At 71.5% G+C, this 57,154-nt stretch carries 52 protein-coding genes, 2 tRNA genes and 1 pseudogene; 29 read left to right on the top strand and 26 right to left on the bottom strand.

The window, feature by feature from the left end; translation table 11 throughout:
* From ACH9D3_RS10155 to ACH9D3_RS10165, 3 genes are all read left to right on the top strand, one after another.
* Positions 1–645 (top strand): TetR/AcrR family transcriptional regulator C-terminal domain-containing protein (locus ACH9D3_RS10155; protein ID WP_396410814.1); only part of this gene is annotated, 645 nt, incomplete at its 5' end.
* Positions 642–980 (top strand): hypothetical protein, encoded by a 339-nt coding sequence (locus tag ACH9D3_RS10160; RefSeq protein WP_396410815.1) that lies wholly within the window; start codon positions 642–644, stop codon positions 978–980. The genes ACH9D3_RS10155 and ACH9D3_RS10160, both read left to right, overlap by 4 nt.
* 40 nt (positions 981–1,020) lie before the next feature.
* A complete protein-coding gene (locus ACH9D3_RS10165; RefSeq protein WP_396410816.1) occupies positions 1,021–1,956 on the top strand; it encodes a diacylglycerol kinase family protein in 936 nt (311 codons plus the stop codon).
* Between the two features lie 221 nt (positions 1,957–2,177).
* Here ACH9D3_RS10165 and ACH9D3_RS10170 read toward each other — a convergent pair whose 3' ends face one another.
* The 3 genes and pseudogenes from ACH9D3_RS10170 to ACH9D3_RS10180 form a co-directional block, all read right to left on the bottom strand.
* Positions 2,178–2,585: a DinB family protein gene (locus ACH9D3_RS10170; protein ID WP_396410817.1), complete on the bottom strand. Its 408-nt coding sequence runs from the start codon at positions 2,583–2,585 to the stop codon at positions 2,178–2,180.
* Positions 2,586–2,653: 68 nt separating this feature from the next.
* Positions 2,654–3,430: an HAD-IIA family hydrolase gene (locus tag ACH9D3_RS10175; protein WP_396410847.1), complete on the bottom strand. Its 777-nt coding sequence runs from the start codon at positions 3,428–3,430 to the stop codon at positions 2,654–2,656.
* 139 nt (positions 3,431–3,569) lie between these two features.
* Positions 3,570–4,139 (bottom strand): annotated as a pseudogene (locus ACH9D3_RS10180) (recombinase family protein); the annotation flags it as partial.
* Positions 4,140–4,188: 49 nt separating this feature from the next.
* Here ACH9D3_RS10180 and ACH9D3_RS10185 point away from each other — a divergent pair.
* Genes ACH9D3_RS10185 through ACH9D3_RS10195 form a run of 3 tightly spaced genes read left to right on the top strand, consistent with a single transcriptional unit; the run spans position 4,189 to position 5,572 of the window.
* The gene (locus ACH9D3_RS10185) at positions 4,189–4,404 is read left to right on the top strand and encodes an RNA polymerase subunit sigma-70 (protein ID WP_396399980.1); all 216 of its coding nucleotides are present in this window, start codon (positions 4,189–4,191) and stop codon (positions 4,402–4,404) included.
* Positions 4,404–4,868, top strand: a complete 465-nt coding sequence (locus ACH9D3_RS10190) for a Clp protease N-terminal domain-containing protein (protein WP_396410818.1) — start codon at positions 4,404–4,406, stop codon at positions 4,866–4,868. Before ACH9D3_RS10185 ends, ACH9D3_RS10190 begins: the two co-directional genes overlap by 1 nt.
* Positions 4,868–5,572, top strand: coding sequence for a DUF998 domain-containing protein (locus tag ACH9D3_RS10195; protein ID WP_396410819.1), 705 nt, complete (start codon positions 4,868–4,870; stop codon positions 5,570–5,572). Before ACH9D3_RS10190 ends, ACH9D3_RS10195 begins: the two co-directional genes overlap by 1 nt.
* Before the next feature lie 68 nt (positions 5,573–5,640).
* Here ACH9D3_RS10195 and ACH9D3_RS10200 read toward each other — a convergent pair whose 3' ends face one another.
* Positions 5,641–6,651, bottom strand: coding sequence for an MBL fold metallo-hydrolase (locus tag ACH9D3_RS10200; protein ID WP_396410820.1), 1,011 nt, complete (start codon positions 6,649–6,651; stop codon positions 5,641–5,643).
* Positions 6,652–6,803: 152 nt separating this feature from the next.
* Here ACH9D3_RS10200 and ACH9D3_RS10205 point away from each other — a divergent pair, with 152 nt between their 5' ends.
* On the top strand, positions 6,804–7,739 hold the full coding sequence (locus ACH9D3_RS10205) for an alcohol dehydrogenase catalytic domain-containing protein (RefSeq protein WP_396410821.1): 936 nt from the start codon (positions 6,804–6,806) through the stop codon (positions 7,737–7,739).
* Between the two features lie 230 nt (positions 7,740–7,969).
* Here ACH9D3_RS10205 and dnaB read toward each other — a convergent pair whose 3' ends face one another.
* Positions 7,970–9,775, bottom strand: coding sequence for a replicative DNA helicase (gene dnaB, locus ACH9D3_RS10210; protein ID WP_396399988.1), 1,806 nt, complete (start codon positions 9,773–9,775; stop codon positions 7,970–7,972).
* A gap of 142 nt (positions 9,776–9,917) precedes the next feature.
* Here dnaB and ACH9D3_RS10215 point away from each other — a divergent pair, with 142 nt between their 5' ends.
* Both ACH9D3_RS10215 and ACH9D3_RS10220 read left to right on the top strand, forming a co-directional pair.
* Entirely contained in the window at positions 9,918–11,348 is a 1,431-nt protein-coding gene (locus tag ACH9D3_RS10215) for an amidase family protein (protein WP_396410822.1), read from the top strand.
* Between the two features lie 165 nt (positions 11,349–11,513).
* Complete coding sequence (locus ACH9D3_RS10220; protein ID WP_396410823.1) at positions 11,514–12,491, top strand: ABC transporter substrate-binding protein; 978 nt, start codon at positions 11,514–11,516, stop codon at positions 12,489–12,491.
* On the opposite strand, the gene ACH9D3_RS10225 is transcribed toward ACH9D3_RS10220, so the two are convergent.
* Together ACH9D3_RS10225 and ACH9D3_RS10230 are read right to left on the bottom strand one after the other, a co-directional pair.
* Positions 12,488–13,549, bottom strand: coding sequence for a patatin-like phospholipase family protein (locus ACH9D3_RS10225; RefSeq protein WP_396410824.1), 1,062 nt, complete (start codon positions 13,547–13,549; stop codon positions 12,488–12,490). The genes ACH9D3_RS10220 and ACH9D3_RS10225 overlap by 4 nt on opposite strands.
* 396 nt (positions 13,550–13,945) lie before the next feature.
* On the bottom strand, positions 13,946–14,254 hold the full coding sequence (locus tag ACH9D3_RS10230) for a hypothetical protein (RefSeq protein WP_396399995.1): 309 nt from the start codon (positions 14,252–14,254) through the stop codon (positions 13,946–13,948).
* Between the two features lie 87 nt (positions 14,255–14,341).
* Between ACH9D3_RS10230 and ACH9D3_RS10235 the strand changes: the two genes are divergently transcribed.
* Entirely contained in the window at positions 14,342–14,959 is a 618-nt protein-coding gene (locus ACH9D3_RS10235) for a methyltransferase domain-containing protein (RefSeq protein WP_396410825.1), read from the top strand.
* A 127-nt stretch (positions 14,960–15,086) separates the two neighbouring features.
* Here the strand turns inward: ACH9D3_RS10235 and rplI are convergent, their stop codons facing one another.
* From rplI to ACH9D3_RS10260, 5 genes are all read right to left on the bottom strand, one after another.
* Complete coding sequence (gene rplI / locus ACH9D3_RS10240; protein WP_298587300.1) at positions 15,087–15,536, bottom strand: 50S ribosomal protein L9; 450 nt, start codon at positions 15,534–15,536, stop codon at positions 15,087–15,089.
* A gap of 19 nt (positions 15,537–15,555) precedes the next feature.
* Entirely contained in the window at positions 15,556–15,792 is a 237-nt protein-coding gene (gene rpsR, locus ACH9D3_RS10245) for a 30S ribosomal protein S18 (RefSeq protein WP_396399998.1), read from the bottom strand.
* Positions 15,793–15,870: 78 nt separating this feature from the next.
* The gene (locus tag ACH9D3_RS10250) at positions 15,871–16,512 is read right to left on the bottom strand and encodes a single-stranded DNA-binding protein (RefSeq protein ID WP_396400000.1); all 642 of its coding nucleotides are present in this window, start codon (positions 16,510–16,512) and stop codon (positions 15,871–15,873) included.
* A gap of 114 nt (positions 16,513–16,626) precedes the next feature.
* Positions 16,627–16,932 carry a 30S ribosomal protein S6 gene (gene rpsF, locus ACH9D3_RS10255; RefSeq protein ID WP_058873271.1) on the bottom strand — a complete coding sequence of 102 codons (306 nt, stop codon included), beginning with the start codon at positions 16,930–16,932 and terminating at the stop codon, positions 16,627–16,629.
* 167 nt (positions 16,933–17,099) lie between these two features.
* Complete coding sequence (locus ACH9D3_RS10260; protein ID WP_396410826.1) at positions 17,100–17,501, bottom strand: NINE protein; 402 nt, start codon at positions 17,499–17,501, stop codon at positions 17,100–17,102.
* A gap of 274 nt (positions 17,502–17,775) precedes the next feature.
* Between ACH9D3_RS10260 and ACH9D3_RS10265 the strand changes: the two genes are divergently transcribed.
* From ACH9D3_RS10265 to ACH9D3_RS10280, 4 genes are read left to right on the top strand one after another with little or no spacing between them, the layout of a single operon-like run.
* Positions 17,776–18,804 carry an extracellular solute-binding protein gene (locus tag ACH9D3_RS10265; protein ID WP_396400003.1) on the top strand — a complete coding sequence of 343 codons (1,029 nt, stop codon included), beginning with the start codon at positions 17,776–17,778 and terminating at the stop codon, positions 18,802–18,804.
* Positions 18,801–20,492 (top strand): ABC transporter permease, encoded by a 1,692-nt coding sequence (locus tag ACH9D3_RS10270; protein ID WP_396400004.1) that lies wholly within the window; start codon positions 18,801–18,803, stop codon positions 20,490–20,492. Before ACH9D3_RS10265 ends, ACH9D3_RS10270 begins: the two co-directional genes overlap by 4 nt.
* Entirely contained in the window at positions 20,489–21,673 is a 1,185-nt protein-coding gene (locus tag ACH9D3_RS10275) for an ATP-binding cassette domain-containing protein (RefSeq protein ID WP_396410827.1), read from the top strand. The genes ACH9D3_RS10270 and ACH9D3_RS10275 overlap by 4 nt, the downstream gene beginning before the upstream one ends.
* A gap of 23 nt (positions 21,674–21,696) precedes the next feature.
* On the top strand, positions 21,697–24,225 hold the full coding sequence (locus ACH9D3_RS10280) for an AMP-binding protein (protein ID WP_396410828.1): 2,529 nt from the start codon (positions 21,697–21,699) through the stop codon (positions 24,223–24,225).
* Here the strand turns inward: ACH9D3_RS10280 and ACH9D3_RS10285 are convergent.
* The 6 genes from ACH9D3_RS10285 to ACH9D3_RS10310 all read right to left on the bottom strand — a co-directional run bounded on the left by ACH9D3_RS10285 (position 24,206) and on the right by ACH9D3_RS10310 (position 31,487).
* Entirely contained in the window at positions 24,206–25,336 is a 1,131-nt protein-coding gene (locus ACH9D3_RS10285; RefSeq protein ID WP_396410829.1) for a hypothetical protein, read from the bottom strand. The two genes, ACH9D3_RS10280 and ACH9D3_RS10285, sit on opposite strands and share 20 nt — an antisense overlap.
* A gap of 121 nt (positions 25,337–25,457) precedes the next feature.
* Positions 25,458–26,474 (bottom strand): ABC transporter permease subunit, encoded by a 1,017-nt coding sequence (locus ACH9D3_RS10290; protein ID WP_396410830.1) that lies wholly within the window; start codon positions 26,472–26,474, stop codon positions 25,458–25,460.
* Positions 26,471–27,436 (bottom strand): ATP-binding cassette domain-containing protein, encoded by a 966-nt coding sequence (locus ACH9D3_RS10295; RefSeq protein ID WP_396410831.1) that lies wholly within the window; start codon positions 27,434–27,436, stop codon positions 26,471–26,473. Before ACH9D3_RS10295 ends, ACH9D3_RS10290 begins: the two co-directional genes overlap by 4 nt.
* 159 nt (positions 27,437–27,595) lie before the next feature.
* The gene (locus ACH9D3_RS10300) at positions 27,596–28,822 is read right to left on the bottom strand and encodes a glycosyltransferase 87 family protein (RefSeq protein ID WP_396410832.1); all 1,227 of its coding nucleotides are present in this window, start codon (positions 28,820–28,822) and stop codon (positions 27,596–27,598) included.
* On the bottom strand, positions 28,819–30,078 hold the full coding sequence (locus ACH9D3_RS10305) for a glycosyltransferase family 87 protein (RefSeq protein ID WP_396400015.1): 1,260 nt from the start codon (positions 30,076–30,078) through the stop codon (positions 28,819–28,821). The genes ACH9D3_RS10300 and ACH9D3_RS10305 overlap by 4 nt, the downstream gene beginning before the upstream one ends.
* Positions 30,075–31,487, bottom strand: a complete 1,413-nt coding sequence (locus ACH9D3_RS10310) for a CCA tRNA nucleotidyltransferase (RefSeq protein WP_396410833.1) — start codon at positions 31,485–31,487, stop codon at positions 30,075–30,077. Before ACH9D3_RS10310 ends, ACH9D3_RS10305 begins: the two co-directional genes overlap by 4 nt.
* A gap of 123 nt (positions 31,488–31,610) precedes the next feature.
* Between ACH9D3_RS10310 and ACH9D3_RS10315 the strand changes: the two genes are divergently transcribed.
* From ACH9D3_RS10315 to ACH9D3_RS10340, 6 genes are all read left to right on the top strand, one after another.
* The gene (locus ACH9D3_RS10315) at positions 31,611–32,111 is read left to right on the top strand and encodes an NUDIX domain-containing protein (RefSeq protein WP_251333693.1); all 501 of its coding nucleotides are present in this window, start codon (positions 31,611–31,613) and stop codon (positions 32,109–32,111) included.
* Positions 32,112–32,208: 97 nt separating this feature from the next.
* Positions 32,209–33,828, top strand: a complete 1,620-nt coding sequence (locus tag ACH9D3_RS10320; RefSeq protein ID WP_396410834.1) for a lipid II flippase MurJ — start codon at positions 32,209–32,211, stop codon at positions 33,826–33,828.
* Between the two features lie 236 nt (positions 33,829–34,064).
* The gene (locus tag ACH9D3_RS10325; RefSeq protein WP_396410835.1) at positions 34,065–35,495 is read left to right on the top strand and encodes a hypothetical protein; all 1,431 of its coding nucleotides are present in this window, start codon (positions 34,065–34,067) and stop codon (positions 35,493–35,495) included.
* A gap of 133 nt (positions 35,496–35,628) precedes the next feature.
* Entirely contained in the window at positions 35,629–36,660 is a 1,032-nt protein-coding gene (trxB, locus tag ACH9D3_RS10330) for a thioredoxin-disulfide reductase (RefSeq protein ID WP_396410836.1), read from the top strand.
* A 135-nt stretch (positions 36,661–36,795) separates the two neighbouring features.
* Positions 36,796–37,131, top strand: coding sequence for a thioredoxin (gene trxA, locus ACH9D3_RS10335; RefSeq protein WP_396400023.1), 336 nt, complete (start codon positions 36,796–36,798; stop codon positions 37,129–37,131).
* Between the two features lie 115 nt (positions 37,132–37,246).
* Positions 37,247–38,455: a peptidoglycan-binding protein gene (locus ACH9D3_RS10340; protein WP_396410837.1), complete on the top strand. Its 1,209-nt coding sequence runs from the start codon at positions 37,247–37,249 to the stop codon at positions 38,453–38,455.
* 86 nt (positions 38,456–38,541) lie between these two features.
* Here ACH9D3_RS10340 and ACH9D3_RS10345 read toward each other — a convergent pair whose 3' ends face one another.
* From ACH9D3_RS10345 to rpmH, 8 genes are all read right to left on the bottom strand, one after another.
* Complete coding sequence (locus tag ACH9D3_RS10345; protein WP_396410848.1) at positions 38,542–39,720, bottom strand: ParB/RepB/Spo0J family partition protein; 1,179 nt, start codon at positions 39,718–39,720, stop codon at positions 38,542–38,544.
* Between the two features lie 582 nt (positions 39,721–40,302).
* On the bottom strand, positions 40,303–41,199 hold the full coding sequence (locus ACH9D3_RS10350) for an AAA family ATPase (RefSeq protein ID WP_396410838.1): 897 nt from the start codon (positions 41,197–41,199) through the stop codon (positions 40,303–40,305).
* 322 nt (positions 41,200–41,521) lie between these two features.
* Positions 41,522–42,193 carry a 16S rRNA (guanine(527)-N(7))-methyltransferase RsmG gene (gene rsmG / locus ACH9D3_RS10355; protein WP_396400028.1) on the bottom strand — a complete coding sequence of 224 codons (672 nt, stop codon included), beginning with the start codon at positions 42,191–42,193 and terminating at the stop codon, positions 41,522–41,524.
* Positions 42,193–42,813, bottom strand: coding sequence for a R3H domain-containing nucleic acid-binding protein (locus ACH9D3_RS10360; protein ID WP_396410839.1), 621 nt, complete (start codon positions 42,811–42,813; stop codon positions 42,193–42,195). Before ACH9D3_RS10360 ends, rsmG begins: the two co-directional genes overlap by 1 nt.
* Positions 42,814–42,897: 84 nt before the next feature.
* Positions 42,898–43,884, bottom strand: a complete 987-nt coding sequence (gene yidC, locus ACH9D3_RS10365; RefSeq protein ID WP_396400030.1) for a membrane protein insertase YidC — start codon at positions 43,882–43,884, stop codon at positions 42,898–42,900.
* Complete coding sequence (yidD, locus tag ACH9D3_RS10370; protein WP_396400032.1) at positions 43,881–44,321, bottom strand: membrane protein insertion efficiency factor YidD; 441 nt, start codon at positions 44,319–44,321, stop codon at positions 43,881–43,883. The genes yidC and yidD overlap by 4 nt, the downstream gene beginning before the upstream one ends.
* Positions 44,318–44,716 (bottom strand): ribonuclease P protein component, encoded by a 399-nt coding sequence (gene rnpA / locus ACH9D3_RS10375; protein ID WP_396400033.1) that lies wholly within the window; start codon positions 44,714–44,716, stop codon positions 44,318–44,320. Before rnpA ends, yidD begins: the two co-directional genes overlap by 4 nt.
* Positions 44,717–44,818: 102 nt before the next feature.
* Complete coding sequence (rpmH, locus tag ACH9D3_RS10380; RefSeq protein WP_019181680.1) at positions 44,819–44,956, bottom strand: 50S ribosomal protein L34; 138 nt, start codon at positions 44,954–44,956, stop codon at positions 44,819–44,821.
* 647 nt (positions 44,957–45,603) lie between these two features.
* On the opposite strand from rpmH, the gene dnaA reads away from it, so the two are divergent.
* The 9 genes from dnaA (at position 45,604) to ACH9D3_RS10425 (ending at position 57,072) form a co-directional block, all read left to right on the top strand.
* Positions 45,604–47,187 carry a chromosomal replication initiator protein DnaA gene (gene dnaA, locus ACH9D3_RS10385; protein WP_396400145.1) on the top strand — a complete coding sequence of 528 codons (1,584 nt, stop codon included), beginning with the start codon at positions 45,604–45,606 and terminating at the stop codon, positions 47,185–47,187.
* Between the two features lie 629 nt (positions 47,188–47,816).
* On the top strand, positions 47,817–48,941 hold the full coding sequence (dnaN, locus tag ACH9D3_RS10390; RefSeq protein WP_396400035.1) for a DNA polymerase III subunit beta: 1,125 nt from the start codon (positions 47,817–47,819) through the stop codon (positions 48,939–48,941).
* A gap of 36 nt (positions 48,942–48,977) precedes the next feature.
* Complete coding sequence (gene recF / locus ACH9D3_RS10395) at positions 48,978–50,198, top strand: DNA replication/repair protein RecF (protein ID WP_396410840.1); 1,221 nt, start codon at positions 48,978–48,980, stop codon at positions 50,196–50,198.
* Positions 50,195–50,860 (top strand): DUF721 domain-containing protein, encoded by a 666-nt coding sequence (locus tag ACH9D3_RS10400; RefSeq protein ID WP_396400038.1) that lies wholly within the window; start codon positions 50,195–50,197, stop codon positions 50,858–50,860. Before recF ends, ACH9D3_RS10400 begins: the two co-directional genes overlap by 4 nt.
* Before the next feature lie 348 nt (positions 50,861–51,208).
* Positions 51,209–53,296 carry a DNA topoisomerase (ATP-hydrolyzing) subunit B gene (gene gyrB / locus ACH9D3_RS10405; protein WP_396410841.1) on the top strand — a complete coding sequence of 696 codons (2,088 nt, stop codon included), beginning with the start codon at positions 51,209–51,211 and terminating at the stop codon, positions 53,294–53,296.
* Between the two features lie 90 nt (positions 53,297–53,386).
* Positions 53,387–56,080 (top strand): DNA gyrase subunit A, encoded by a 2,694-nt coding sequence (gene gyrA, locus ACH9D3_RS10410; RefSeq protein ID WP_396410842.1) that lies wholly within the window; start codon positions 53,387–53,389, stop codon positions 56,078–56,080.
* Positions 56,077–56,658, top strand: coding sequence for a DUF3566 domain-containing protein (locus ACH9D3_RS10415; RefSeq protein ID WP_396400042.1), 582 nt, complete (start codon positions 56,077–56,079; stop codon positions 56,656–56,658). The genes gyrA and ACH9D3_RS10415 overlap by 4 nt, the downstream gene beginning before the upstream one ends.
* Positions 56,659–56,755: 97 nt before the next feature.
* Positions 56,756–56,829, top strand: a tRNA-Ile gene (locus ACH9D3_RS10420).
* A gap of 167 nt (positions 56,830–56,996) precedes the next feature.
* Positions 56,997–57,072: transfer RNA gene (locus tag ACH9D3_RS10425), tRNA-Ala, on the top strand.
* Positions 57,073–57,154 lie beyond the last annotated feature (82 nt).

Raw genomic sequence — 57,154 nt, forward strand, 5'->3', positions numbered from 1 at the left:
GGCCTGGAGGCCCTCTCCATGCGCCGGCTGGGCGCCGAACTGGACCGGGACCCCATGGCCCTGTACCGCTACGCGAAGAACCGGGCGGACCTCCTCGACGGGATCACGGAACGGGTGCTGGACCAGCTCGTCATCCCCACCGACGGCGACGACTGGCAGGACCAGCTGCGCGCCACCGCCCACGACGTCCGCGCCCTGGCCCTGGCCCACCCGCACGTGGTGCCGCTGCTGGTCACCCGGCCGCTGTCCACCCCGCTGGGACTGCGCCCGCTGGGCACCCTGCGCCCCCTGGAGAACATCCTGGCCCTGCTCATCGACGCCGGATTCGCCCCGGCCGATGCCCTGCACGTCTACCGGGCCTACTACGGGTTCCTCTACGGCCACATCCTCAACGAGCTCCAGGAGATCGTCGTGGACGCGGAGGAGAACGAGGACCTGCTGCGCCTGGGCCTGCACCGGCTGCCCGCCCGTTCCTTCCCCCGGCTGCGGGCCCTGGCCCCGGAGCTGGCCGACTACGACGGCGCCGGCGAGCTCGATCAGGGCATCACCATCCTGCTGGGCGGCCTCGCCGCCCAGCTCCACCCCACCGCACCCAGCACCCCGAGCACGTCGACGCCCGACCCCGGCCCACAGGAGCTCTCATGACCACCACCGCCGCTGACCACACCGGGCGCCACCAGCACTCCACAGCCCACGAGCAGACCGCCCCCACCCTGGTAGCACCTGCCCTGACCGCACCCATGGCCCCCGCACCCATGGCCCCCGCACCCACAAGGACACCGGGCAGCCGCCTGGACGCCGCGGAGGACTTCCCGGAAGACCTGACCGCACTCGGCATGGCGGACCTGCAGGTGCTGCACTCCCGGATCACCCGCCAGCTCGACCACGACTACCTCACCGACCCGGCCGGACCCCATCCGGCCACCATGGACCGGAGCGTCGAGCTGGCCGCTGAGCTGGACGCCCGCGACACCGCATGAAAGCGCATGACCCCGCTCGAATCCTCACCGACAGGCCCACATGAACACCACCCACACCACAGACCCCACCGACACCACTGATCCGGCTATCCGCAGGTTCGACGCCATCTGTGTGATCTTCAATCCGCACAGCACCGGGAACGCCCCGGAACTGGCTGCGCAGCTGCGCGAACAACTGGCCCAAGGCCTGCCCTACAGCCCGGAGATCCGGATGCTGCCCACCGCCTACGCCGGGCACGCCGTGGACCTGGCCCGAGAGGCGGCCGGCACACCGAACGCCCTGGTGGTCTCGGTCAGCGGTGACGGGGGCTACCACGAGGTCGTCAACGGGGTCATGGCCGCCGGGACCACCGACGCCGTGTGCGCGGTGCTCCCCGCCGGCAACGCCAACGACCACCACCGCACGACCGCCCGCCAGCCCCTGGCGCAGGCCATCGCCGAAGGCCAGGTGCGGGACATGGACCTGCTCCGCCTCACCACCGAGAACCACCCGGGTGCCCAGGCCGTCCACGCCCACTCCTACATCGGTTTCGGGCTGACCCCGGTGGTGGCCATCGACATCGACAAGGGCAACAAAGGGGCCTGGAAGGAGGCGGTCTCGGTCGTGCGGACCTTCGCGCGCTTCCGGCCCTTCCGGATCGAGCACACCGACGGCACCCGGGCCGAGATCGACAGTCTCGTCTTCGCCAACATCGCCCAGATGGCCAAGTACGCCACCCTCAGTGAAGCCGAGGACCGTCCGGCCGACGGGAAGTTCGAGGTGATCCTCTCCCCGCACACCGCAAAGTGGAAGGTGCTGCTCAAGGCCGCCCGCGCGGCCACCACCGGGCTGGGAGATCAGCCCAGTGTGGCCCGCTACGAGTTCACCGCCCTCAAGCCGATGCCCTACCAGCTCGACGGCGAGGTCCGCTCCGTCCCGTCCCACACCACGGTGCGCATCGAATCCGCACCCTCGGCCCTGACCGTCATCGGCTGAGTCCCACCCCAAAGAGCCTGGCGGGACTGCTGCATTCGTCAGTGACAACCTGAGCTGGCTTGATGGCCGCCATTCCGCCATGTGCACAGCGGAGGGGACCGAGTTCGCGTTCCCTCCTTGCTCATGGCCCCATCAGCATCAGCTGTGCCGATCCTGAACTGGTGTTCCCGCCCAGAACGCAGGACGCCGGCTGAGCCACCCCGACCGCAAGACCGAGCTCATCAGGGGTCTCCTCGTGATGGCCGACCGAGGGTCAGCTGCTGTCGGTGGTGGTAGTAGTGCCGGGTGCCGTCGTGGTAGATCTCGGCCAGGCTCGTCCAGTCCCGGAAGTACGGGTCCCAGGACACGGGCACGTGCATCCCGCAGGCCAGTGCGGCCGCGGGCTCGGCCTCGAGCTGGGTCCGCAGGACGTCGAGGGTGCGGTCGAACCACCGGATCAACCGCGGACCGTGGCTCATGCGTGCGGCCCCGCGGTCGCTGTGGTAGTCGATGGTGTGGAAGGGCCGGGTGCCGGACGAGGGCCGGCGCAGATCCGCTGGCGTCGCTGTTGCCACGAGGGCGTGGAAGTCCGTCCGAGAACGGTCGAGCTCGTCGTGGATCTCTCCACGGGTGGGTGAGGTGCCGCTCATCGCGGTCATCCCCTCGTGCGGTGTGCTGGATCAGGACGGGCCACAGCTGGAGGAATCTGCCGCCGGGCTCAGATGAGGTCGATGACGTCGGCGATCGAGTCCAGGACTCGTCCGGGGCGGTACGGATACTTGGTGATGTCCGCGACCTGGGTGGACCCGCTCAGCACCAGGATCGTCTCGAGCCCGGCTTCGATGCCCGCGACGACGTCGGTGTCCATCCGGTCACCGATCATCACCGTGCTCTCGGAGTGGGCCTCGATCCGGTTCATCGCGCTGCGGAACATCATCGGGTTGGGCTTGCCGACGAAGTACGGGCGGGCCCCGGTGGCCCGGGTGATCAGAGCCGCAACCGCCCCGGTCGCCGGCAGCGGCCCCTCCGCTGAGGGCCCGGTGGCGTCAGGGTTGGTCGCGATGAAACGAGAGCCGGACTCGATCAGCCGGATCGCCCTGGTGATGGCCTCGAAGGAGTACGTCCGGGTCTCCCCCAGGACCACGTAGTCGGGGCTGACATCGGTGAGGGTGTAGCCCACGTCGTACAGCGCGGTGGTCAGACCCGCCTCACCGACCACGTACGCCGAGCCACCAGGGACCTGGTCGGCGAGGAACCCGGCGGTGGCCAGTGCCGAGGTCCAGATCGACTCCTCGGGCACGGTCAGGCCGCTCTCGGCCAGTCGGGCGGTTAGGTCTCGGGGGGTGTAGATCGAGTTGTTGGTCAGCACCAGGAACCGGCGTTCCTGGTCGACGAGGCGCTGCAGGAAGTCCGCAGCACCCGGCAGGGCCTGCTCCTCATGGACGAGCACACCGTCCATGTCCGTCAACCAGCACTCCGGGCGGGAACGGTCCATCACGACACCTCCTGAAATGCGTTCTCGGCTGTCACCGATGCTACTGCCAGCACCTCATGCCCTCCCGGTGTTCCCTGCGGGCACCTGATGCATCACGAGCCTTTGCCCATGACCGTCTCGGATCCGTCGGCTGAGGCGGCTCCCGGAGGCGCCGGTACAAGGTGGCCCGCGACATCCCCATGTCCCGGGCCACCTGGGTCGCCGGCTCCCCGGCCACGATGAGCCGCAGGGCCCTGCGGACCTGGGAGTCGGTGAAGGTGTGGTGTCGCCCCCCGAGGTCCTTGCCGGCGGCCCGGCGCGTGGCCACCGAGTCGGTGATCCGCTCCCGCTCGTTCTCCAGCTCCATCTGCGCCAGGGCGGCCATGACGGTGAAGACCATCGAGCCCATCGGGGCGGCGGTGTCCACGTCTCCCCCACCGAGGTTCAGCACCCGCAGCCCGGCACCTCTCCCCCGCAGCGCCTCGGCGAAGACCAGCATGTTCTGCGTCGACCGCCCCGGCCGGTCCAGCGTGGTGACGACCAAGGTGTCACCCTCCTCCCAGGCAGGCACCGCTCTGTCGAACTGCGGACGCGAGGCATGCGCTCCGGACACTCCACTGTCCACGTAGATGTCATCGCGCCGCAGACCGGCGGCCAGGAGGTCAGCCGTTTGACGGTCAGCGTCCTGCTGCCGCGTCGACACTCGGGCGGACCCGATCAGCCCCCCCATGCTCATCTGCCGGGTTGACGTGGTCGACGTGTCAGTTCAAACTGACACCATGGATCAGGAGCAGATGGCTGCCGCATTGGCCGCCGAGGACCCGGCCGAGGGATTGCGGGCCGTGCTGGCACTGCGCCGTCTGGCCGAACAGGTCGAGGCCGACCAGGTGATGCAGGCCCGCCTTCAGGGCTGGTCCTGGCAACAGATCGGGGACGCCCTGGGCATCACCCGTCAGTCCGTCCACGCCAAGTACGGCAGACGAGGAGTTCCGTGATGAGCACAGCAACAGACAGTCGCCGCGTCGGCATGGGTGCGGTCTACCTGGCCGCCAACACCGAGGCCCTGCGGCGAGGCGATCGCCGGGTGGGCACCGAGCACCTGGTGCTGGCCATGCTCACTGACCCGGACTCTCCGACGGCACGTGCCCTGGGCGTCGACCTGGCCACGGCACGCGAGACCCTGGCATCCCTGGATCGACAGGCCCTGGCGGCCATCGGCCTGTCCCTGCCGCCAGGACCACCCGTGCTCGCCGGCAACGAGAAGGACCGGGTGAAACTCACCCCGGCGGCCCGAGCGGTGTTCACGGGCCTGCGCACGCATGCCACCGGGCGTCGATTGGGCGTCCACCATGTCCTGCTCGGGCTGCTTCAGCTGCAAGCACCGGATCCGGCGGCGGTGCTGCTGGACCGGCTGAATGTGGATCGCTCAACCATTCGCCGCCGCCTCGAAGATCTGTGATGACCCGCCCCCCTGCTGGCCTCGGGGCGACCGCTTCGAGGCCACAACCGTTGAATCGGATCCTCCTGGGGTGCGGGGCGGCGGCGGGGCCGGTGTTCATCGCCACCTTTCTGGTCACCGGCGCCGTCCGAGCTGACTACGACCCGATGCGTCACCCGGTGAGCTCCCTGGCACTGGGCCCGGGCGGATGGGTGCAACAGGCCAGTTTCTGCCTCAACGGCATGATGTACCTGGCCTTCGCCGCCGGCCTGGTCCGCACCCAGGGTCGCCGCTGCGCGCCTCTCACCGGGATCCTGCTGGTCGCCGCCGCGGGGGCCGGGCAGATCGGCGCGGGGATCTTCATCACCGACCCCGTCAGCGGCTACCCGCCGGGCACTGCCCACGTCCTGTCCGGATACAGCGGCCCCGAAGCCCTGATGCACGATGTCGCCGCGGTCCCCGTCTTCCTGGGCATCCCCGCCGCAGCCCTGATCTGGGCGCGCGCCTCTGCGCGCCACCGATGCCACTGCTGGGCGCTGTACTCCGGCGCCACCGCCGTGATCATGCTCGCCGGTCTCGCCCTGACCAGTGCTGCCTTTGCTCAGGCGCCGGCACTCGCCCCGGTCGGGGGACTCCTCCAGCGGCTCACGGTCGGCACCGGAATGACCTGGCTGAGCGCACTTGCCATCCGGTACCGGATCGCGACCGGCACCTCCACCGGCTGATGACGCTCGCTCCCCAGCACGTCACGGACGTCTCACGAGCGAGGTGTCTCACAAGGCTCTGGGCGGTTTCAGGGGATCCGTGCAAGCCCGACCGACACCTCGTAGGCACCGGAGGGACATACGTGCCGACCGCTGCGCACCTTGAGACCGATCTCGTCCAGATCGGCCCCGACGACCAGCCGGCCGCTGTACCCCTGCTGAGCCACCTGCCACTTCTCGAGCGGCCAGCTGCCGGGGACGACGTGGTTGAGCACCGGCGTCGGAACGCCGGCCTCCTCCGCGATGACGCCGACCTCTTCGACGGGGGTGTGGGACTTGATGAGGTGCTGGAACGCGGCCTCGTCCTCAGGACTGCGGGGCTCCGGGTAGCGCTGGGCCGCCCACTCGGTGGCGATCACCTCGTGCACCAGCACATCGGCTCCCCGTGCCATCCGAGTGCCCGGAGTGGGATTGTCCGGGGCCGTGACGGGCGGCATCGGGTGGGCACCGGTCTTCGGCGGCAGGACCCCGCGGTTGCCCGGCCCCCACACCGGGACCGGGCGGTCCGCGGCTACCAGACCGTTGTCGGCGCCCAGGCTGAGGATGTTCGACAGGTCCTTGATGTGGTCCGAGTGCAGATGGGTGAGGAAGACGGCCCGCAGATCACTCAGCGCGGCCCGGGCCTGCCAGTTCCCCAGCTTGGCATCCATCAGCCGGAACCCGACGCCCTCGCCGGTGTCGACCAGGTAGTAGCGGTCACCGACGACCAGTGCGCTGGCGATACCTCGGCCCTGCGGCTCGGTGGTGCCCCAGCCCGGACCGCCGCTGGTGCCCAGAACAACCACCTTGGTCCGCGCGTCGGAGCGCAACGGCGCCGCAACCCCGCTCGCTGAGGCAGCACCGGCCGGCGTCAGCAGAGGAACAGCCCCGGCCGCGGCGAGACCGCCGAGCACCGTGCGCCGCGACAGGGGAGGGTTGCGGGAGGACATCGTGGGCTCCTGGGGACAGGCCGTGACGAGACGCACTGCACACTGGTCTGCAGACCGTTCGCCCATCAGACGGGAGGCAAGGCCCAGCAGGCGGGAGGCAAGGCCCAACATCCGCCGAGGCCTCCTCCCGGGACGCCGGTGGCACGCGTCCCGAGTGCAGCGACACGCTGGCGGGTGGAATAGGCACCGGAACGTGCCGGTTGCCGTCACTGGAAGACGACAGGCCCCGGCTTCCGGGGCGATCGATCCTGAGAAGGAGCACCATGCAGGCAGTGTTCTACGACACGTACGGCGATCCCGACGTTCTCCAGTACGGCGAACGGCCCGACCCGAAGGTGGGTCCGGACTCCGTGCTCGTCGACGTGCGGGCATCGTCGGTCAACCCGGTCGACTGGAAGATCACCGCCGGTTACCTCGACGCCGTCCTGCCCACCAACTTCCCGGTGATTCCGGGATGGGACGTGGCCGGCGTCGTCGTGGAGCCGGGTCCCTCGGTGACCGAGTTCCAGGCCGGCGACGAGGTGATCGGCTACGTCCGCATGGACACCGTGGGGCTGGGCACCTTCGCCGAGCAGGTCGCCGCTCCGGTGCGGGCCCTCGCCCGGAAACCGCGCAACGTGTCCTGGGCCGAGGCAGCCACCATCCCGCTCGTGGGGCTCACGGCCTACCAGTCACTGGAGGCGGTCGGCGTGACCGAGGGCGACACCGTCCTCGTGCACAACGGAGCCGGCGGCGTGGGCACCTACGCCATCCAGATCGCCAGGGCCTGGGGGGCCCGCGTCCTGGCGACCGCGTCCGAGAAGAACCACGAGCTCCTGCGCTCACTCGGCGCCGAGCCGCTGACCTACGGCGCGGGGATCGCCGAGCGCATCGCCGAGGCTGCGCCCGAGGGGCTCGATGCCGTCGTCGACTTCGTCGGAGGCGAGGACTGGGTGGCATCCCTCGAGCACCTGAAGACCCTCGGGCGGGTGGCCTCCGTGGCCGACGCCGAGGTGAAGGAGAAGGGCGGCCGCTACATCTTCGTCCGCCCGAACCCTGCCGACCTGCTGGCGCTCACCGAACTCGTCGAAGCCGGGAGCGTGAAGCCCGTTCTCGCCGAGACCTTCCCGCTGGAGCGTGCGGCCGACGCCTTCCGCAGCAGCATCGACGGACACGTGCGCGGCAAGATCGCCATCACCATCGGGGACCAGAGCCAGTAGGACCCTGCACCGGGCCGGGCACCGGCCACTGATCCCGGTGCCGGGCCCGAACGCTCGCCACAACGGGTCTCGAGGAGTGGGAGTGCTGGTGCATTCCCACTCCTCGGCCTTACGGCAGCGCAAGAATGCGGACGGTGGGCCCCTGCGCTGCGACGCAGCGGGCGGACGCCACCGCATCGAGGCTCCCCGCCCGCGTCGCGGCACGGACCCCGGGCGTCGTGGGGCGGGGTCTACAGACCCTCGTGCGCCATGTTCGCGAACCGGGAGTAGTGGCCCTGGAACGCCACCACGATCGTCTTGGTGGGTCCGTTGCGGTGCTTCGCCACGATCACGTCGGCCTCGCCGGCGCGCGGCGACTCCTTGTCGTACACGTCGTCGCGGTGCAACAGGATCACCATGTCCGCATCCTGCTCGATCGATCCACTCTCGCGAAGGTCCGAGACCATCGGCTTCTTGTCCTGACGCTGCTCCGAGCCACGGTTCAGCTGCGACAGCGCGATGACCGGGACCTCCAGCTCCTTGGCCAGCAGCTTGAGGGCACGGGAGAACTCCGAGACCTCCTGCTGGCGCGACTCGACCTTCTTGCCCGAGCTCATCAGCTGGAGGTAGTCGAGCACCACGAGCTTGAGGTCGTGCTTCTGCTTGAGCCGGCGGCACTTCGCCCGGATCTCCATCAGGGACATGTTCGGGGAGTCGTCGATGAACAGCGGGGCGGAGTCCATCTTGCCCATCGTGGTGGCGATCTTGGCCCACTGCTCGTCCTGCAGCCGGCCCTTGCGCAGGTCCTGCATGTTCAGCGTGGCCTCGGCCGAGAGCAGGCGCATGGCGATCTCGTTGCGGCTCATCTCGAGCGAGAAGATCACCGTGGTCTGGTTGTGCTTGATCGCCGCGGAGCGGGCGACGTCGAGGGCCAGGGTCGAGTTGTGCGTGGGGATGAACGTCCGGCCGGCCAGGTACAGGTGCGACGGGTGGTCGATCTCGATGCACCGCACAGGCACCGACTCGATCGGCTCGATCGTCACGATTCGTCGTCGCCCTCCGGCCACGTAGGCAGCGTCAGGGCGGTCGAGGGCGGGAGCGTTGACGACGACGTGCTGCTCTCCCACCAGCATGGAGGCCAGGATCTCCTCGGTGGTCCGCACCGAGGAGGAGTCGTCGGTGGAGGTCAGCCACTGGTGCTGCTCGTCCGCGACGATCTCCGAACCGTCGTCGAAGCCCACCCGGTAGCAGGGCCGGTCGGTCATGACCTCGGTGGCGGCGACCACGCGGGACGGCGTGCCGTCCGCGGCGATGACCTCGTGCCCCACCTGGACGTCACCCATGGTCGTCCACCCCGTGGGAGTCGGGATCGCGGTGTCCAGGGCGAGCGCCTTGCCCATCGCCGGCCGGGCCGCGATGACGATCATCTGGCCGCCCTGGAAGCCCTGGGTCAGCTCGTCGAGCTCGATGAAGCCGGTCGGCACGCCGCGCATGCCCTCGCCGCGGGAGCCGGCGGCCTCGATCTCGTCGACCGTGGACTCGATGACCTCCTTGAGCACCGTGTAGTCCTCGGAGGAGCGGCGCTCGGCCACCTGGTAGATCTCGGCCTGGGCGGCGTTGACGATGTCGTCGACCTCGCCGTCGGAGCTGTAGCCCAGCTGCACGATCTTGGTGCCGGCCTCCACCAGCCGGCGCAGCACGCCGCGCTCGCGCACGATCTCGGCGTAGAAGCCCGCGTTGGCCGCCGTGGGAACGGAGGAGATGAGGGTGTGCAGATACGCGGGGCCGCCGACGCGCTCGATCTCGCCGCGCTTGGTCAGCTCGTCCGCCACCGTGATCGCGTCGGCGGGCTCACCGCGCCCGTACAGGGAGATCACGGCCTCGTAGATGGACTCGTGGGCGGGCTTGTAGAAGTCGACGCCGCGCAGGACCTCCACGACGTCCGCGATCGCGTCCTTGGACAGCATCATCCCGCCGAGCACGGACTGCTCCGCGACGTTGTCCTGCGGCGGGGTCCGGCCGTACTCCCGATCGCTCCCGGACGAATGCTCCGACACGTGCACACCTCTCCCCAGCGACCGCGCGGGGGCACGGACGCACGACGACGACGCCGCCCCGGCCTGTCGGGCAGCCTCCCCATTCTCGCACCGACCGCGGACACCGGTTGCCGCCCGGGCCGGTCCGTGGACACCATGGACCATGACGCTCAGCACAGACCTCAGCGGTCCCTGTTCCTGGGACCTCCGGACCACCCGGGCGGAGCTGGCGGCGGGTCGGATCACGCACGCGGAGCACGTCGACGCCCTGCTGGAGCGCCTGCCCACGGCCGAGCGTCTGGGCGCGGTGATCAGCGCGGACCCGGAGCTGCTGCGGGCCTTCGCCCACGCGCTGGACCGCCGGGAGACGCGGGGCCCGCTGGCCGGGATCCCGCTGGCGGTCAAGGACATCGTGGACGTCGCCGGGTTCCCCACCACCGGTGGGACGCGGGCGCTCGAGCACGACACGGTGGTCCGGGACGCCGCCGCGGTGGCCCGTCTGCGGGAGGCCGGGGCACTGCTCGCCCTGAAGACCAACCTGCACGAGCTGTCCTTCGGCATCACCTCCAACAACGGCTCGTACGGCCCGGTGCGCCACCCCGCGGACCCGGCGCTGAGTCCCGGCGGCAGCAGCGGGGGCTCCGCGGTGGCCGTGGCGGTGGGCCTGGTCCCGGCGGCGGTCGCCGCGGACACGGGCGGCTCCGCGCGCATCCCCGCCGCCCTGTGCGGGGTCGTGGGGTTCCGGCCCACGCTGGGCCGCTATCCGTCACGGGGCGTCCTGCCGATCGCCCACTCGCGGGACACGCTCGGCCCCATGGCCCGGACCGTGGACGACGTCGTGCTGCTGGACGCCCTGCTCGCCGGGGAGCACCCGCTCGGCGTGCCCGGCGCGCGGCACGTGGAGTTCGACGACGAGGGCCCCGGCCCGCTGCACGGCGTCCGGCTGGGTGTGCCCGAGCTGTTCCTCGAGGACCTGGAGCCGGGCGTGGACACGGTCTTCGGCGCGGCCCTGCGAGCGCTGGAGGCGGCCGGTGCGGAGCTCGTGGGCGTCGACCTCCGGCCGGCCCGCGAGCTGGCCGCCACGGCCGGCATGACGATCGCCCTGCACGAGTTCCTCCCCGACCTGCAGGCGTACCTGGAGGAGCGCGGCACGGGGCGCACGCTCGACGAGGTGGAGGACGGGCTCGGCAGTCCCGACGTGCGGCGGATCTGGGAGCTGGCGCAGGTGTTCCGGGCCGCCGACGACGAGTACCGCGCGGCCCAGGAGGAGCGCCGGCTCGCCCTGCGGCTGTACACCGGGGCGGTCCGGGCCCAGGGAGTCGCGGCGCTGGTGCAGCCGACGTGCCCGCTGACCGCCCGTCCCCTCGGCGACGACGAGACCGTGGAGCTCAACGGCCGCCGCGTGCCCACGTTCGACACCTTCACCCGGCACTCCGACCTCGCCGGGATCATCGGCACGCCCGGGATCAGCATCCCCGCCGGACGCACCGCGGAGGGTCTGCCCGTGGGTCTGGAGCTGGCGGCGGGACCGGGCGACGACGCCGTGCTGCTGGACCTGGCGCGCACCGTGGAGGCGCTGCTGCGCGACCGGTGACGTCCCGCGCCGCTCTTCCGGGGACAGCCCAACAATTCAGTCCGACAACCATTGACGAACACAACGGTTGGTTCTACGGTGAGGACACCGCTGTGCGTGAGGCACGTCACACCGGAGGCGCCGGCGCCGGGCGCCGGCAGGACCGACCCGAGGAAGAGGACCACCATGAAGCACCCGTTCGCCAGAGCAGCCGCCGCCGGAACCGTCCTGATGTTCGCCCTGACCGCCTGCGGTGGCGAGGAGACCCCCGCCGGGGGCGGCGGGGGCGGCGAGGAGCTGCAGCCCCTCACCATCGGCGTCATCCCCATCGCCCCGTCCGCGCCCGTGCAGCTGGCCCTCGACGAGGGCATCTTCGAGGAGCACGGCCTGGACGTCACGCTCGAGACCGCCCAGGGCGGCGCGGCCATGCTCCCGGCCGTCTCGGGCGGGTCCATGGACGTCGGCGTGGGCAACCCCCTCTCGGTCATCCTCGCCAAGGACCAGGGTCTCGACATGACGATCCTCAGCGGCTTCAGCAGCTCGATGCCCGAGGGCGAGGACATCACGGGTGTCGCCGCCAACCAGGACGCGGGCATCGAGTCCTGGGCCGACCTCGCCGGCAAGCGCGTCGCGGTGAACACCATCAACGGCCAGGGTGACCTGACCATCAAGGAGGCCGTGAGCCAGGACGGGGGCAACCCCGACGAGGTGAACTTCGTGGAGATGCCCTTCCAGGACATGCCGGCCCAGCTGGAGCGCGGGGAGATCGACGCCGCCTGGGTCCCGGAGCCGTTCCTGACCCAGCTGATCAACGGCGAGCAGACCGAGCTGGTCGGCTACAACTACCAGTACACGGTCCCGGGCCTCGACACCATGGTGACCTTCAGCAGCGCGACGTTCGCCGAGGAGAACCCGGAGGTCCTCGAGAACTACGACGCCGCGATGGAGGAGGCCCTCCAGTTCGCGCAGGAGAACCCCGACCGCGTGCGCGAGACGATCGTGAGCTTCCTCAACATGCCGGAGGAGGTCGCCGCCGACCTCCGGCTCGAGGAGTTCGACGCGGAGGTCGACCGCGACGAGATCGAGACGCTCGCCGAGCTGATGCTGAAGTACGACGTGATCGAGAACGAGGCCGACCTGGACGAGATCATCCAGGCGGACTAGGCCTCCGGGCCCGGCCGCGCCGGCGGGAACTCGTCGGCGCGGTCGATGGCCTCCTCGGTCATCCGCCGCCCCAGCTCGACGAGCTCCCCGGCGCGGTGGAAGTCCAGCAGCCGCCCCGCGCGCTTCGGCACGGTGACGAGCAGGTCCGGCGGATAGCCGGCCAGGCGGTAGCGCAGCACCATGGACTGCAGCACCTCGAGGGAGAGCTGCATGACGTCCAGCGTGCGCAGCCCGACCGGCAGGGCACCGAACACGTCCTCGGCGACCTCCTCCACCCCGGTTCCCGCGGCATCCTCGAGGGCGTCCGCCGGAGCCGCCCCGACCGGGCGCGGGAGCCGGAGCGGGACACTGCGGGCGCGCGTCTCCGCGACGCGCTCCAGGACGTTGCGCGTCAGCTCCCGGTCCAGGAGCTGGGAGGCGCCGCGCCGGAACCGCTCGGACCACTCCTCGGCGGGACGCACGGCGGCCGTCTCGTGGGCGGGCACCCGCCCCTCGCCGGACTGCAGCCCACCGGACAGGGAGATCGCCACGGTCACGTCCGCGCGGGTGGCGACGGTCGCGGCGATGGGCACAGGGTTCATGATCCCGCCGTCCGCGAGGAGCCGGCCGTTGAGCATGACCGGGGTGATGATGCTGGGCAGGGCGATCGACGCGCGCACGGCCACGTCCACCGGGCCCTCCTGGAACCAGACCTCCTTGCGGGCGAGCAGGTCCGTGGCCACGGCGGTGAAGGGGATGGGCAGGTCCTCGATGAGCGCGCCGTCGAGCAGCTCGCGCACCTTGGCCATGATCTTCGCCGCACGGATCGCCCCGGGCGCCGAGGGGGACGGGTCCAGCAGCCGGAGCACGTCGCGCTGGTTCAGCCCCTCCACCCACTGCGCGTACGCCTCCAGCTGACCGGCGGCGTGCAGCCCGCCCACGAGCGCCCCCATGGAGCTGCCCGCGACGGTGACGATCTCGTAGCCCCGCTCCTCCAGGACCTGGATGGCGCCGATGTGCGCGTAGCCGCGGGCGCCGCCGCTGCCCAGCGCCAGTGCCACGCGAGTGCGTGCGGACATCCGACGTTCCTTTCGCGCAGAGCCCGGCCACCGGGCCGGCAGGTCCTCCGAGCCTAGCCCGCCGTCCGCGCCCCGATGCGCACGGAGCCGGAGCACACTACCAGGGAGGAAAGTTTTCCACCCTGTGGACAACCCGTGGAAAACGCCGGGGACGGCTGTGCACAGGTTGGGGGCAACCCTGTGGAAAGTTATGCACAGGCAGAGGCCAATGTGCCTCTGACCTGGAGGAACCTTGGTGCACACCCTGTGCAGGGCGGGTCCGGAGGACGCCGGTGCCGTCCACAGCACCGGCGTGTCGACCGCCGGTTCCGGTGCAGGTCGGCGCCCCTCCCGGGGAGCGCACGACACGCCGCAGGGCACCCTGGGGAGCCCTGCGCGGGGAGCCCGGCGGAGGGATCACGCCACCGACGTGATCAGCGCCAGCCACAGCAGCGGGTGGCAGAGCACGGACAGGAGCAGCAGCACCAGGAAGCGGACCCGGGCGGACGCGAAGCCGATCGCCCCCGCGAGGGCCACGACCGCCGTCACGGTCGCCCCCACGGCCGCCGCGACGAACCCGAGCACGAAGAACGCCATGGAGGTCTCGGGCCCTCCGGAGTTCCCGCCCAGGAACGCCACGACAAAAGCCAGTACGGTGAAGAGCAGGCACCCCACGCCGAACCAGTACAGGGCGGACGGAGTGACGCGGGAGATCAGGGACGGCATGCACCCATTGTCACCCGGGCAGTCCGACGGCACCGCCGCACCGCCCCGCGCAGTCCCTGGAACGCCCGACCCGCCGAGGAGATCCCCGTGGACGACGACCAGAGCATGTGGGAGGACCGGTACGCCTCCGGCGCGCCCTCCCCCGACGGCCCCCTGCCCCACCCCGAGGTCGCGGCCCTCCTGGACCGGGCGGCCGGGGAGCGCGCGGGCGGTCCACCGACCGCCCTCGACCTCGGCGCGGGCTCCGGCCGTCACACCCTGGCCCTGGCGAGCGCCGGCTACGACCCCACGGCCGTGGACTTCTCCCCCAGCGCCGTGCGGACCATCAACGACGCCCTGGCGGAGCACGATCTGCCGGGGCGCGCCCTGATCGCGGACCTGCGGACCTGGGCCCCCGAGCAGGAGCAGCGCTCCGGACCCGACGTGGTGCCCCCGCGGTTCGACCTGATCGTCGCCGCGTACGTCCAGGTCGACCTCTCCCTGCTGCGCCGTGCCGCGGAGTGGCTGGTCCCCGGGGGCCGGCTGCTGTGGATCACGCACGCACCCGCCAGCGTCGTCGGGCCGCCACCGACCGTGCCCCGGCCGACCGTGCAGGAGACCGTCGCCGTGCTCGAGGGCAAGGGCCTGGACCTGCTGCGCGCCGAGCAGGTGCGCACCGGCGAGACCGCGCTCGACGTCGTCGTCGAGGCCGTCCGTCCCCGCTGACCGTCCCCGCTGACCGTCCCCGCTGACCGGACCCGTGGGCCCCGGGGGCGCGCGGCGGAGGCCGGGAACGCGGGAAGGGCCCCCGCGGCGCACCGCGGGGGCCCTTCCTCGTGTACTGCGAGACCGATCAGGCGGGGACGACCTCGAACTCGACGTTCGCGTTGACGTCCTCGTGCAGGCGCACGGAGGCCTGGTACACACCGGTGGTCTTGATGTGCTGGTTCAGCTCGACCTTGCGCTTGTCCACGGCGCCGAGGCCGGCGGCCTCGACGGCCTTGGCGACGTCCTCGGCCTTGACGGTGCCGAAGAGACGGCCCTCGGAGCCGGCCTTGACCGGGATGGTCACGGTGGCCGAGGTCAGCTTCTGCGCCAGGGCCTGGGCGTCCTCGAGCGAGGCGACCTCGCGCGCGGCACGGGCGGCCTTGATGCTCTCGATCTGCTTCTCGCCGCCGCGAGACCACGGGGTCGCGAAGCCGCGCGGGAAGAGGTAGTTGCGGGCGTACCCGTTCTTGACCTCGACCACGTCACCGGCAGCGCCGAGACCCGTGACCTCGGTCGTCAGGATGATCTTTGCCATGAGTGTCTGTCCTCTCTGATCAGCGGCCGGGGCCGGAGTAGGGCAGCAGCGCGACCTCGCGGGCGTTCTTGATCGCCAGGGCGATCTTGCGCTGCTCCTGCACGGTCACACCGGTGACGCGGCGGGCGCGGATCTTGCCGCGATCGGAGATGAACTTGCGCAGCAGCGCAACGTCCTTGTAGTCGATCTCAGTGACTTTGGCAGCCTTGAGCGGGTTCTGCTTTGGTTTGGGCTTACGGAGTTCAGCCTTGGCCATCGTGGTGCTCCTTGTTGTTCGAGTGGAGCCCGCGGCTTGTCACCGCGGGATGGGGTGGATGGGAATGGTGCGGAAGGTCTAGAAGGGCGGCTCGTCGTCCTGGCCGCTGCCCCAGTCGTAGTTCCCGCCGGAGGACTGGCTCCAGGGATCGCCCTGGGGCGCGGCCTGCGGCGCGGACTGGCGCCCGCCGCCGGAGCGGCCGCCCTGGCCGAAGCCGCCGCCGCCCTGCTGGCCGCCGCCGCCGAAGCCGGAGTCGCCCCCGAATCCGCCGCCGGCCGGGGCAGCGGCGCCGAAGCCGCCACCCTGCTGGCCGCCGCCGCCGCCGCCGAAGCCGCCACCGCCCTGCCCGCCGGAGCGGGCGTTGCGGTTGACCTTCGCCGACGCGTAGCGCAGCGAGGGACCGACCTCATCGACGTCGAGCTCGGTGACGGTGCGACGCTCGCCTTCCTTGGTCTCGTAGGACCGCGACTTGAGCCGACCCTGGACGATGACGCGCATGCCCTTCTGCAGGGACTCCGCCACGTTCTCGGCCGCCTCGCGCCACACAGAGCAGCGCAGGAACAGGGTCTCCCCGTCCTTCCACTCGTTGGACTGGCGGTCGAAGGTGCGGGGCGTGGACGCAACGGTGAAGTTGGCCACGGCCGCACCCGACGGGGTGAAGCGCAGCTCGGGGTCGGCGGTCAGGTTGCCGATTACGGTGATGACGGTGTCACCAGCCATGTGGACCTCCCGGGTCGAGGATTGTCGCGGTCGTGCGGGACGTGCTGGGATCTCTGGAAGCATCTCACCGAAGGCCCCTTCACGGGCACCCTCGGCGATCGGTCCGTGAGGTCCCTACTCGGCCGAGATCTTCTGCTCTTCCGGGCGGATGATCTTGGTGCGCATGATGGCCTCGTTGAGGTTCAGGACGCGGTCGAGCTCCTGGGTGGTCTGCGGGGTCGCGGTGAAGCGGACCACCGCGTAGATGCCCTCGGTCTTCTTCTGGATCTCGTAGGCGAGGCGACGACGGCCCCAGATGTCGACGTTGTCGACGGTCCCGTTGTCCTTGGTGACGACATCGAGGAACTTCTTGAGAGTCGGCTCCACGGCACGATCCTCGACCTCGGGGTTGATGATCACCATCAGTTCGTACTCACGCATGTTCGAACCCACCTCCTTCGGGCTGAGCGGCTGCGGTCCTTCCGCAGCAGGAGGTTCTTGTAGCGTCGTCCGCGCGCCGGCGCCGCACGTCGGGCGGCGGGCACACAGACCTCCCAACACTACTACACCCGGGCGGGCGGGCGGAACGGCGTGCTCCGGTACCGGACTCAGTACCGGTAGGCGCTGCGCGCGATGGTGGCATTCACGTACGCCGTCCGGAACGGCATGGTGACAATGTCCAGCAGCATCAGGAACGCCCACGGGATGAGGAACAGGATCCCGACGCCGATCCCCGCCAGGGTCCAGCCGAGGCCGCCGAGGAACAGGTAGATCAGGCCCCAGATCGGCTGGCGCAGGTAGAACTTGTGGATGCCCAGCCAGCCGAGGAAGAACCACAGGACGTAGGCGAGGACCACGGACTTCCCGCCCACCACGTTCACCACGGGCGGTCCGGCGGGGGCCCCGCGGCCGCCCCCGGACGGCTGCCCGTAGGGTGCTCGGGCGTACCCGGCGCGGCCGGGGTCGTTGTTCAGCGGGACGGGGCGGTAGTACTCGGGCTCGGGAGCCACGCGGGTCCTTTCACGGCGGGCGGATGTCGGGAGTCGTCCGGGCGGACGGTCCCACCGGTTCAACGACACGTCGCGGAGCACTATTCCGGGCCGCGGACCGTCGCCGGGTCCCGGACCGCCGGGCCGGCTCCTCCCGGGAGCCGCTCGCCGCCGGGTTGCCGGGCTGCCCGGGCCCCGGGGACGGCACGAGGACGATTCCCATTAGGTTACGCTTTTCTTGTCAAATGATCGCCGTGCGGTCCTCCGACCGCCGCACCCTCAGGAAGAGGCCTCGATGCGTCGTCGTTCCCTGTACGCCACCACCGGCATCCTGACCGCGCTGACGGCGGTGGTCACGGGCTGCGGCACGCTCGGTCTGGGCGAGCAGCCCGCCGACCTGCAGATCTACTCGGCGCGGCACTACGACCTCGAGGGCGCGTTCGGCGAGTTCACCGACGAGACCGGCATCAGCGTCGAGTTCATCACGGGCGACGACGCCGAGCTCCTCGAGCGGCTCAAGGCGGAGGGCGAGGACAGCCCGGCGGACGTGTTCATGACCGTGGACGCGGGCAACCTCTGGAACGCCGCCCGGCAGGACGAGCTGGCCGCGCTGGACTCCGCGGCCCTCGACGAGGCGGTCCCCGAGGACCTGCGCGACCCCCAGGGCCGGTGGTACGGGCTGGCGATGCGCGCACGCACCGTGACCTACAACCCCGACAACGTGGACACCGCGGAGTTCGACACCGAGGAGACCTACGCGGGGCTGGCCGACCCGAAGTGGCAGGGCCGGCTGTGCATGCGGGACGCCACCTCGGCCTACACCCAGTCCCTCGTGGCGAGCCTGATCGACCTGCACGGCCGGGAGCGGGCCCTCGAGATCGTCGAGGGGTGGGTGGACAACGACGTGCAGATCATGAGCAACGACATCCTGCTCCTCGAGGCCATCGACGCCGGGACGTGCGACGTGGGGATCAACAACCACTACTACCTCGCGCGGACCCTCGAGGAGAACCCCGACCTGGGCGTCGACCTCTTCTGGGCCAGCCAGGACGGCGCCGGCACGCACGTGAACATCTCCGGGGCCGGCGTGGTCGAGGGCTCCGACAACGCCGAGGACGCCCAGAGGCTCATCGAGTGGCTCGCGACCGACGGGCAGAACGCGTTCGTGGACGCCAACCACGAGTTCCCGGTCAACCCCGCGGTGGAGCCCGCGCCCACGATCGCGGCCTTCGGCGAGTTCGAGCGCATGCCCCTGAACGCCGAGGCCTACGGGGACCTCAACGCGGAGGCCGTCGACCTGCTGGCCGAAGCCGGATACCAGTGACCGAACCCGCCGTCCTCGCGGACACGAGGACACCGGCCCGCCGACCACGCCGGGCGCCCGGCTCCGGGCGCCCGGCGTGGTCGGTGCTCGTCGTCCTCGTGGCCGTGGTGGTGGCCACCCCGGTCCTGGCGGTGGTCGTGGACGGCCTGGGCAGCCTGGGCACCACGACCCCGCCGCGCGGCCTGGGCCGGATGGTGCTCACCACGCTCCTGCTGATGCTGGGCGTGGGCGCGGGCACCCTCGTGGTGGGCGGCGGACTCGCGTGGCTCGTGACCGCCTTCCGCTTTCCCCTGCGGGACGTCCTGGTCTGGCTGCTGGTGCTGCCGCTGGCCATGCCGGCCTACATCCTCGGCTTCGTGTTCCTGTCCGTCTTCGACGTGGCCGGGCCGGTCCAGGGGGCCCTGCGCTCCGTCCTGGGGCCGGACGTGTGGGTGCCCGAGGTCCGCTCGCTGCCGGCCGCGGTGCTCGTGATGTCCCTGACGCTCTACCCGTACGTCTACCTCCTGGCGCGCTCCGCGCTGGTCGAGCAGACGACCGGGACCTACGACGCCGCGCGGACCCTGGGCGCCGGCCGGGGTCGCGCACTCCGGCGGGTCCTGGTCCCCCTGGCCCGGCCCTCCCTCGCGGCGGGACTGGCGCTCGTGATGATGGAGACGCTCACCGACTTCGCCACGGTGCAATACTTCAACGTGCAGACGGTCTCCGTGGGCGTCTACCTGGTGTGGAAGGGCACCTTCGACTTCCACTCCGCCACCCAGCTGGCCGTGCTCGTGCTGCTGTTCGCCGTGGCCGTGCTGACCGGCGAGCGGCTGCTCCGGGGACGGGCCCGGTTCCACCAGCGGGGCGGCCGCGGGCAGGGCCTGCAGCCGCGGCGGCTCACCGGCTGGCGCGCCTGGGGCGCCACGCTGCTGGCCCTCTCCGCCCTCTCCGCCGGGTTCATCGTGCCCGTGCTGCAGCTGCTCGTGTGGGCCGTCGGGGAGGCTCTCGGCAACCCCGACTCCCTCTCGGACCCGCGCTTCGCGCAGTACCTCGGCAACAGCCTCGTGGTCGCCGGGATCGCCGCCGTGGCCTGCGTGGCGCTCTCGCTCGCCGTCGCGCACGGGGTGCGGATGGGCGGCGGCCCGGTGGTCGCCTCCGCGGCGCAGCTCACGACCTTCGGCTACGCCGTGCCCGGTGCCGTGGTGGGCATCGGCGTCCTCATCGCCTTCGCGGGGCTGGACACCGCGCTCGAACGGGCCGGCGTGCCCGGGGGCACGGGGCTGCTGGTGACGGGCTCGGTGCTGGGCATCCTCTACGCCTACGTGATCCGCTTCCTCGCCCCGGCCTACCAGGCCGTGGACGCGAGTCTGGCCAAGATCTCCCCCGCCGTCACCTTCTCCGCGCAGAGCCTCGGGGCGTCCCCGCTGCGGGTCCTCACCCGGGTGCACCTGCCCATCGCCCGGCCGGGGGTCGCCACGGCCCTCGTCCTCGTGGTGATCGACGCCGTCAAGGAGCTTCCGATCGTGCTGCTCCTGCGCCCGTTCGGCTTCACCACGACCTCCGTGTGGGTCTACGAGCTGGCGCGCGAGAACTTCTGGGAGAAGGCGGCCCTGCCGGCGCTGGTGATCGTGGCGGCGGCGGTCGTGCCCGTGTTCGTCCTCGTCCGGCAGGCCCACCGAGCGGACCACCACGGAGAGGTGCCCCGATGACCGTGCGGACCACGAGCCCGCGGACCGCGTCCGGCGGCCGGGACACCGTGCCCGCCCTCGTCCTCGACGGGCTGGGCAAGCACTACGGGTCCTCCGTGGGCGTCAGCGGACTGGAGCTGACGGTCCCGCCCGGCGAGCTGGTGACGCTCATCGGCCCCTCCGGCTGCGGCAAGTCCACCACGCTGCGCCTCGTGGCGGGTCTCGAGCGGCCGGACGAGGGCACCATCCGCATCGCCGGGGACGTGGTGGCGGACCGGCGCCGGTTCCAGGAGCCCGAGCGGCGGCGGGTGGGACTGGTCTTCCAGGACCACGCCCTGTTCCCGCACCTGACCGTCGCGAAGAACGTGGCCTTCGGCCTGGACCGGCTCCCGCGCGCCGAGCGGCGGACCCGCGTGGGCGAGGTCCTCGAGCTCGTGCGGCTGGGACACCTCGCGCACCGCTATCCCCACGAGCTCTCCGGCGGCGAGCAGCAGCGCGTGGCGCTGGCCCGGGCGCTGGCCCCCCGCCCCGCCGTGGTGCTCCTCGACGAGCCGTTCTCGAGTCTCGACGAGTCGCTGCGCGCACAGGTGCGCCGGGACACCGTGGCCACGCTGCGCGAGACCGGCACCACCGCGGTGCTGGTCACCCACGACCAGACCGAGGCCCTGTCGGTGGGCCACCGCGTGGTGGTGATGCACGACGGGGTGATCGAGCAGGCCGACACCCCGGAGCAGGTCTTCGAGCACCCCGCCACCCGGTTCGTGGCCTCCTTCATGGGGGACGCGGACTTCCTGCCCGCACGCGTCCACCGTGCCCTGCTCACCTGCGAGATCGGCATCGTCTCCACCGTGCCGGGGTGGGCGGACAGCGACGTCGACGTCGACGTCGTCCTGCGGCCCCACGAGGTGGCGCTGAAACCGGACCCGGGCTCCCCCGTGCGGGTCAGCGCGGTCGAGTACCACGGCGCGTTCGTGCTGCACCACGTCCGGCTCGCCTCCGGGCGCACGCTGCGCTCCTGGCAGCCCCACAGCGTGCGCCACCCGGTGGGGACCCCGGTGTCGGTCACGGTCACGGCGGGGACCACCCCCACCCTGCTCGTCGACGACCGGGCCGTCACCGTCCCGCCGCTGCGGTCCCCCGACGGCACGACGAACCGGCGGTCCCGCATGTCGGACGAATTAGGTAAGACTTTCCTTCGCTAACGGTTTTCTCTAGCCTGGTGCACGTGACCACCCACCCTGACCTCGCCCGGGTCGCCTTCGCGGCCCGCCTCGCCCGCCACGGGGACCGGCCCGCCGTCCTCACGGACGGGCACGTCCTGAGCTACCGGGAACTGGCCGAGCGCGTCGACGACGTGGCCGCCCGCCTGGGCACGGAGCGCCGGTTGGCCGTGCTCGAGGCGTCCAACGACGTCGACTCGCTCGTGGCCTATCTCGCGGCGCTGACCGCGGGCCACCCGTTGCTGCTGGTCCCGGCGGACAAGCCGGCGGCCGTGGCGTCGCTCGTGGCCGCCTACGACCCGGACGTCGTGCTCCGGTCCGGGAACGGGACGCCCGTCGTCGACGAGCGGCGTCCCGGCACCCGGCACGAGCTGCACCCGGACCTGGCGCTGCTGCTGAGCACGTCCGGCTCGACGGGATCGCCCAAGCTCGTCCGCCTCTCGCACCGGAACCTGGACGCCAACGCCGAGTCGATCGCCGAGTACCTGGGGATCGGCCCCGACGACCGCGCCGCCACGACGCTGCCGATGTCCTACTGCTACGGGCTGTCGGTGCTCAACAGCCACCTGTCGCGCGGGGCGAGCCTGGTGCTGACGGACCTGTCCGTGGTCGACCCGTGCTTCTGGGAGCTGTTCCGGGACCGTGCGGCGACGTCCTTCGCGGCCGTGCCGTACACTTTCGACCTCCTCGAGCGCGTGGGCTTCGCCGAGATGGACCTGCCGCACCTGCGCTACGTCACCCAGGCGGGCGGGCGGCTCGCCCCGGACAAGGTCCGCCACTGGGCGCGGGTCGGCGAGCAGGCCGGCTGGGACCTGGTGGTCATGTACGGGGCGACGGAGGCCACCTCCCGGATGGCGTACCTGCCGCCGGAGCTGGCCGAGCGACGCGCGGGGACGATCGGGGTGCCGATCCCGGGCGGGGCGTTCCGCATCGACCCGGTGGACGGGATGGAGCACGGTGAGCTCGTCTACACCGGGCCCAACGTCATGCTCGGCTACGCCGAGCAGCCGGAGGACCTCGCAGCGGGGCGGACGGTCGAGGAGCTGCGCACCGGGGACCTCGCACGCCGCCACCCGGACGGGCTGTACGAGGTCGTGGGGCGGCGCAGCCGGTTCGTGAAGATCGTGGGTCTGCGCGTGGACCTCGGACAGGTCGAGCGGATCCTCTCCGACCTCGGGGTGACCGCGGCCGCCGCGGGCTCCGACGAGCGGCTGGTCGTGGCCGCCGAGGACGTGCAGGACACGTCCCTGCTCACCAAGCTCGTCGCCGAGAGCATCGGCCTGCCCCGCCCGGCCGTCGTGGTGCACGCGGTCGAGCAGCTGCCCCGCCTGGGCACCGGCAAGGTGGACTACCCCGCCGTCGCCGCCCTCGGTGCTCCCCCCGCCGTGGCACCGGCGCACGGGGCCCGGGCGGAGGGGCCCGAGGACGTGAAGCGGATCTACGCCGAGGTCCTCGACCGTCCCGACGTCGGCGACGACGACACGTTCGTCTCCCTCGAGGGGGACTCGCTGTCCTACGTGGCGGCCTCCGTGCGGCTGGAACAGGCCCTGGGGCAGCTCCCGCCGGACTGGCACCTCATGCCCGTCCGGGACCTGGCCCCCCGTCCCGTGCGGCGCGGACGGCGGCTCGTGTCGTTCCTGGAGACCAGCATCGTGCTCCGGGCCGTGGCCATCGTGTGCATCGTGACGACGCACGTGGAGATCTTCACGTTCCAGACCGCCCACGTGCTCTTCGCCGTGGCCGGCTACAACTTCGCCCGCTTCCAGCTCCACGGGAGCCGGCTCCCGCGCCTGCGGCGTCAGCTGCGCAGCCTCGGGCGGGTGGTCGTGCCGTCCGTGGCCTTCATCGCCGTGGCCCACCTGCTCACCGACGACTACACGCTCGCCAACGTCCTGCTGCTCAACGGCATCGTCGGACCCCAGGAGCTCACCTCCCAGTGGCACTTCTGGTTCGTCGAGATGCTCGTCTACGTCCTCGTGGCCGTGACGGCGCTCATGGCCCTGCCGTGGGCCGACCGCGCCGAGCGGCGCTTCCCGCTGGCCTTCCCGCTCGCGCTCCTCGCGATCGGACTGGTGAGCCGGTACGACATCGTGGACCCGGGACTGCCCAAGCCCGCGCCGGTCTTCTGGCTCTTCGCCCTGGGCTGGGCGACGGCCCGGGCGCGGACGACCCTGGAACGGTCCCTCGTCACCCTGCTGACCCTGCTGACCGTGCCGGGCTACTTCGACAGCACGGTCCGGGAGCTCACCGTGATCACCGGTGTCCTGCTGCTGCTGTGGGTGACGGCCCTGCCCGTTCCGGCCGGCCTGCGGCGCATCACGGGGTGGCTCGCCGCGGCCTCCCTGTACATCTATCTCACCCACTGGCTGGTCTACCCCGCTCTGGTGCCGGTCTCGCCCCTCCTCGCCGTGGTCGCCTCACTCGTCGCCGGCATCGCCTACTGGGTCCTGGTCGAGCGCGTCATGGTCGGGTTCCGGCGCACGCCGGAGCCGACGCCGGGGGGTCGGCCCGCGGCTACTGCGGACCCACGGTGATCTCCGCGCTCTGCCCCGTGGAGCGCACGGTGGCGCGGACGGGGAACTCGATCCTCTCCGTGACCGGCTCCCCGTCCTCCAGGTAGCTGAGCCGCGCCTCCGCGGGTCGGTACGGGTCCGCCGTCCAGCGCAGCGGGTCCTCCGGGTCCGGGACCAGGAGCAGGGACGGCCGCGAGACCAGCTGCCACTGCACCCCGGAGATCTCCGGGCCCGCGTCCCCGGGCGCCGGTGGTGCCGCGGCGGAGGATCCGAGCGGATCCTGCGGCTCCCCGTGGCGCCGGGACGAGGGGCACTCCTCCGGGGACAGCTCCTCCGACGCCATGCAGTCCTCGAGCCACTGCTCGATCCGGTCGTCGACCTCCTGCCACATCCGCGGCGAGGGCTCGATCCGCAGCGAGGCCGTGACCGGTCGGGGATCCCGGAACGCCACGGTGACCGGCTCCAGCGGCGGATCCGTCACGTAGTAGGAGTCGCCCGGCAGCCCGATCGCGTAGTCCCCCGGCAGGGCCTCGAAGCGCCACGCGCCGCCGGGTCCCCGGGGGTCGGGCACCCGTTCGTCCTCGTCGGGGCGGACGCTCTCCCCGTTCACCGAGAGCTCGTCGAGCGGGGCGGGCAGGTGGATCGAGAGCGGGGCCGCGTCCGGGGAGTCCAGCTCCCACGCGTCGTTGAAGGGGCCGGTCCGCTCCACCCGGTGCACCTGGTAGACATGGGTCTCCTCCCGGACCCGGGTGCCGTCCGGTCCGTCCCACCACACGCGCGCCCGCACCTCGGCGTGGCTCTCGCCGAGGTCCACGCCCAGGATCTCGTGGCCGTCGATCCGCCCGGCCGCGCCGCGGTACACGCGGTTGGAGAAGATGCTCAGGGTGGGATCCGCGACCACGGCCTCCGTGAGGGACAGCAGCTGCCGCGAGCGCCCGTTCTCGAGCCCGCCGAGCCAGGCCTCCACGGGGTGCTGCGGCTCCCGGTCGACGAAGACCCAGTTGACCACGGAGCTGAACACGGTCACGAGGACGACGACGACCGTCAGCCAGTGCAGCAGCGCCCTGCGCAGGCCACGGGCGTCGACCGCGGACAGGGCCTCGCCGGCCTCCCGCTCCCGTGACACCGACACCGCAGCTCCCGTCCCCCGCCGATCCGACCGGCGCCCGTGCCGGGCCCCGGTGGTCCGGGCCGCGTCCCGGCCCGCCAGCTCACATCGTAGGGCCGGCGCCGCCGCGGCGGCGGGAGGAGCGTCAGAGCGCGCGCCTCCTGGTGACCAGGATGCCGGCCAGCACGAACAGCACACCCCAGGCGCCGTAGACGAGACCGGACTCGAGGTGGTTGAGGACGGCGTCCGAGGGCTGGTACACCGAGGTGAACTGAGCCCCGGCCGAGGTCGGGGAGTAGGGCTTCAGGTCCTCGAGCCACTCGAAGGACAGGGCGAAGAGCACGCCCTCCAGGACCAGCAGCAGCACGACGAGGACCACGATCCCCCAGGTGGTGGACTTGAGCAGGGCGCCCAGGCCGAAGCCCATCCAGGCGGTGATCATGTAGAACAGGCCCACGGCGAGGACGTTCAGCAGCACGGCCTCCTGGAGCACGTCGTAGCCGAGGTCCGCCCCGGCCAGGAGCGGCTGCACCAGCAGGTGGCACAGGAGGGCGCTGAGCACCCCGAACAGGAGCGCGGCCACGGAGAGGACCACCACCTTGGCGAGCAGCACCGGGGTGCGCCGCGGCACCGCCGTCATGGTCGTCTGGATGGAGCGGGTGGCGTACTCGGAGCCGATGAACAGCACGGCGAGCGCGCCGAGGAGCAGCATCACCAGCTGCAGGCCGCCGTTGGCGCTGGTCATCGCCAGGTACTCGCTGAAGGTCATGCCGTCGGGCAGGGCCAGGCCGGAACCCTCCGCCATCTGCTGCTCGGACTGGACCACGAACTCGTCCCGCTGCTGCTGGACCTCCTCCTCGGTGAGCCCGAGCTCCTCCGGGGAGCGGCCCTCCAGCATGGCGTCGACCTGCTCCTGGGCCATCTGCTCGTTGATGGCCTGCGTGGTCGTGGTGCTCCAGGCGCCCAGCGCCGCGAAGCCGAGGGACAGCAGCAGCGCCACGACGAGCAGGATCCAGTGCGAGCGCAGGGAGCGGAACTTGATCCACTCCGAGCGCAGGACGCGGCCGAAGCCCAGCCGCACGCCGGACGAGGGTCCGGGGGTCCCGGCGGGATCGGGGGCGCCGGCCTGCGGGCGCGGGGCGGTCGAGGTGCTGGTGCTCATGCTCGGTCTCCGGTTCGTGCGTCGGCGCCCGCCCAGGGCGCCGGGTCGGTCGGGGCGGGAGCGCCGCCGGAGCGGTACTCGACCTCGTCCTGCGTCATGGCCATGTAGACGTCCTCGAGGGTCTCGGTCTGCGGGGTGAGCTCGTAGAGCAGCACCCCCTGGGCCAGCGCGGCCTCGGCGATGCGCCGCGGCTCGGGACCCGTGACGAGGACCCCGTCGTCGTCGAACGGCGCGGTCTCGGCGTCCGTCCCGTGCAGGGCGCGGCGCAGGGCCTCCCGGTCGGTCGTGCGCACCCGGGTGCGCGTGCGGCCCCCGGCGAGGATCTGCCCGATGGGCGCGTCCGCGAGGATCCGGCCCCGGCCGATCACCACCAGGTGGTCGGCGGTCTGGGCCATCTCGGACATGAGGTGGGAGGACAGGAAGACCGTGCGGCCCTCCGAGGCGAGGTACCTGGCGAGGTGGCGGACCCACACGACGCCCTCGGGGTCCAGCCCGTTGACGGGCTCGTCGAGGATCACGGTGTGCGGGTCCCCGAGCAGCGCCGCGGCGATGCCCAGCCGCTGGCCCATGCCGAGGGAGAACCCGCCCACCCGCTTGTCGGCCGCGGCCCCGAGACCCGTGAGCTCCACGACCTCCTGGACCCGGGACCGGGGGATGCCGTGGGTCGCGGCGAGCGCGGACAGGTGGGCGCGGGCGGTCCGCCGGGGGTGGACGGCCTTCGCGTCGAGCAGCACCCCGACCTCCGCGAGCGGGGCCCGGTGCTGGACGTACGGCCTGCCGTTGACCCGGGTGTGCCCCCGGGTGGCGGACTCCAGCCCGACGACGAGGCGCATCGTGGTCGACTTGCCGGCCCCGTTGGGGCCCAGGAACCCGGTGACCCGGCCGGGCCGGACCGTGAAGCTGACGTCGTCCACCGCCGTCTTGCCACCGTAGGTCTTCGTCAGGTTCTCGATCTCGATCACCGGCGCTCCTCCCGAGCACTCGTCGTTTCCCTCTGCGACCAACCTACGGGAGCGCGGGCACGGTCCGGCACCACCGGCAGGCTGAGGCCGGGCGGGCGCGTCGGCGGCGGCCTCCCCCGCCCGGCGGAGACGGGACGGGGCGGCGCTCCCGCGCGCGGCTCAGCCGTCCCCGGAGGTCCCGCCCCGCCGTGCCCGGCCGCCGCGGAGGACGTCGACCGACACGAGGACCACGAGGAGGACCAGGAACAGCACGCGGACCACGGCGAGCAGGTCCTGCACGTCCCAGCCGATCAGGCCGATCCACGGCAGCACCGGCCACGACGGCTCCGGCAGGACCAGGGTGGCCCACCACAGCACCTCGACGAGCTGCCAGGCGGCGAACTCGGGCCAGCTGCGCCGGCTGAGCACCACGAGGGGCGCGAGCCACAGCACGTGGACGAGCGAGTAGCTGCGGCCGGACAGCACGAGCACGGCCAGCAGCAGGAAGGCGATCTGGACGACGCCGGGCTCCTGCCGGGTGAGCAGGGTCAGCACCAGCACCGCCACGAAGCCCAGCACGAGGGCCAGGAGCACGTACTGACCCGCCGCTGCCGGGTCCGGGACCTCGCCCGTGCGCGCCTGCTCCAGGCGGTCCCACACGCTCCACGGCGAGGAGCCCCCGACGGGCCGGTCCCCCGACCCGCCGAACTGGCGGCTCCACCGGTCCGGCGCCGTCAGCAGGAACGGGCCGTTGACCAGCACCCAGGCGAGCACGGTGCCGCCCAGGACCATCCCGAGGTCCCGGGCCTGCCGGTACCGCACGGCCAGCAGCAGCACGGCCAGGAGGACCACGAGGGGGAACAGCGCCACGGAGGCCGCGAGGCCCAGGACGATGCCCGCCGGGAGGGGACTTCCGCGGACGTGGAGCAGCAGGGCCAGCAGCATGAGGAGCACGGCCCACAGGTCCCACGTGCCGAAGCCCACGAGGGCGGCCACCGGTGCGAGCGCCAGCACGGCCGCGTCCGTCCGGCGCCCTCCGGAGAGCGCGGCGACCGCCGCCACCGTGGCGATCCACACGAGGGCCAGGAGCACCGCGGAGAGGTCCGCGAACACGCCCCGGTCCATGTCCGCACCGAGCAGCGCGGCGAGCCGGCCGACCACCGTGGTGATCATGCCGACCAGGGCGGGCTGGTCCCCGCTGGGCCCGCCCGTGAAGAACCCGCCGGCGCCGGAGGGCTCCCCGGGTGCGATCCCGGTGGCGCACAGCGCGGGCAGGCTCTCCTCCGCGCCCCACCCGGGGACCCGGCAGGGCAGCCGCAGCAGCCAGGCCGTCATGACCGTGTAGAGGCTCAGGGCGACCAGCAGCGCGCCCCGACCGCCCCGGAACCGGTCGCCCAGCGGGCTCACGGGCTCCCTCCGCGTCCGCGCAGCACGTCCGCGACCACCCGGACCACCAGGTAGGCCACCGCGACCGTGTGCAGGGCCACGGCGGTGAAGTAGACGTCCTCGGCGAGCGCGAGCCCGTCCCCGCCCTCGGTCATGTGCCCCAGCCAGTTGAACACCGCGACCCAGTGGAAGACCTCGACGAGCTGCCAGACCACGAACTCCGCGACCCGGGGCCGGGCCAGGAGCACGAGGGGCACGAGCCAGATCACGAACTGCGGCGAGTAGACCTTGTTGGACAGCACGAACGCCGCCAGCACGAGGAACGCGAGCTGCTCCAGCCGCGGCTCCTCGCGCGCCACGAGCCCGAGGACCAGGATCAGGACGCAGGCGAGGGTGAAGCCGGCGAGGGCCAGGACGTTGATCCCCTCGGCCGAGATCAGCGGGATGCCCAGCCGCGGCGCCGCGACGTCGTTCCACCAGTGCCACACGGAGGAGAAGCCGGCGCCGCGGTCCTGGCTGAACTGCCAGAACCAGCCCCACTGGACCGGGTCCAGCAGCGCGAAGGGGAGGTTCACGGCCGCCCAGGTCCCCGCGGTGCCGGCGGCCGCCCGGAGCGCGGGCCCCGCCTCGCGGCGCCGGACGGCCAGCACGACGACCGCCCCCAGCAGCAGGAACGGGAAGAGCTTGAACGCGGTGCCCACGCCCAGCAGGATCCCGCCGAGCCACCACCGGTCCCGGCGGAACGCGAGCAGGGCGGCCACGGTGCAGAGCACCGGCCACAGGTCCCAGTTGATGAACCCGGTGACGACCACGGCGGGCGCCAGTGCCGCGAGCACCGCGTGCCCGGGATGGGCCACCATCCGGCCCAGCACCAGCACGATGCCCACCCAGACGGCGGCCAGCAGCAGGGCGTTGACGTCGAAATATATGCCTTGACCGACATGCACACTGGTCAGGGGGTTGAGGGCATGCGCCAGGACACCGGTGGAGCTTGCCACGACGGTCTGCAGGACGGGATACTCCAGCAGTGCCGAGGGATCCAGGTAGGGAAACCGCCCCTCGGCCATGCCGCGGGAGGCATACAGGACGGGGAAGTCCGAGTAGCAGAGGCGCCGGAAGGTGCCCGGCTCCTCCCAGGACACCAGCCGGCACGGGAGCTTGGTCAGGTAGGCCAGCAGCGCGGCGTGGAGCGCGAGACCGGCCAGTGTCCACGGCCCGATCGCGAGCAGCGGGGGACGCCCGGCGTCCCGGCCGGCCGTGCCGGTCCGGGTGCTCACAGGGCGTCCGCCGCCCAGGCCCGCAGCCGCCGCTCGGCCTCGTCCGGCCCGAGCTCGCCCTCGTCCAGGCGCAGGTCCAGCAGGAACTTGTAGGCCCGCCCCACGGCGGGCCCCGGCGGGATGCCGAGCACGGCCATGATCTGCTCGCCGTCCAGCTCGGGCCGCACGGCCTCGAGCTCCTCGCGGGCCGAGAGGTCCGCGATCCGCGCCTCGAGGTCGTCGTAGGCGGCGGCCAGCCGGGCCACCTTCCGCCGGTTCCGGGACGTCACGTCCGCCCGCGTGAGGCGGTGCAGCCGGTCGAGGTACTCCCCCGCGTCCCGGACGTAGCGGCGCACGGCGGAGTCGGTCCACTCCGCGTCCCCGTAGCCGTAGAAGCGCATGTGCAGCTCCACCAGCCGGCCCACCGTCCTGATGGTGTCGTTGTCGAAGCGCAGGGCCCGCATGCGCTTGGCGGTCAGCTTCGCGCCCACCACCTCGTGGTGGCGGAAGCTCACGGCGCCGTCGGTCTCGAAGCGCCGGGTCGCGGGCTTGCCGACGTCGTGCATGAGGGCGGCGAAGCGCAGCGGGAAGTCGGGGCCGGGCACGGGGCCGTCCGGGCCGGACTCCAGGGACGCCGCCTGCTCCATGACGGTCAGGGAGTGCTGGTAGACGTCCTTGTGCCGGTGGTGCTCGTCCGTCTCGAGCTGCAGCGCGGGCACCTCCGGGAGCACGACGGCGGCGAGCCCCGTGCTCACCAGGAGGTCGACGCCCTTCCGGGGCCGGCACCCGCAGACCAGCTTGACGAGCTCGTCCCGCACGCGCTCGGCCGAGACGATCGCGATCCGCTCCGCCATGCCGGTCATGGCGGTGCGCACCTCGGGCGCGACCTCGACGTCGAGCTGGGAGGCGAAGCGCGCGGCGCGCATCATGCGCAGGGGGTCGTCCGAGAAGGAGTCCTCCGGGGCGCCGGGGGTGCGCAGCGCACGGGCGTGCAGGTCCTTGATCCCGCCGTGCGGGTCCACGAGCTCCAGGCCGGGCAGCCGCAGCGCCATGGCGTTGATCGTGAAGTCCCGGCGGAACAGGTCGTCCTCGAGCGAGTCCCCGAACGCCACCTGCGGCTTCCGGGAACCGGTGTCGTAGGCCTCCGCCCGGTACGTGGTCACCTCGAGCTGGGCGTCGCCCCGGCGCATCCCGATGGTCCCGAAGGCGCGGCCGATCTCCCACACCGCGTCCGCCCACCCCGCGACCACGGCGAGCGTCTCGTCGGGCGTCGCGTCGGTGGTGAAGTCCAGGTCCAGGGCGGGCCGGCCGAGGAAGAGGTCCCGCACCGGACCGCCCACGAGGGACAGCTCGTGGCCGGCCGCGGCGAACCGCCGCCCCAGGTCGAGGGCGGCGGGGTGGATCGTGTGGGCGTCGGGGAGCTGCGTCATGGTGCCGCCCATTGTTCCAGACCCGGGGGTGCCGGCCCGGCCGCGGCGGCCCCGCCGGGAGCGCCCGGGGACCCCCTCCTGCGCTCCCGCGGGAGCCCGGACGATTGTGGCAAGGTAGTGGACATGGCTTTCCCCGTCCCCAGCGCACCGAAGAAGCGGCCGACCGCGCCGGCCGCTGCGCTGCCCACGGTCGAGGAAGTCTCGGCCGGGGGGATTGTCGTCGACCTCGGCACGCCGTCCCATCCGGTGGCCATCATCGCCCGGATCAACCGGGGCGGACGCCTGGAGTGGTGCCTGCCCAAGGGCCACCCGGAGAACGAGGAGACCAACGAGGAAGCCGCGATCCGCGAGATCGAGGAGGAGACCGGGATCGCCGGCGAGGTGCTGAGCCCGCTGGGCAGCATCGACTACTGGTTCACGGTCTCCGGGCACCGCGTGCACAAGACGGTGCACCACTTCCTGCTGCGCGCCACGGGCGGTCACCTCACCACGGACAACGACCCGGACCACGAGGCCGTGGACGTCGCGTGGGTGAACATCGACGACCTCGGCCGGAAGCTGTCCTTCCCCAACGAACGGCGGATCGCCGACATCGCCCGTGAATACATCATCCACCAGCTCTGAGCCGGCCGGCGCCGAGCCGGCGCCGACCCCCGGGGCGGCCGGCTCTCCCGCCGGGGCTCCCCCGGCCCGGCGCTCGGGAGCGGCGTCCAGCGCGATCATGGCCTCGGGCACGCTCGTCTCCCGCGCGCTCGGCTTCCTGAAGGTCGTCCTCATCACGGTGGCCATCGGCTCCGTCACGACCGTCTCCGACGTGTTCGAGCTCGCAAACACCCTGCCGAACCTGATCTACGTCCTCGTGGCGGGCGGCGTCTTCAACGCCGTCCTGGTGCCCCAGATCATCAAGGCGTCCAAGGCCGACGACGACGGGGCCGACTACATCTCCCGCCTGATGACCCTCGCCGTGCTCGCCCTGCTGGGCGTGACGGCGGTCGTGGTGCTGCTGGCCGGACCCATCGTGCGCACCATGGGCACCGACTGGACCGAGGCGCAGCTGTCCCTCGGGATCACCTTCGCGCTGTTCACCTTCCCGCAGATCTTCTTCTACGGCCTGTACACCGTGGTGGGCCAGGTGCTCAACGCCCGCGGGGCGTTCGGCTGGTACATGTGGGCGCCGGTGGTCAACAACGTGGTGGCCATCGCGGCGCTGCTCGTGTTCGTCCAGCAGTTCGGCGCCTACCAGCAGGATCCGCACACGCTCGAGAACTGGTCGCCGGCCAAGACGTTCTGGCTGGCGGCCATGGCCACCGCGGGCGTCGCCGCCCAGGCCCTGGTGCTGTTCTGGCCGCTGCGCCGGCTCGGGCTGGGACTGCGGCCGCGGTTCGGCTGGCGCGGCATCGGGCTCTCCACCGCGGCGCGGCTCGCGGGCTGGACCCTGGCCACGGGCATCATCGCCAACCTGGCGTTCCTGGCCCTGACGAAGGTCGCCGCCATCCCCACCGGCTACCGCCCGGAGTACCTCGCCATGGACCCCCCGCAGCAGATCCCGGGCGTGGCGGCCCTCAACCAGGCGTCGATGCTCTACTCCCTGCCGCACGGGGTGATCGGGCTGTCCATCGCCACGGTGCTGTTCAACCGGATGGCCGCGGCCTCCGCCGACGGGGACCGGGACGGCATGGTCGCATCCCTGTCCTCGAGCTTGCGCATCACGGGCGTGGCGACGGTCTTCGCCACGGTCGCCCTCGTGGTCTTCGCCGGGCCGCTCGGCATGCTCTTCAGCGGCGGTGTCCCGTCCGCGGGCGCCGTGATCGGCCAGGTGGTCGCGGTGATCGCCGTCGGTGCGCCCTTCATGTCGATCTCCTTCATGCTCGGCCGGGCGTTCTACGCCCAGGAGGACGCCCGCACCCCCTTCCTGGTGCAGATCGGGGTCGCGCTGTTCACGGTGGCCTGCGCCCTGCTGATCTGGTCGTTCGTCCCGCCGGACCTCATCATCTTCGCGGTCGCCGCGTGCTACGCCGCCCAGAACGTGCTGAGCACGCTGATCTACCACGCGGTGCTGGTCCGCCGGATCGGCGACTACGGCGTCGCCCGGATCGTGGACGCCCACGTGCGGATCCTGCTGGCGTCCCTGCTCGCCGGCGTCGTGGGCGCCGCGGTCCTGTTCTCGCTGGGCGGCTACGACCCCGACGGCTTTCCCTGGAACGACCAGCTGACCGCGGTCGCGACCCTCGCCGTCGGCGGGACCGCCATGGGGATCGCCTACCTGGGCGCCCTGAAGCTGTGCCGCGTGCGGGAGCTCGACGGCCTCGTTCGCCCGCTCCTGGCCCGGCTCGGCCGCTGACCGTCCCCGTGACGCCGTGACGCCGTGACGCCGTGACGCCGTGACGCCGTGACGCCGTGACGCCGTGACGCCGTGACGCCGTGACGCCGTGACGCCGTGACGCTGTGACGCTGTGACCAGGGTCTCGGCCACGGAGCGCCGGGACCGGTAAAGTGCTGTGTGGCCGGTGACGCCCGGCCACCCCCACCCGCGAGTTCCGGCCCCCGCCGCGAATTCCCGACCCCCAGGGAGCCAACGTGCCCGCACCGATGAAGCTCGGTTCCGTCCTCGGCGGCCGCTACAAAGTGGTCTCCGACGTGCTGGCCACCGCCGAGGGCGACCACGTGCTCGAGGGCCAGGACCAGATCCTCGGCCGCCGCGTCTCGATCCTCCTGCCCGCGGAGCGGCACACGTCCCTGCTGGTCGAGAACGCCCGCTCGATGGCCAGCGGGAGCATCGGCGCCCCCTTCCAGATCCTGGACATGGGGCAGGCGGAGGCGCACACCTACCTCGTGACCTCGCACACCCCGGCCGCGGACATGCTGGACTCCCTGCTCGTGGAGCCGGACGACCTGGAGGACGACTCCCTCAGCGACGACATCTTCGGCGCCCCGCGCGGCAGCGGCAGCTCCTCCTACGTGTACGACGAGCCGGACCCCACCCGGCCGACGCCCGTGGTCGCGACCGAGCCCTCCGACGACCTCGGCGGTGCGGCCCCCGTGCCCAAGGTCACCCGGTGGCAGGACGACGACTCGTACGACGACGCCGCACCCGCGCCTGCGGTGCGCACCCGCCTGGGCCGGCCCGTGCGGGCCAGCGCCACCTCGACCCGCTCCACCCTCTTCGACCGTGCGGCGGCGAGCGGCACGGCGGCCACCGCCGTGCGCACCGCCGGGACGGACATCGACCCCGGCTACGACGGGGACAACCGCTACCACGACTACGACGAGCGCCCGGCCGCGCCCCACCGGGGAGAACCGGCCGCCGCGCCCGCGCCGCCGCGCGAGCCGGGAAACCCGCCGCAGACCCAGAAGGGCGGCAGGGGCCTGCTGCTGCTCCTGGCCCTGCTGCTGGTCCTGCTGATCGGTGCCGTGGTGTTCAGCTTCGACCGGCTGGGCGAGCTCTTCGCCGGGACGGACGACCCGGCACCCGTGGTGGACGCCCGCGCCGAGGACCAGGGCGTCGAGGCGCCGGCGGAGCCGAGTGCCGAGCCGGAGACCCCGGCCGCGGACCCCGAGCCCGTCGCCGTGACGCGCCTGGTGCCCACCGACCCGGACTTCATGGCCGACCAGGACGCCCGCCTGGGTCAGGTGGTCGACGGCAACCCGTCCACCTACTGGATCAGCTACGGGTTCTCCGACCAGGACTTCGGCAACCAGACGCCGAGCGTGGGCCTGGCGGTCCAGCTCGAGGAGCCCGCGCCGGTGGAGACGCTGCAGCTCCAGCAGGCCGCCGCCTCGGGCGGCCTGTTCGACGTGTACGTCAACGACTCCCCGAGCCTCGACGGGGCCCAGCAGGTGGCCTCCGGCTCGTTCACCGGCCCGGAGATCACCGTTCCGCTCGCGGCGGCGGCCCAGGACGAGGAGCACGAGTACGTGATCGTGAACTGGACCCAGCTGCCGCAGCTGACCAACCCCATCGCCGGGTTCGACTACGGCCTGCGGATCGGTGAGATCCAGCTCGAGTGAGGTCCCCGCTCCCCCGCCGGCCACGGCGGGGGCAGCACGGGCACCGGAATATCCTCCGTTCGCCCCCCGTTGTGCCAGTGGTCCCTGCGGCCGGCGTGCCCGGCCGCTCCCTGTACGGAAGGTCTGCAGAACAGTGAGCCCCGACTTCGGTCCCGTGATCAACGCCCTGAACCTCGCCCCGACGAACAGCGGGCCGGCGGTCACCGCGGACGACGAGACCGTCCACGAGGTCATCATCGTGGGATCCGGCCCCGCAGGCTACACGGCCGCCGTGTACGCAGCGCGCGCCGATCTCCACCCCATCGTCTTCGCGGGCTCGGTGACCGCGGGCGGCGAGCTCATGAACACGACCGAGGTCGAGAACTACCCGGGGTTCGTCGACGGCATCCAGGGGCCCGAGCTGATGTCCAACATGCAGCAGCAGGCCGAGCGCTTCGGCGCCGACATCCGCTACGAGGACGTCATCGCCCTCCAGCTCGAGGGCGAGGTCAAGACCGTGACCCTCGAGGACGGCTCCGTGCACCGCGCCCACGCCGTGATCCTCGCGACCGGCTCGGCGTACCGCGAGCTCGGTCTGCCGGACGAGAAGCGGCTCTCCGGCCACGGCGTGAGCTGGTGCGCCACCTGCGACGGCTTCTTCTTCAAGGAGCAGCACATCGCAGTCGTCGGCGGCGGCGACTCCGCCCTCGAGGAGGCCACCTTCCTCTCGCGGTTCGCCTCGAAGGTCACGATCATCCACCGCCGGGACAGCTTCCGCGCCTCCGAGATCATGCAGCAGCGCGCGTTCGAGGACCCCAAGATCGAGGTCCTCTGGAACTCCGAGGTCGTGGGCATCAACGGGGCGGACAAGGTCAGCTCCGTCACCGTCCGGGACACCGACTCCCAGGGGACGAGCGAGCTGCCCGTGACCGGCCTCTTCGTGGCCATCGGCTCCGATCCCCGCACCTCACTGGTGCAGGACCAGCTCGAGCTCACCGTGGACGGCACCATCGCGGTGGACGGACGCAGCTCCACCACGAGTCTCGCCGGGGTCTTCGCGGCGGGCGACGTCGTGGACGCCACCTACCGCCAGGCCATCACGGCCGCGGGCTCGGGGTGCGTGGCCGCGGTCGACGCCGAGCACTACCTCGCCGCCCTGCACGACCGCTCGGTCCTGCACAGCTGAGCCGTGCGGGCCGGGACGGCCGCCGCCGCCCCGGCCCGCATGGGTCATAATCGAACCGGATCCGCCCTTCCCACGAGTTCCACCGAGTGCGTGCGGGCACGCCGACCGCGTGCCCCGCGCCGGACAAGGAGAAACATGAGCGCCGCCAAGAACGTGACCGACGCCGACTTCGGGACCGAGGTCCTCGAGTCGGACAAGCCCGTCATCGTCGACTTCTGGGCCGAGTGGTGCGGTCCCTGCCGCATGGTCGGCCCGGTCCTGGACGCCATCGCCGCCGAGCACGCCGACACGGTCGAGGTCGTCAAGCTCAACGTCGACGAGAACCCGGCCGTGGCCTCCCGGTACGGCATCACGTCGATCCCGGCCATCTACCTGTTCTCGGGGGGCGAGGTCGTGAAGAAGGCCATCGGCGCGAAGCCCAAGAGCGCGCTCGAGAAGGAGTTCGCCGACTACCTCGTCGCCGGGAACTGAGCGGTCCCACCGACGCCCTCGACGGCCGGGGCTCATCCGTCCGCTCCCCCACCCGGGGCCGGTCGGATGAGCCCCTGACATGGCCTCCGACAACCCGACGACCCGTGGGACAACCGTGACGAACGACGACACCGAACCGATGCTGCGCCGGACCATGACGAGCCGGCGGGTGGTGGGCCTGCGGGAGCGCCTGCTCCGAGCCGGCGTCACCGTGGCCTACCTGGCGCCGCAGGACGTCAACAACCCCTCGTACTTCGACGACCACGTCGACGCCGCCGTGCGCGCCTTCCAGCAGGAGCGCGGTCTGATCGTCGACGGTCTGGTGGGCCCGGAGACCGACCGGTGCCTCAACGAGGCGCAGTACGCCCTCGGCGACCGTCCGCTCTACGTCGACGAGGACCGGCCCCTGCGCGGCGACGACGTCAGCATGCTCCAGCACAACCTCTCCCGGTTGGGTTTCTACTACGCCCACCTCGACGGCCGGTTCGGCAGCAGCACCCACCACGCGGTCATCGAACTCCAGCAGAGTCTCGGGCTGCCATCGACAGGAGTGGTGGACCGCGAGACCATCGCCGCTCTCGCACGGATCAACAAGAACATCACGTCCTCCAAGGCCTTCTCGCTGCGGGAGTACCACCGGCTGGAGCGCGCCACCACCGCCCTCAGCGGGCGTTCCGTGGTGCTCGTCCCGTCAGGCGCCGCCGGACAACAGCCTCCTGCGTCGGCCGCCCCGGACTTCCGCGACCTCGCCGACGAGGTGACGTGCGACGTCGCCGTCCGGGCCTTCGAGCTGCTCCACGAGATCGGTGCGGAGCCGGCGGTGGTGTCGCCGGGACGGGAGCTCCGGGACCGGCGTGGCGAGCCGGTGCCCACCGTCGCCTCGGTCGCGGAGGTGGTCGCCGAGGGCCGGTCCGACTCCGTGGTGGTCACGCTGCACTGCGACTGGAACTCCTCGCCCGCAGCCGGTGGTGTCGCGTCCTACTACTGGGGCGAACAGGACCGCTCGGAGATCTACTCCCCCATCGGTGAGCGGGCGGCCGTGCTCGTGCTCAAGGAGATGGTGGCCCGGACGGGTGCCCTCGACCTCGGCACGCACGCCCGGCAGTGGGACCTGCTGCGGTCGAACGACGCCCCGACCGTCTGGCTCGATCTCGGCTATCTGTCCGGTCCTGCCGACCGGGCCGCTCTGGCGGACCCCGAGCACCGGAACCATCTGGCGGAGGCCGTCGTCTTCGGCCTGCAGCGCATGTTCCTGCTCGCCGACGACGACGTGCCCACGGGGACCATGAACATCGACGACGTCGCCGAGTTCAACGGCCGCTGAGCTCCACCGCCGACTGACCCACGGTGGACACGACAGAGCCCCGGTGTTTCACGTGAAACACCGGGGCTCACCTGTATCCGGGCCGACTAGTCGCGATCCAGGCCCGGATCGAGAACCTCGATGATCCGGTTCAGGTCCTCCACCGAGGCGAACTCGATCGTCATCTTGCCCTTCCGGGCCCCCAGCGCGATCTGCACGCTGGTGTCCAGCCGGTCCGAGAACGCGTCGGCAATGTAGTCGAGACGCTCCTTGTGCCGGCCCGCCGGCGCGGCGGCACGCTTCGGCTTCCGGTCGGCCGGCTCGTTCATCGCGACGGCCTCCTCCGTGGCCCGCACCGACAGACCCTCGGCCACGATCCGCTGCGCGAGGCGCTCCATCTCCGCGGGATCCGTCAGGGACAGCAGCGCCCGGGCGTGCCCCGACGACAGCACCCCGGCCGCGACGCGACGCTGGACGAGCGGCGGCAGACGCAGGAGCCGGATGGTGTTGCTGATCTGCGGTCGCGACCTGCCGATCCGGCGGGACAGCTCCTCCTGCGTGGTCCCGAACTCCTCGAGGAGCTGCTGATAGGCCGCCGCCTCCTCCAGGGGGCTCAACTGGCTGCGGTGCAGGTTCTCCAGCAGCGCGTCCCGGAGCAGGTCGTCGTCCGCCGTCTCACGGACGATGGCCGGAATGGCAGGCAGTCCGGCACGCTGGGTGGCGCGCCACCGCCGCTCCCCCATGACCAGTTCGAAGGCCGTCTCACCGTCCTCACGGCTGGGCCGGACCACAATGGGCTGCAGGACGCCGAGCTCGGCGATGGAGTACGCCAGTTCTGCCAGTTCCTCGTCGTCGAACTCCTGGCGCGGCTGCTTGCGGTTCGGGTGGATCGACGCGACGGGGATCTCCGCGAACGTGGCGCCCGGGACGGTCGCGAGCTGCTCGGTGGTATCCACTGTTTCACGTGAAACATCGGACTCCACCTGCTCACGCGGTGCCGGTGCGGAGCCCACGTCTTCGGCCCGTTCCATGGGGACCGTCGACTCGATCTGCGACCCGCGCAGATCGGTGATCGGCGACGGCGCTGCCGGCGTCGGGTCCTCGGATGTTTCACGTGAAACGCCGTGGGGACCGGAAGGATCGGGGACGTTCTCCGTCGCGGAGTTCCCCGGCGACGCGTCGGGCGCGGGGTCGGACGCCCCGTCGCCTCCGGCCGCCGTGGACGGCAGGAAGAACATGTCCGACGGACGGCTGACCAGCGTGGTGTTGCGCAGGGCTTCACCCATGTCCATCCGCGCCTTCATGGCCTTCTGCCGTGCCGCCGGACTGACAGTTCTCGTCCGCTGTCCCGACGCCGACCGGTTGGAGGTCCCCGGAGCCCCGACCTCCGAGGGGGCGGCGGAGCCGGCAGCGACGGAGTCGGAGACGGGCTGCGGGCCGCTCTCGGTGGCATCCGGCTGTGCCGCGGTCGACGTTCCACGTGAAACATCGACCTCGTGCGCCGTGCTGCTGTCCCCTGAGGAACGACGCGGCGTATCGCTCTCCGGCACCGTCGCCGACGTCGGGGCGGCGTCCGTCTCCCCGGTCCCGACGTGCGACTCCCGGACCTCGTCCGTCACGGCATCCGCAGGACCCGCGGCGGGTGCGCTGGGAATGAGCGCCCCCAGTCCTCGGCCCAGACCACGTCGTCGTTCGCTCACGGTGTTCCTCTCCTTCGCCCGGCAATCCGCACAATTCTAGCCGAGTGGCACTGCCCGGCAGGCCGATCCACGCGCAACGCCGTGCACTGTCGGTGACCGTGCACGTCCGGACGGCGAGCGGCGCCCGCCTCCGGNCGGGCGCCGCTGGGGGAGGGGACGGACGAGGAGTCAGCGCTGGGCGCGCTGGGCGATCTCGGCCGCCGCCTCGAGATAGGACAGCGCTCCCGTCGAGCTGGGGTCGTAGCTGATCACGCTCTGCTGGTAGCTGGGTGCCTCGGAGATCCGCACCGATCGGGGGATCATGGTCTCCAGGACCTCGGAGGGGAAGTGGTTCCGCACCTCGTCGGCCACCTGGGACGCCAGGTTGGTCCGCCCGTCGTACATGGTCAGCAGGATGGTCGAGACCGACAGGTCCGGATTCAGATGCTTCTGGATCATCTCGATGTTCTTGAGCAGCTGGCTCAGCCCCTCGAGCGCGTAGTACTCGCACTGGATCGGGATGAGCACCTCGGTGGCCGCCACGAAGGCGTTGAGCGTCAGCAGTCCCAGGCTGGGCGGGCAGTCGATGAAGACGTAGTCCAGGCGGGGGAGCCCGTCCGACTCCCGCTGCTGCGCATAGGCCTCGAGGGCACGCCGGAGCCGGTGCTCCCGGGCGACCATGGACACCAGCTCGATCTCCGCGCCGGCCAGGTCGATGGTGGCGGGGACCACCCACAGGTTCTCCGCCTCCGCGGACGGCTTCACGGCGTCGGCGATGGGCATCTCGTCGATGAGCACGTCGTAGGTGCTGTCCACCTCGGAGTGGTGCTCGACGCCGAGGGCCGTCGATGCGTTGCCCTGGGGGTCGTTGTCGATGACGAGCACGTTCTGCCCCTGCCGGGCCAGGGCAACGGCGAGGTTCACCGACGTGCTGGTCTTGCCGACACCGCCCTTCTGGTTGCTGATCGTGAAGACCCGCGTCGCGGCGGGCTTCTCCAGCTGGACCTTCTTCAGCCTGGCGCGTCGCCTGGTCTCCTCCACGAGCTTCCTCCCCAGCGGCGTGTCCTCCGCCATCATTGTGGTCATATCGGGTCGCCGTCCGTCCGTTTCACGTGAAACACGAGTACCCCGATCAGGAACAACCTTTACGGATTGATCAAGCGGATCGGGGGGAAAATCGGCGTCAGAACTCCTCGGACTTCCCACGCCGTCGTCGATCGCCATCTGGCCGCGCACCTTCCCGCTTCGTCTCGAAATCGTTCCGTCGGAGCTCTCCTCCCGGGGGAGGGGGCTCCTGGGCCGCGCCGCAGGTCGGACCGCCGTCGGTCCGCGGACGGCCCACGGTGCCCGGCCCGGAGCACACTCCTCCCAGCCTACCGTCGCCACCGCCCGTACCCGGCGGAAGGACTCAGAGCCGGACGCGGACCACCGTGGTCGGCTCGTCGAGCAGACCCTCGCCGGCCGGGACGATCTCGGTGGACCGTGCCCCGCACCGGTCCAGCTTCTTCCGTGCCTTGTGCACCTCGTCCGCCGCCGAGCGGCCCTTGAGCGCGAGGAGCTCGCCGCTGCCCCGCAGCAGCGGCAGGGTGATGTCGAGCAGACCCACCAGTGCGGAGACCGCCCGGGCCGTGACCACGTCCACCTCGCCGACCTCTGCCCCGGCGTGCTCCGCCCGGGCCCGGAGCACGCGCACGTTCGTCAGCCCGAGGTCGGCCACGACCTCCTCGAGCCACTGCACACGTCGCTCCAGGGGTTCGACGAGGGTGATCCGCAGGTCGGGACGGGCCAGGGCGAGGCAGAGTCCGGGCAGACCGGCGCCGGAACCGACGTCGGCCACCCGTGCGTCCGCGGCGATGTGCTCCTGGACCACGGCGCAGTTGAGGACGTGCCGGCTCCAGAGCCGGGGCACCTCCCGGGGGCCGATGAGCCCGCGGACGATGCCCGAGGACGCCAGGTGCGCCACGTAGCGCTCCACCAGGGGCAGCCGGTCCCCGAAGAGCCGCTCGGCGGCGAGCCGCTCGGCGACGTCCGGGACCGGGGCCTCCTGCGGGGCGGGGGAGGGGCGCTGCTGCTCGGTCATCAGGCCTGCGGCACGGACACGACGATGTGCCGTGCCGCCCCCTCGCCCTCGGACTCGCTGACGAGACCCTGCTCGGCGACCACGTCGTGCACGATCTTGCGCTCGTAGGCGGACAGGGGGTCCAGGTGCACCCGCTCCCCGGTCTCCCGGGCCTCCCGCACGGCCGCGAGCGCCATGTCCTGGAGCACGACCGACCGCCGGCTGCGGTAGCCGCCGATGTCGAGGACGAGGCGGGAGCGACGGTCGGTGGCGGCCAGGACCGAGAGCCGCACGAGCTCCTGGAGGGCCTCGAGGACCTCCCCGTCCTGGCCGACCAGCACGGCGAGACTCTCGTCGTCGTCGCCGTCGGCCACGACGGACAGGTAGGTGCGGCCCTCGCGGACCTCGATGTCGATGTCACCGTCGAGGTCCGCCGTGTCCAGCAGCTCCTCGAGGTAGTCGGCCGCGATCTCGCCCTCCTCCTCGAGGGCGTTCCCGTCCTCGGCCTGGGCCGGGGACTCCTGCTCGGCTCCCGGGCGGCCGGGGGCACCGGTCGAGGACCCCGGGGAGGTGGCACCCTCGAGCCGGTCGGGGTGCGGTTCCCCGTCAGGGTCCTGGGGGGTCTGCCGGATGTCGGTCATGTCGTCTCCTGGGGCCGTGGAAGCACGGGGCCGGGCGGGCCGGCCCCGTGCGGGGAGGGGTCGGGCCGGCGTGACCGGCCGCGGTCATCGGGCCGGTCTGCGCTTCGCCTGCTGCTTCTGCCGCTTCTTGCCGACCGGCTGCTGACGCTGTCCGGCGGCGGCGCGGGCACGCCGCTCCTCGATGTCCGCCTCGTGCTCCTCCTGGGTCTTGCCGACCGGGGGGAGTCCCTTGGCGGCGCGGCGCTCGTTGAGCTCCTGCTCGGCCTGCGAGCCGGGGGTGGGGTTGTTGCGGATGACCCACCACTGCTGGCCCATCGACCAGACGTTGGAGACGGTCCAGTAGATGAGGACGCCGATGGGGAAGTTGATGCCGCCGATCGCGAAGACCAGGGGGAACAGGTAGAGCATCATCTGCTGCTGGCGGTACATGGGGGAGGCCTTGGCCGCCTCGCTCATGTTCTTGGCCGTCAGCTGCTTCTGGGTGAAGAACTGGGACGCGGACATCGCGATGATCATCACGACCGCCAGGAGGATCGTGGCCACGTGGTTGCCGTCGCCCGGGTTGAGCAGCGTCGAGAACAGCGGGGCCCCGAAGAAGGTCGCCTCGTTGAAGGACTCCACGGTGGCCGCGTTCAGGACGTGCACGCCCTCGCCCTCCGCCGCGGAGCCGGGCACGCCGTTGAGCACCTGGAACAGCCCGAAGAAGATCGGCATCTGCACCAGGATGGGCAGGCACGCGGAGAACGGGTTGGAGCCGTGGCTCTTGTACAGCTCCATCTGCTCCTGGGCCATGGCCTGCCGGGACAGCTGGTCCTTCTTGCCCTTGTACTTGGCCTGGAGCTTGGCCATCTCCGGCTGCAGCTCCTGCATACCGCGCATGGACTTGATCTGCTTGAGGAACAGCGGGATGGTCAGCGTGCGCATGACCAGGGTCAGGCCCACGATGCACAGCACCCAGGTGATGCCCGCGGCGGGGTCCATGCCGACGGCGGTGAGCAGCTCGTGGAACACCCACAGCACGGCGGAGACGACCCACCTGAAGGGGAAGAGGATCATTTCGAACAGGTTCATGGGGAAGGCTCTCCTTGGGCCGCGGGGCCGGTGCCATCGGCGGGGTGGTGACGGTGGCGCTCGGCAAGGGTGGGATGGTTCAGCAGGATGATCCGGGGGAGGGACGCGAAGTCGGGGAAGACCCGACCGCCGCCCGGAACCCTGTCGATCCCACCCGCCGCCCAGGGGTGGCAGCGCAGCAGCCTGCGGACGCTGAGGCCCAGCCCGCGCACGGCGCCGTGCACCGTGACGGACTCGAGCGCATAGGCCGAGCAGGAGGGGAAGTACCGGCACACGTCCCCGTACAGGGGAGAGACGATGGTGCGGTAGAGCTTGAGCCCCGCGATGAGGGCGTTCTGCGGCAGGAACCACAGCGCCTGCCACGCCGACGTCGGTCGGACGAACTCCTGGGGAGCCGCCGCGAGAGGATCCGCGGGCGCGTGAGCGTGCTCGCTCATGACTCCGGCTCCTCCCGTGCGGGTCGTCGGTCTTCGGTCCCGGTCCGGGGGACCCCGGCCCGGGCGGACGCCGTCCGCCACGCCTTCGTGTAGTCGGCGGTCAGCTCCGCCCAGTCCGCGCGGGCGGACGGCGGGAGCGCGCGCACCACGACGTCGTAACCGTACGGCGCCCGCCTGACCGTGGTCTGGGCGAGCTCCCGGAGCCGCCGCTTGACCTTGTTGCGGCGCACCGCGTTGCCCACGGCCTTGGACACGACGAAGCCGAAGCGGGCCGGCAGGTCCTGTCCGCTGGGTCGCACATAGACGACGACGTTCCGGCGCCCGTTGCGGGCGCCGGAACGTGTGGTGGCCGAGAACTGGGCCGAGGTCCGGATCCGGTGCTGTTCAGGAAGCACGGTGCGGCTCCCGGACGGTGCTCGGCTCAGGCGGCTCCGGCGCGACACCGACCGCCCGTGGAGGGGCGGCCGTCCGGGGCGCCGGTGCCGACACGACCCGGCTCAGGCGGAGAGCTCGGTGCGGCCCTTGCTGCGGCGGGCGGCGAGGATGGCGCGGCCGGCGCGGGTGCGCATCCGGGCACGGAAGCCGTGCTTCTTGGCGCGACGGCGGTTATTCGGCTGAAAAGTCCGCTTGCTCACTGGTTACTCCAAAGGCGTCAGGGTGTGTGCCCGTTCCCGTGCTCGACGCACCGGGTTCGGGGCGGGCGGACGGTACGGGCACAGCGGTGCTGGTGGATGCGTCCGGGCATGCCGTTGGGCATGACTGTGGACACAAAAGACTATTTCACCCTAGACAACGGGCAGGGGCCGGTCAAATCCGCACCGGGGCCGCGGTGCGCACGGAGGTGCCGGGGAGGGGGTCGGGGAGGGGCGGGAGCGGGTGGCGAAGACCGAGGACGGGCGACGGGGTGCCCGGCGGTGCTGTGCAGTGCACAAGCCGCCCACAGCTGTGCACGGATCTTCCGCACATCCTGTGGAAAACGCGTTCGCCCCGTGCCGCGGAACGGCGCGGATCGGACCCCGAACTACACGTCTGTAGTTCCCGGAGGGCCCGGAATGCGGCTATGAACAGGTCTGACGCATGTTCTAGGCTGGCACTCGCGGCTGGCCCCCGACAGCTTTTCCACCGTTGTGAAGAACGCTGTGGACAAGACTCCCGTCGACGGGCCGGGACGACCGGTCCACCGCCTCGTCACCCCGACGACATCTCGACGACAGCAGGAGTACGCGTGGGCACGCAGGACAATCAGGCGCTCGGTGCGCAGTGGGCGGAATGCGTGCAGTACATGTACGAGGACCCCCTGACCACGGGCCGCTACCGGGGGTTCATCTCCCTGGCCCAGCCGCAGGGCCTCATCGGCACCACGCTGCTGGTCGCGGTCCCCAACGAGCTCACCCGCGAGTTCTTCCAGAACCAGATGGCGTCCGTGCTCCGGTCCTCCGTGGGGCGGGCCTTCAGCCCCGAGACGCTCGTGGCGTTCGTCGTCGACGCCGACCTCGAGGCCGCCCCGGCCCCGGAGACCGGACCCGCAGCACCCACGGCGGCCCTGCCGCCGATCAGCGAGCTCGAGGCGGAGCGCAACCGCACGGACGTCCCCGCCCGGATCGACCACGCCGACACCGCCGACGCGGCGGTCGGCGACCGGCTGGTCGCGGACCCCGACCAGCAGCCGGCGGGCTTCGCGGTCCCGCCCCCGGGGCCGGCCCCCCGGTTCGGCCCGGGCCTCACCGACCGGACCCTGCCGCCGCCGCGGGACCCGCAGGCCGCCCCGCCACGCCGGCCCGTCCAGGACACGGGCACCGCGCCCGCGGTGGTGGGGGAGTGGGACAGCTCGGCGCGGCTGAATCCCAAGTACGTCTTCGACTCCTTCGTGATCGGGCAGTCCAACCGGTTCGCCCACGCCGCGGCGTTCGCGGTGGCCGAGACCCCGGCCAAGGCCTACAACCCCCTCTTCATCTACGGGGAGTCCGGGCTCGGCAAGACGCACCTGCTGCACGCGATCGGGCACTACGCCAAGCGCCTGTACCCGCAGGTGCGCGTGCGCTACGTGAACTCGGAGGAGTTCACCAACGACTTCATCAACTCGATCCGCGACGACGAGGGGTCCTCCTTCAAGGAGATCTACCGCAACGTGGACATGCTGCTGATCGACGACATCCAGTTCCTCGCCGGCAAGGAGCACACACAGGAGGAGTTCTTCCACACCTTCAACGCGCTGCACAACCACGAGAAGCAGATCGTGATCACGTCCGACATGCCGCCCAAGCAGCTCACCGGCTTCGCCGAGCGCATGCGCTCCCGCTTCGAGTGGGGCCTGATCACCGACGTGCAGCCCCCGGAGCTCGAGACCCGCATCGCGATCCTGCGCAAGAAGGCCACCAGCGAGGGCATGGACGCGCCCGACGACGTGCTCGAGTACATCGCCTCCCACATCTCCACCAACATCCGCGAGCTCGAGGGCGCCCTGATCCGCGTCACCGCGTTCGCCTCGCTGAACAGGCAGGCGGTGGACCTGCCCCTGGCCGAGCTGGTGCTCAAGGACCTCATCACCGACGACGGCGCCCAGGAGATCACCGCGGCCTCGATCCTCGCCCAGACCTCGGTCTACTTCGACATCACCCTCGAGGAGCTCAAGAGCAAGTCCCGCACCCGCACCCTGGTCACGGCCCGGCAGATCGCGATGTACCTGCTGCGCGAGCTCACCGACATGTCCCTGCCGAAGATCGGCCAGGAGCTCGGCGGCCGCGACCACACCACGGTGATGCACGCCGACCGCAAGATCCGCACGCTGATGGCCGAGCGCCGGCAGATCTTCAACCAGGTCACCGAGCTCACCAACCGGATCAAGCAGCAGCAGCGCGAGGGCTGAGCCCCTCCAGCACCTCCCGCAGGGCCCGACGGACCACCGCCGGGCCCTTTTTCCTGTCATTCGTCCACAGGTCCCGCCCGCGCCGTTCCGCACCGGCCGGCACTCCCGTGCACAGGAATTCCGTGCCTGTGGAGCGCCTGTGCACAGGACGCAACCCACACCTGTGGATAAAATTGTGGAATTCTCGCCCTGATCGGTGGAGAACCTCGGTACAACCCCGCCGAACGCTGTGGAACCCGCGGAATGCCGCGGAACTCGTCCACCGGCCCAGGGCATTTCGGGGGACGGCGAACCACAGGAACTCAACAGGGCTCCACCGCCCGGGAGCTGGTCGAGAGGCAGTTATCCACAGATTCCACAGCGGTTATTAACACTCCCATCCTTAAAGAGACATCTGGCCAAACAACAAGAATCCTGGAGCCCGGGTCCCCTCCGGGACCCTCAGGAGGACCGAACTCCAAGAAGTCCGCCACGGGCCGGCCGAATGGCCGTCCCGGGAAACGGGCGGATACGATGCAGAGGGCGAAGACCCCGTCCGCACCGCTGCACCTCGCGGCGCAGCCGGCACCGGCTCCCGCCGGGACGCGGGCTCCGCCGTCCTCGCCCAGACTGAAAGGCAGCAACCTCTCGTGAAGTTCTCCGTCGAACGCGATGTTCTCGCCGAGGCCGTCACCTGGACCGCACGGTCCCTGTCTCCTCGGCCCCCGGTCCCCGTGCTGTCCGGTCTGCTCATCCGTGCGGAGGGGGGCTCGCTGTCCATCGCGAGCTTCGACTACGAGATCTCGGCGCGGCTGTCGATCAGCGCCGACGTCCAGGAGGAGGGCACGACCCTCGTCTCCGGCCGCCTGCTCGCGGACATCTGCCGCTCCCTGCCCTCGGCCCCGGTCGAGGTGCACTCCGACGAGGGGAAGGTCACCCTGACCTGCAGGTCCTCCCGCTTCAACCTCGCGGCCATGCCCGTCGGGGACTATCCTGAGCTGCCCGCGCTGCCGGACGTCTCCGGAGTGGTGGCCGGCGACGAGTTCGCCCACGCCGTGGCCCAGGTGAACATCGCCGCGAGCAAGGACGACACCCTGCCGATCCTCACCGGCGTCCGGGTGGAGATCGAGGGCGAGAAGATGACGCTGCTGGCCACGGACCGCTACCGGCTGGCCATGCGCGAGCTCACCTGGCGACCCAGCGCCCAGGACATCTCGACGGCGGCCCTGATCAAGGCGCGCACCCTCAACGACATCGCCAAGACCCTGGGCCCGGCCGGTGACATCAACATCGCGCTCTCCGACTCCGCCGAGCTCGTCGGCTTCGAGTCCGGCGGCCGCCGCACCACGAGCCTGCTCATCGACGGCGAGTACCCCAAGATCCGCGCACTGTTCCCGGAGCACACCCCGATCACCGCCGCGGTGCGGACCACCGAGCTCGTCGAGGCCGTCCGGCGCGTCTCGCTCGTCGCCGAGCGCAACACCCCCGTGCGCCTGGCCTTCACCCAGGGGCAGGTGGCGCTGGACGCGGGCACCGGCGAGGACGCCCAGGCCTCGGAGGTCCTCGACGCGCACCTGACCGGCGACGACATCACCGTCGCCTTCAACCCGACGTACCTGTCCGAGGGGCTCCACGCCTTCGCGTCCGACTACGTCCGGTTCTCCTTCACCGCCCCGCCCAAGCCGGCCGTGCTCTCCGCCCAGGCCGAGCCCGAGGGCGAGGACAAGGACGACTACAAGTACCTGCTGATGCCGGTGCGGCTCCCCAGCCAGTGACCGGCCGGCCCGGAACCGGAAGCTGCTGATCCCGGCGTGTTCGTCGACCACATCTCCCTCCTCGACTACCGGACGTATGCCCACCTCGACATGCGTCTGGCCCCCGGGACCACCGTGTTCCTGGGCCCGAACGGCGTGGGCAAGACGAACATCGTCGAGGCCCTCGACTACACGGCGGGTCTGTCCTCCCACCGGGTGTCCTCCGACGGGCCGCTGATCCGCTTCGGGGCGGAGCGCGCGATCGTCCGCGTCCGGGTGCGGCGGGGCGGGCAGCAGACCGTCCTGGAGCTCGAGCTCAACGACGGCCGGGCCAACCGGGTCCGGATCAACCGGGCCTCCCCGGTGCGGGCGCGGGACGCCCTGGGCATCGTGCGGACCGTCCTCTTCTCCCCGGAGGACCTGACCCTGGTCAAGGGCGACCCCTCCCACCGTCGGCGCTTCCTCGACGACCTCGCCCGGTCCATGCGCCCGGTGCTCGCCGGCACCCTGGCCGACTACGAGAAGGTGCTCAGACAGCGCAACGCGCTGCTGAAGTCGGCGCGCCGGAGCGGCCGGTTCACGGACACGCACCGGTCGACGCTGGCGGCGTGGAACGACCAGTTCGCCCGTGCCGGGGCCGGCATCCTGCACGCGCGCCTCCAGCTCGTCGACGCCCTGGCCCCCCAGGTCGCCACCGCCTACGGCCAGCTCACGGACGGCAGCAAGGAGACCACCCTGCGCTACGTCTCCTCGGTGCTGCCCGAGAGCGCGGGCGGGGACGTCGAGCAGCTGCGCGGGTTCACCCCCGCGGACCTGCACCGGCTCATCCTCGACGCCTGCGCGGCCTCGGAGCAGCGGGAGCTCGAGCGGGGACTGACCCTCGTGGGCCCGCACCGCGACGAGCTCGAGCTGCTGCTCGGCCGGGCTCCCGCCCGGGGCTACGCCTCGCACGGGGAGACCTGGTCCTACGCCCTCGCCCTCCGGCTCGGCTCCTGGTACGTGCACCTCGGGGACGACCCCGCGGAGGGGGCGGCCCCGATCCTCGTCCTGGACGACGTGTTCGCGGAGCTCGATGCCCGGCGCCGGAGCCGCCTCGCCGCGATCGTGGCGTCCGCGGAGCAGGTCCTCGTGACCGCCGCGGTCGAGGAGGACCTGCCGGCCGAGCTCGTGGCCGGACCGCACGACGTGGTGCGGGTGGGTCCCGGCACCGCCGTCCGGGACGACGAGCCGTCGCCCGCCGGCGGCGGCGAGGACCGGGGGGAGGCGTCGTCGTCGTGACCGGGCCCGAGGGGGAGGACGGCCGTCCCGGACCCGGCGAGCCGCCGGAGCCGCCGGTCCCCGAGCGGAACGTCGTGCGGATCGAGGACGAGATCGACGCCCCGGCGGCGCTGCTCACGAGGCTGCGCCACGCCGCGGAGTCCCGCGGGGACGGCCGGCTCCACGGGGCGGCCGCCCGGCGCAACCTCAAGGGCTTCGGCGCAGCGATGGAGTCGGCCACCGCGTCGCCCGCCGAGCGCCTCGGGCGCCGGGGCAACGACGTGGACCCGCGGGCGCTCGGCGGGTACTCCGGGGCCGGGCGCTCCGCCCGCGACCCCCGGGGCGTCGGCTCGGTGCTGGACGGGCTCGTGTCGGGCCGCGGCTGGAAGGCGCCGGTCGCCGTGGGCTCGGTGCTCTCCCGCTGGGACGACCTCGTGGGACCGGGCATCGCCGGGCACTGCCGGCCGGAGAGCTTCGACGAGACCGTGGTGCGGGTCCGGTGCGACTCGACCGCCTACGCCGCGAACCTGCGGCTCATGGTCCCCCAGCTGCTGCGCATGTTCGACGAGCACCTGGGGGAGGGCATCGTCACCAGGATCGAGATCCTCGGACCGGCGGCACCCAGCTGGAAGCGCGGCCGCCGGTCCGTGCAGGGACGCGGTCCGCGCGACACCTACGGCTGAGACCGGTCGGAGGGAGCCTGGACGGCCTCGTGGCGCGCTGCGGCCCCCCGGGCACGCCCCGGGGGTGGTGGAGCGGAGGAAAATTCGTCCTGAGGGCCTTTCCAGGCCGCTCAGAGGCCTCTCAGGGCCCTCCGGCCCCCGGTTATCCGATAGAATCGGACACAGACAGCAATCGACGGACCGGGCCCTCACGTCCGATCGCGGAACCCCGTCCGCGGCGAGGACGCCCGGAGCCGTCGAACCGTTCCGACCCCGCACGAGCCGATGAGCCGCCGAACGTCTCACCGGTGTTCTCCTGCGCCGTCCGGAACGGTACCGGTGTGCCCAATCAGGAGGAGCCAGGAACCCGTGGCAACAGAGGATCCGCACAAGCGCGAGTACGGTGCCGGCGACATCACCGTCCTGGAGGGCCTCGAGGCCGTCCGGAAGCGACCCGGCATGTACATCGGCTCGACCGGCCCACGGGGACTGCACCACCTCGTGTACGAGGTGGTCGACAACTCGGTCGACGAGGCCCTGGCCGGCTACTGCGACCACATCGAGATCACCCTCCGGGCCGACGGCGGGGTCAAGGTCGTGGACAACGGCCGCGGCATCCCCGTGGACATCCACCCGACCGAGGGCCGGCCCACCGTCGAGGTCGTCATGACGATCCTGCACGCGGGCGGCAAGTTCGGCGGTGGCGGCTACGCCGTCTCCGGAGGTCTGCACGGCGTGGGCATCTCCGTGGTCAACGCCCTGTCCCGGCGGGTCGAGACCGAGGTCCGGCGCCAGGGCAGCGTCTGGCGGATGGTTTTCGCCGACGGCGGGATGCCCCAGGGCGAGCTGGTCAAGGGCGAGGAGACCGGGGAGACCGGCACCACCCAGGTCTTCTACCCGGACCCGGAGATCTTCGAGACCGTCGACTTCGACTTCGAGACGCTGCGGGCCCGCTTCCAACAGATGGCGTTCCTCAACAAGGGTCTGCGGATCACCCTGACCGACGAGCGCGCCCCCGTGGAGTCGGGCGAGGAGATCGCCGGCTCCGCCTCGGACCGCACCGCCGTCCACGCCGAGGACGAGCCGGTCGAGGGCCGGGACGGCGGCACCGACGCCCCCCGGCTCAACCACGAGGACGAGGACGGCGCCGGCCACCGCCGGGTGGTCTACAAGTACGACCACGGACTGCTCGACTACGTGACCTTCCTCAACAGCTCCAAGAAGGCCGACCTCGTCCACGACGACGTGATCGCCCTCGAGTCCGAGGACACGGAGCGGAAGATGTCCCTCGAGCTCGCCATGCAGTGGACCACGGCGTACACCGAGTCGGTGCACACCTACGCGAACACCATCAACACCCACGAGGGCGGCACCCACGAGGAGGGGTTCCGCTCGGCCATGACCTCCCTGGTGAACCGTTACGCCCGGGAGAACAAGCTGCTCCGGGACAAGGACGAGAACCTCACGGGCGACGACGTCCGCGAGGGCCTGACCGCCGTCATCTCGATCAAGCTCGCCGAGCCCCAGTTCGAGGGCCAGACGAAGACCAAGCTCGGCAACTCCGAGGCGAAGACCTTCGTGCAGCGCGAGGTGAACGACCGGTTCGGCGACTGGCTCGAGCGCAACCCCGCCGCCGCCCGGGAGATCATCCGCAAGGCCATCAACGCCTCGCAGGCCCGGCTCGCGGCCCGCAAGGCGCGCGAGACCACCCGGCGCAAGGGCCTCCTCGAGTCGGGCGGGATGCCGGGCAAGCTCAAGGACTGCTCGTCCAAGGACCCGTCCCTGTCCGAGATCTACCTCGTGGAGGGGGACTCCGCCGGCGGCTCCGCGGTGCAGGGCCGTGACCCCGCGCACCAGGCGATCCTGCCGCTGCGGGGCAAGATCCTCAACGTGGAGCGCGCCCGGCTGGACCGGGCGCTGTCCAACGCCGAGGTCCAGTCGATGATCACGGCGTTCGGCGCGGGGATCGGCGACGACTTCGACATCCATAAGGCGCGGTACCACAAGATCGTGCTCATGGCCGACGCGGACGTGGACGGTCAGCACATCACCACGCTGCTGCTGACGCTCCTGTTCCGGTTCATGCGCCCGCTCATCGAGCACGGCTTCGTCTACCTGGCCCAGCCCCCGCTGTACCGGATCAAGTGGTCCAACGCCCCGCACGACTACGTCTACACCGACGCGGAGCGCGACCAGGTGCTGGCCCGCGGCCTGGCCAACAACCAGCGCATCCCCAAGGAGAACGGCATCCAGCGCTACAAGGGCCTCGGCGAGATGGACTACACGGAGCTGTGGGACACCACGATGGACCCCGACCACCGCACCCTGCTGCAGGTCACCATGGAGGACGCGGCCGCCGCCGACCAGATCTTCTCCGTGCTCATGGGCGAGGACGTCGAGTCCCGCCGCGAGTTCATCCAGCAGAACGCCAAGGACATCCGGTTCCTCGACATCTGACCCGCGACATATGTCCGGCACGGCAAACTGCCGTGGTGACCGGGCCCTGCGCAGGACTTCGAGGACCAGCAGACAGAACGGAAAGACCGCATGAGTGACGAGACCCAGGACGGACAGACCCCGGAGGACGCGGCTCTCGCCGGCGACCTCGAGAACACCCCCGTGCTGACCGACCGCGTGGAGCAGGTGGACCTGCAGACCGAGATGCAGCGGTCCTACCTCGACTACGCGATGGCCGTCATCGTGGGCCGCGCCCTGCCGGACGTCCGCGACGGGCTCAAGCCGGTGCACCGCCGGGTGATCTACGCGATGTTCGACGGCGGCTACCGCCCGGAGCGGTCCTTCAACAAGTGCGCCCGCGTGGTGGGCGAGGTCATGGGCCAGTACCACCCGCACGGCGACTCCGCGATCTACGACGCCCTCGTGCGGCTCATCCAGGACTGGGTGATGCGCTACCCGCTGGCCCTCGGCCAGGGGAACTTCGGCTCCCCGGGCAACGACGGCGCGGCGGCTCCGCGGTACACCGAGACCAAGATGGCGCCGCTCGCCATGGAGATGGTCCGGGACATCCACGAGGAGACCGTGGACTTCCAGGACAACTACGACGGCAAGAACCAGGAGCCGTCGGTCCTGCCGTCGAGGTTCCCGAACCTGCTGGTCAACGGCTCCTCGGGCATCGCCGTGGGCATGGCCACCAACATCCCGCCGCACAACCTGCGCGAGGTCGCGGACGGGGTGCAGTGGTACCTCCAGCACCCGGACGTCTCCAACGAGGAGCTGCTCGAGGAACTCCTGCAGCGGATCAAGGGCCCGGACTTCCCGACCGGCGCGCAGATCCTCGGTCACAAGGGCATCGAGGACGCGTACCGGACCGGCCGGGGGTCGATCCCGATGCGCGCCGTGGTCAGCGTCGAGGAGCTCCAGGGCCGCACCTGCCTGGTCGTCACCGAGCTGCCCTACCAGGCGAACCCGGACAACCTCGCGATGAAGATCGCGGACCTGGTCAAGGACGGGCGGATCACCGGCGTCGCCGACATCCGGGACGAGACCTCGGGCCGCACCGGGCAGCGCCTGGTGATCGTGCTCAAGCGGGACGCCGTGGCCAAGGTGGTGCTCAACAACCTCTACAAGCACACGCAGCTGCAGGACAACTTCTCCGCCAACATGCTCGCGCTGGTGGACGGGGTGCCCCGCACCCTGAGCCTCGACGCGTTCATCCGGCACTGGGTCACCCACCAGATGGACGTCGTCGTCCGCCGCACCCGGTACCGGCTGCGGCAGGCCGAGGCCGAGGCCCACATCTTGCGCGGCCTGCTGAAGGCGCTCGACGCCCTCGACGACGTGATCGCGCTCATCCGCCGCTCGCCCACGGCCGACGACGCGCGCACCGGCCTCATGGAGCTCCTCGCGATCGACGAGGACCAGGCGCAGGCCATCCTCAACATGCAGCTGCGCCGGCTCGCAGCCCTCGAGCGGCAGAAGATCCAGGACCGGCACGCGGAGCTCGAGCGGCTGATCGCCGAGTACACCGCGATCATCGCCTCCGAGGAACGCCAGCGCGGCATCATCGCCTCCGAGCTCGACGAGATCGTGGCCCGCTACGGCGACGACCGCCGGTCGGAGATCATGTACGGCTACGACGGCGACATGTCGATGGAGGACCTGATCCCCGAGGAGGAGATGGTCGTGACCATCACCCGCGGCGGATACGTCAAGCGCACGCGCTCGGACCAGTACCGGTCGCAGCGGCGCGGCGGCAAGGGGGTCAAGGGCGCCCAGCTGCGCGGCGACGACGTCGTCGAGCACTTCTTCGTCACCACCACCCACAACTGGATCCTGTTCTTCACCAACCTGGGCCGGGTCTACCGCACGAAGGCCTACGAGCTGCTCGAGGCGGGACGGGACTCGAAGGGTCAGCACGTGGCCAACCTGATGGCCTTCCAGCCGGGGGAGCGGATCGCCCAGGTCATGGAGCTGGGCTCCTACGAGGACGCGCCGTACCTGGTGCTCGCCACCCGCAACGGCCTCGTCAAGAAGACCCGTCTGCTGGACTACGACACCAACCGCACGGCCGGGGTCATCGCGGTCAACCTGCGCGACGGCGACGAGCTCGTCTCGGCCCAGCTGGCGTCCGCGGAGGACGACCTGCTCCTGATCTCCCGCAGCGGCATGTCCCTGCGCTTCACCGCGTCCGACGATGTCCTGCGGCCCATGGGGCGGGCGACCTCGGGTGTCACCGGCATGAAGTTCCGCCACGGCGACGAGCTGCTCTCCGCCAACGTGGTCACCGACGACGCCTACGTGTTCGTGGTCACCGAGGGCGGCTACGCCAAGCGCACCAAGGTGGAGGAGTACCGGGTGCAGGGCCGCGGCGGCATCGGCATCAAGGTGGCGAAGCTCGCGGAGCAGCGCGGCCGGCTCGTCGGCGGGATCATCGTGGGCGAGGAGGACGAGGTCCTCGTGGTCATGGAGTCGGGCAAGGTCGTGCGCACCGGCGCCTCCGAGGTCCCTGCCAAGGGCCGAGACACGATGGGCGTGATCTTCGCGAAGCCCGCCCGGGACGACTCGATCACCGGTGTGGCCCGCAACGCGGACCGGGAGATCGCCGAGGAGGTCGACGCCGAGGCCGTGGCCGAGGTCGACGTCCAGCTCGACGAGACGATGGAGACCGCCGACGTCCTGGACAGCGGGGAGGACGACGTGCTCGACGCCGTCCCCGGAACCGGGGACACGACGGCCGATGAAGTAGCGTTGGACGCGAACAACAACGGAGGTAACGCATGAGCTCGAGTTCCGGCTCCAACGCCGCCGGCAAGTCCGGACGCTCCCCCGTCGCGTCCGCCCCCCGGTCGGGGGGCGCGGAACGGCCCGCTGGTTCGGTGAAACCGTCCGGGAGCGCCCGGACCGCGCCCAAGGCGTCGAAGTCCGGCCAGGGCGCGGGGAAGAGCCCGCGGCCCGCGAGCTCGACCAAGGGCCTGGTCCGGCCGGCCCCGCGCCCGCGCGTGCGCCGCGCCCGGCTCGTGGTCTCCAAGGTGGACACCTGGTCGGTGCTGAAGCTCGCCTTCCTGCTCTCGGTCGCGCTGGGGATCATCACCGTGGTCGCGGCGGTCGTGCTGTGGATCGTGCTGGACCTCACCGGCATGTTCGACGGGATCAACGAGCTGCTCGGGATGCTCGGCGGCGCGGGCGGGGCCCTGAACATCAAGGACTTCCTGTCCCTGGGCCAGATCGCGATCTTCGCGACCATCGTCTCCGTGGTCAACGTGATCCTCCTGACCGCGCTCTCGGTGCTCGCCGCGCTGCTGTACAACATCGCCGCGGCCCTCGTGGGCGGGATCGGCCTCACCCTCACGGACGACTGATCCGGGCGCGTTCACCGGGGTCCGGGCCGGACCCCGGTGATTTGGCACGGGACGGCAACTCCGGTAACGTTTCTACTCGGTCCGCAAGGGCCGGAAAGGGCGTATAGCTCAGACGGTTAGAGCGCTTCGCTGATAACGAAGAGGTCCCAGGTTCAATTCCTGGTACGCCCACGGTTCCCTTTTCCGCAGGTCAGGAGGCAGGCGTGAACAGGAAAATGGCTGCAGGTCTCGCCCTCGTCGGGGCATCCGTCGCGGTGCTCAGCAAGCTCCGGGAGGCCTCCGCCGACCGGACCGCCTGGGCGGACGCCACCGACGAGGTGGAGTAGCCCGGACCCAGCGGGGGCGTGGCGCAATTGGTAGCGCATCTGCTTTGCAAGCAGAGGGTTAGGGGTTCGAGTCCCCTCGCCTCCACCACACCGGATCCCGATCGAGCGCCTGCTCGGTCGGGATTTCTTCTGCCCGGCGGCGGGCGAACACCTCCGACGAGGCGGCCCTG

It is taken from the genome of Kocuria kalidii (genome assembly GCF_044462225.1).
Classification (GTDB): domain Bacteria; phylum Actinomycetota; class Actinomycetes; order Actinomycetales; family Micrococcaceae; genus Kocuria; species Kocuria kalidii.

Coding starts and splice junctions, on each gene's coding strand:
- dnaA (WP_396400145.1), top strand. CDS start 45,604: ATGTACGAGGACCCCCTGACCACGGGCCGCTACCGGGGGTTCATCTCC.
- ACH9D3_RS10170 (WP_396410817.1), bottom strand. CDS start 2,585: ATGAGCGGCACCTCACCCACCCGTGGAGAGATCCACGACGAGCTCGAC.
- ACH9D3_RS10320 (WP_396410834.1), top strand. CDS start 32,209: ATGGCCTCGGGCACGCTCGTCTCCCGCGCGCTCGGCTTCCTGAAGGTC.
- ACH9D3_RS10360 (WP_396410839.1), bottom strand. CDS start 42,813: ATGACCGACATCCGGCAGACCCCCCAGGACCCTGACGGGGAACCGCAC.
- ACH9D3_RS10250 (WP_396400000.1), bottom strand. CDS start 16,512: ATGGCTGGTGACACCGTCATCACCGTAATCGGCAACCTGACCGCCGAC.
- ACH9D3_RS10345 (WP_396410848.1), bottom strand. CDS start 39,720: ATGGGTGAAGCCCTGCGCAACACCACGCTGGTCAGCCGTCCGTCGGAC.
- ACH9D3_RS10290 (WP_396410830.1), bottom strand. CDS start 26,474: ATGAGCACCAGCACCTCGACCGCCCCGCGCCCGCAGGCCGGCGCCCCC.
- ACH9D3_RS10310 (WP_396410833.1), bottom strand. CDS start 31,487: ATGACGCAGCTCCCCGACGCCCACACGATCCACCCCGCCGCCCTCGAC.
- rsmG (WP_396400028.1), bottom strand. CDS start 42,193: ATGACCGAGCAGCAGCGCCCCTCCCCCGCCCCGCAGGAGGCCCCGGTC.
- ACH9D3_RS10175 (WP_396410847.1), bottom strand. CDS start 3,430: ATGGACCGTTCCCGCCCGGAGTGCTGGTTGACGGACATGGACGGTGTG.
- ACH9D3_RS10415 (WP_396400042.1), top strand. CDS start 56,077: ATGAGCTCGAGTTCCGGCTCCAACGCCGCCGGCAAGTCCGGACGCTCC.
- ACH9D3_RS10190 (WP_396410818.1), top strand. CDS start 4,404: ATGAGCACAGCAACAGACAGTCGCCGCGTCGGCATGGGTGCGGTCTAC.
- gyrA (WP_396410842.1), top strand. CDS start 53,387: ATGAGTGACGAGACCCAGGACGGACAGACCCCGGAGGACGCGGCTCTC.
- yidC (WP_396400030.1), bottom strand. CDS start 43,884: ATGAACCTGTTCGAAATGATCCTCTTCCCCTTCAGGTGGGTCGTCTCC.
- ACH9D3_RS10165 (WP_396410816.1), top strand. CDS start 1,021: ATGAACACCACCCACACCACAGACCCCACCGACACCACTGATCCGGCT.
- rplI (WP_298587300.1), bottom strand. CDS start 15,536: ATGGCAAAGATCATCCTGACGACCGAGGTCACGGGTCTCGGCGCTGCC.
- ACH9D3_RS10220 (WP_396410823.1), top strand. CDS start 11,514: ATGAAGCACCCGTTCGCCAGAGCAGCCGCCGCCGGAACCGTCCTGATG.
- rpsF (WP_058873271.1), bottom strand. CDS start 16,932: ATGCGTGAGTACGAACTGATGGTGATCATCAACCCCGAGGTCGAGGAT.
- trxA (WP_396400023.1), top strand. CDS start 36,796: ATGAGCGCCGCCAAGAACGTGACCGACGCCGACTTCGGGACCGAGGTC.
- rpsR (WP_396399998.1), bottom strand. CDS start 15,792: ATGGCCAAGGCTGAACTCCGTAAGCCCAAACCAAAGCAGAACCCGCTC.
- ACH9D3_RS10265 (WP_396400003.1), top strand. CDS start 17,776: ATGCGTCGTCGTTCCCTGTACGCCACCACCGGCATCCTGACCGCGCTG.
- ACH9D3_RS10215 (WP_396410822.1), top strand. CDS start 9,918: ATGACGCTCAGCACAGACCTCAGCGGTCCCTGTTCCTGGGACCTCCGG.
- ACH9D3_RS10195 (WP_396410819.1), top strand. CDS start 4,868: ATGACCCGCCCCCCTGCTGGCCTCGGGGCGACCGCTTCGAGGCCACAA.
- yidD (WP_396400032.1), bottom strand. CDS start 44,321: ATGAGCGAGCACGCTCACGCGCCCGCGGATCCTCTCGCGGCGGCTCCC.
- ACH9D3_RS10275 (WP_396410827.1), top strand. CDS start 20,489: ATGACCGTGCGGACCACGAGCCCGCGGACCGCGTCCGGCGGCCGGGAC.
- ACH9D3_RS10315 (WP_251333693.1), top strand. CDS start 31,611: ATGGCTTTCCCCGTCCCCAGCGCACCGAAGAAGCGGCCGACCGCGCCG.
- ACH9D3_RS10230 (WP_396399995.1), bottom strand. CDS start 14,254: ATGCCGTCCCTGATCTCCCGCGTCACTCCGTCCGCCCTGTACTGGTTC.
- ACH9D3_RS10185 (WP_396399980.1), top strand. CDS start 4,189: ATGGATCAGGAGCAGATGGCTGCCGCATTGGCCGCCGAGGACCCGGCC.
- ACH9D3_RS10200 (WP_396410820.1), bottom strand. CDS start 6,651: ATGTTGGGCCTTGCCTCCCGCCTGCTGGGCCTTGCCTCCCGTCTGATG.
- ACH9D3_RS10225 (WP_396410824.1), bottom strand. CDS start 13,549: ATGTCCGCACGCACTCGCGTGGCACTGGCGCTGGGCAGCGGCGGCGCC.
- ACH9D3_RS10350 (WP_396410838.1), bottom strand. CDS start 41,199: ATGACCACAATGATGGCGGAGGACACGCCGCTGGGGAGGAAGCTCGTG.
- ACH9D3_RS10160 (WP_396410815.1), top strand. CDS start 642: ATGACCACCACCGCCGCTGACCACACCGGGCGCCACCAGCACTCCACA.
- ACH9D3_RS10205 (WP_396410821.1), top strand. CDS start 6,804: ATGCAGGCAGTGTTCTACGACACGTACGGCGATCCCGACGTTCTCCAG.